The organism is Gardnerella rara, from assembly GCF_055452355.1.
The window spans coordinates 1-57,671 of the sequence record NZ_JBVBJP010000004.1 but is presented as its reverse complement, the minus strand read 5'-3'; the positions used below and the strand labels follow the sequence as shown (position 1 = coordinate 57,671).

The 57,671-nt window shown below is 45.5% G+C and carries 40 protein-coding genes and 4 tRNA genes; 36 read left to right on the top strand and 8 right to left on the bottom strand.

Annotated features, from left to right (window positions below; genetic code table 11):
• Positions 1 to 93 precede the first annotated feature (93 nt).
• Positions 94 to 1,185, top strand: coding sequence for a tryptophan--tRNA ligase (gene trpS, locus ACZ0NX_RS04610; protein WP_060786982.1), 1,092 nt, complete (start codon positions 94 to 96; stop codon positions 1,183 to 1,185).
• Positions 1,186 to 1,273: 88 nt separating this feature from the next.
• Here trpS and ACZ0NX_RS04605 read toward each other — a convergent pair whose 3' ends face one another.
• A complete protein-coding gene (locus ACZ0NX_RS04605) occupies positions 1,274 to 3,040 on the bottom strand; it encodes a threonine/serine exporter family protein (protein ID WP_060786981.1) in 1,767 nt (588 codons plus the stop codon).
• 194 nt (positions 3,041 to 3,234) lie between these two features.
• On the opposite strand from ACZ0NX_RS04605, the gene ACZ0NX_RS04600 reads away from it, so the two are divergent.
• From ACZ0NX_RS04600 to nagA, 26 genes are all read left to right on the top strand, one after another.
• Complete coding sequence (locus ACZ0NX_RS04600) at positions 3,235 to 5,991, top strand: phosphoenolpyruvate carboxylase (RefSeq protein WP_415688644.1); 2,757 nt, start codon at positions 3,235 to 3,237, stop codon at positions 5,989 to 5,991.
• 188 nt (positions 5,992 to 6,179) lie between these two features.
• On the top strand, positions 6,180 to 6,839 hold the full coding sequence (locus ACZ0NX_RS04595; protein ID WP_464405809.1) for a carbonic anhydrase: 660 nt from the start codon (positions 6,180 to 6,182) through the stop codon (positions 6,837 to 6,839).
• On the top strand, positions 6,833 to 7,975 hold the full coding sequence (locus tag ACZ0NX_RS04590; protein ID WP_464405806.1) for a permease: 1,143 nt from the start codon (positions 6,833 to 6,835) through the stop codon (positions 7,973 to 7,975). Before ACZ0NX_RS04595 ends, ACZ0NX_RS04590 begins: the two co-directional genes overlap by 7 nt.
• A gap of 20 nt (positions 7,976 to 7,995) precedes the next feature.
• Entirely contained in the window at positions 7,996 to 8,811 is an 816-nt protein-coding gene (locus ACZ0NX_RS04585) for a TIGR03943 family putative permease subunit (RefSeq protein ID WP_464405977.1), read from the top strand.
• A 99-nt stretch (positions 8,812 to 8,910) separates the two neighbouring features.
• Positions 8,911 to 10,230 carry a hemolysin family protein gene (locus ACZ0NX_RS04580; protein ID WP_060786977.1) on the top strand — a complete coding sequence of 440 codons (1,320 nt, stop codon included), beginning with the start codon at positions 8,911 to 8,913 and terminating at the stop codon, positions 10,228 to 10,230.
• Positions 10,231 to 10,246: 16 nt separating this feature from the next.
• Positions 10,247 to 10,726: a Dps family protein gene (locus tag ACZ0NX_RS04575; protein WP_464405803.1), complete on the top strand. Its 480-nt coding sequence runs from the start codon at positions 10,247 to 10,249 to the stop codon at positions 10,724 to 10,726.
• A 110-nt stretch (positions 10,727 to 10,836) separates the two neighbouring features.
• Positions 10,837 to 10,910 (top strand) — tRNA-Ile (locus ACZ0NX_RS04570).
• A 32-nt stretch (positions 10,911 to 10,942) separates the two neighbouring features.
• Positions 10,943 to 11,015: transfer RNA gene (locus tag ACZ0NX_RS04565), tRNA-Ala, on the top strand.
• 312 nt (positions 11,016 to 11,327) lie between these two features.
• Positions 11,328 to 13,640 carry a heavy metal translocating P-type ATPase gene (locus tag ACZ0NX_RS04560; protein WP_464405801.1) on the top strand — a complete coding sequence of 771 codons (2,313 nt, stop codon included), beginning with the start codon at positions 11,328 to 11,330 and terminating at the stop codon, positions 13,638 to 13,640.
• Positions 13,641 to 13,826: 186 nt separating this feature from the next.
• On the top strand, positions 13,827 to 15,317 hold the full coding sequence (locus ACZ0NX_RS04555) for an FAD-dependent oxidoreductase (RefSeq protein WP_464405798.1): 1,491 nt from the start codon (positions 13,827 to 13,829) through the stop codon (positions 15,315 to 15,317).
• A 211-nt stretch (positions 15,318 to 15,528) separates the two neighbouring features.
• Positions 15,529 to 16,632, top strand: a complete 1,104-nt coding sequence (locus tag ACZ0NX_RS04550) for a M48 family metalloprotease (protein WP_464405796.1) — start codon at positions 15,529 to 15,531, stop codon at positions 16,630 to 16,632.
• 100 nt (positions 16,633 to 16,732) lie between these two features.
• Positions 16,733 to 16,806, top strand: a tRNA-Gly gene (locus ACZ0NX_RS04545).
• A gap of 197 nt (positions 16,807 to 17,003) precedes the next feature.
• Positions 17,004 to 17,312: a peptidase A8 gene (locus tag ACZ0NX_RS04540; protein ID WP_464405794.1), complete on the top strand. Its 309-nt coding sequence runs from the start codon at positions 17,004 to 17,006 to the stop codon at positions 17,310 to 17,312.
• A gap of 81 nt (positions 17,313 to 17,393) precedes the next feature.
• Positions 17,394 to 18,647: an ATP-binding protein gene (locus ACZ0NX_RS04535; RefSeq protein ID WP_464405792.1), complete on the top strand. Its 1,254-nt coding sequence runs from the start codon at positions 17,394 to 17,396 to the stop codon at positions 18,645 to 18,647.
• 578 nt (positions 18,648 to 19,225) lie between these two features.
• A complete protein-coding gene (locus ACZ0NX_RS04530; protein ID WP_464405790.1) occupies positions 19,226 to 21,994 on the top strand; it encodes a sialidase family protein in 2,769 nt (922 codons plus the stop codon).
• Positions 21,995 to 22,850: 856 nt separating this feature from the next.
• The gene (locus tag ACZ0NX_RS04525; protein WP_464405788.1) at positions 22,851 to 24,020 is read left to right on the top strand and encodes a hypothetical protein; all 1,170 of its coding nucleotides are present in this window, start codon (positions 22,851 to 22,853) and stop codon (positions 24,018 to 24,020) included.
• Positions 24,021 to 24,985: 965 nt separating this feature from the next.
• Positions 24,986 to 25,915 carry a DUF4862 family protein gene (locus tag ACZ0NX_RS04520; protein ID WP_060786616.1) on the top strand — a complete coding sequence of 310 codons (930 nt, stop codon included), beginning with the start codon at positions 24,986 to 24,988 and terminating at the stop codon, positions 25,913 to 25,915.
• 72 nt (positions 25,916 to 25,987) lie between these two features.
• Positions 25,988 to 27,022 (top strand): ROK family protein, encoded by a 1,035-nt coding sequence (locus tag ACZ0NX_RS04515; protein ID WP_464405785.1) that lies wholly within the window; start codon positions 25,988 to 25,990, stop codon positions 27,020 to 27,022.
• Between the two features lie 81 nt (positions 27,023 to 27,103).
• Positions 27,104 to 27,772 carry an N-acetylmannosamine-6-phosphate 2-epimerase gene (locus ACZ0NX_RS04510; RefSeq protein WP_004131256.1) on the top strand — a complete coding sequence of 223 codons (669 nt, stop codon included), beginning with the start codon at positions 27,104 to 27,106 and terminating at the stop codon, positions 27,770 to 27,772.
• A 322-nt stretch (positions 27,773 to 28,094) separates the two neighbouring features.
• Positions 28,095 to 29,660 carry an ABC transporter substrate-binding protein gene (locus ACZ0NX_RS04505; RefSeq protein ID WP_464405784.1) on the top strand — a complete coding sequence of 522 codons (1,566 nt, stop codon included), beginning with the start codon at positions 28,095 to 28,097 and terminating at the stop codon, positions 29,658 to 29,660.
• 196 nt (positions 29,661 to 29,856) lie between these two features.
• Positions 29,857 to 30,762 carry an ABC transporter permease gene (locus ACZ0NX_RS04500; protein WP_060786613.1) on the top strand — a complete coding sequence of 302 codons (906 nt, stop codon included), beginning with the start codon at positions 29,857 to 29,859 and terminating at the stop codon, positions 30,760 to 30,762.
• A 1-nt stretch (position 30,763) separates the two neighbouring features.
• Positions 30,764 to 32,788 carry a dipeptide/oligopeptide/nickel ABC transporter permease/ATP-binding protein gene (locus tag ACZ0NX_RS04495; RefSeq protein WP_060786612.1) on the top strand — a complete coding sequence of 675 codons (2,025 nt, stop codon included), beginning with the start codon at positions 30,764 to 30,766 and terminating at the stop codon, positions 32,786 to 32,788.
• Complete coding sequence (locus ACZ0NX_RS04490) at positions 32,785 to 33,645, top strand: ABC transporter ATP-binding protein (RefSeq protein ID WP_060786611.1); 861 nt, start codon at positions 32,785 to 32,787, stop codon at positions 33,643 to 33,645. Before ACZ0NX_RS04495 ends, ACZ0NX_RS04490 begins: the two co-directional genes overlap by 4 nt.
• Before the next feature lie 168 nt (positions 33,646 to 33,813).
• On the top strand, positions 33,814 to 34,773 hold the full coding sequence (locus ACZ0NX_RS04485; protein ID WP_016635892.1) for a dihydrodipicolinate synthase family protein: 960 nt from the start codon (positions 33,814 to 33,816) through the stop codon (positions 34,771 to 34,773).
• Positions 34,774 to 34,972: 199 nt separating this feature from the next.
• Complete coding sequence (gene nagB / locus ACZ0NX_RS04480) at positions 34,973 to 35,785, top strand: glucosamine-6-phosphate deaminase (protein ID WP_004132426.1); 813 nt, start codon at positions 34,973 to 34,975, stop codon at positions 35,783 to 35,785.
• An 88-nt stretch (positions 35,786 to 35,873) separates the two neighbouring features.
• A complete protein-coding gene (gene nagA, locus ACZ0NX_RS04475; RefSeq protein WP_464405781.1) occupies positions 35,874 to 37,133 on the top strand; it encodes an N-acetylglucosamine-6-phosphate deacetylase in 1,260 nt (419 codons plus the stop codon).
• Positions 37,134 to 37,251: 118 nt separating this feature from the next.
• On the opposite strand, the gene ACZ0NX_RS04470 is transcribed toward nagA, so the two are convergent.
• From ACZ0NX_RS04470 to tgt, 4 genes are all read right to left on the bottom strand, one after another.
• Positions 37,252 to 38,043 carry a FadR/GntR family transcriptional regulator gene (locus ACZ0NX_RS04470; RefSeq protein ID WP_060786609.1) on the bottom strand — a complete coding sequence of 264 codons (792 nt, stop codon included), beginning with the start codon at positions 38,041 to 38,043 and terminating at the stop codon, positions 37,252 to 37,254.
• Positions 38,027 to 40,753 carry a sialidase family protein gene (locus tag ACZ0NX_RS04465; RefSeq protein WP_464405778.1) on the bottom strand — a complete coding sequence of 909 codons (2,727 nt, stop codon included), beginning with the start codon at positions 40,751 to 40,753 and terminating at the stop codon, positions 38,027 to 38,029. The genes ACZ0NX_RS04470 and ACZ0NX_RS04465 overlap by 17 nt, the downstream gene beginning before the upstream one ends.
• 180 nt (positions 40,754 to 40,933) lie before the next feature.
• Positions 40,934 to 41,016: transfer RNA gene (locus ACZ0NX_RS04460), tRNA-Leu, on the bottom strand.
• A gap of 267 nt (positions 41,017 to 41,283) precedes the next feature.
• Positions 41,284 to 42,609 (bottom strand): tRNA guanosine(34) transglycosylase Tgt, encoded by a 1,326-nt coding sequence (gene tgt, locus ACZ0NX_RS04455; RefSeq protein WP_464405776.1) that lies wholly within the window; start codon positions 42,607 to 42,609, stop codon positions 41,284 to 41,286.
• A 293-nt stretch (positions 42,610 to 42,902) separates the two neighbouring features.
• Here tgt and ACZ0NX_RS04450 point away from each other — a divergent pair, with 293 nt between their 5' ends.
• Both ACZ0NX_RS04450 and ACZ0NX_RS04445 read left to right on the top strand, forming a co-directional pair.
• Entirely contained in the window at positions 42,903 to 44,798 is a 1,896-nt protein-coding gene (locus ACZ0NX_RS04450) for a S1C family serine protease (protein ID WP_464405774.1), read from the top strand.
• 9 nt (positions 44,799 to 44,807) lie between these two features.
• Positions 44,808 to 45,518 (top strand): nitroreductase family protein, encoded by a 711-nt coding sequence (locus ACZ0NX_RS04445; RefSeq protein ID WP_060786605.1) that lies wholly within the window; start codon positions 44,808 to 44,810, stop codon positions 45,516 to 45,518.
• 2 nt (positions 45,519 to 45,520) lie between these two features.
• On the opposite strand, the gene ACZ0NX_RS04440 is transcribed toward ACZ0NX_RS04445, so the two are convergent.
• Together ACZ0NX_RS04440 and rlmB are read right to left on the bottom strand one after the other, a co-directional pair.
• Positions 45,521 to 47,266 carry an ABC transporter ATP-binding protein gene (locus tag ACZ0NX_RS04440; RefSeq protein WP_464405771.1) on the bottom strand — a complete coding sequence of 582 codons (1,746 nt, stop codon included), beginning with the start codon at positions 47,264 to 47,266 and terminating at the stop codon, positions 45,521 to 45,523.
• A gap of 45 nt (positions 47,267 to 47,311) precedes the next feature.
• Positions 47,312 to 48,307, bottom strand: coding sequence for a 23S rRNA (guanosine(2251)-2'-O)-methyltransferase RlmB (rlmB, locus tag ACZ0NX_RS04435; protein ID WP_415688678.1), 996 nt, complete (start codon positions 48,305 to 48,307; stop codon positions 47,312 to 47,314).
• 210 nt (positions 48,308 to 48,517) lie between these two features.
• Between rlmB and ACZ0NX_RS04430 the strand changes: the two genes are divergently transcribed.
• The 7 genes from ACZ0NX_RS04430 to ACZ0NX_RS04400 all read left to right on the top strand — a co-directional run bounded on the left by ACZ0NX_RS04430 (position 48,518) and on the right by ACZ0NX_RS04400 (position 56,631).
• A complete protein-coding gene (locus ACZ0NX_RS04430) occupies positions 48,518 to 51,475 on the top strand; it encodes a cation-translocating P-type ATPase (RefSeq protein WP_464405769.1) in 2,958 nt (985 codons plus the stop codon).
• A 109-nt stretch (positions 51,476 to 51,584) separates the two neighbouring features.
• Entirely contained in the window at positions 51,585 to 52,166 is a 582-nt protein-coding gene (gene dcd, locus ACZ0NX_RS04425) for a dCTP deaminase (RefSeq protein ID WP_060786601.1), read from the top strand.
• Positions 52,167 to 52,449: 283 nt separating this feature from the next.
• Complete coding sequence (locus ACZ0NX_RS04420; protein WP_415688682.1) at positions 52,450 to 53,259, top strand: alpha/beta hydrolase; 810 nt, start codon at positions 52,450 to 52,452, stop codon at positions 53,257 to 53,259.
• Between the two features lie 29 nt (positions 53,260 to 53,288).
• Positions 53,289 to 53,744 (top strand): nucleoside deaminase, encoded by a 456-nt coding sequence (locus tag ACZ0NX_RS04415; RefSeq protein WP_464405767.1) that lies wholly within the window; start codon positions 53,289 to 53,291, stop codon positions 53,742 to 53,744.
• 190 nt (positions 53,745 to 53,934) lie between these two features.
• Positions 53,935 to 54,246 (top strand): type II toxin-antitoxin system Phd/YefM family antitoxin, encoded by a 312-nt coding sequence (locus tag ACZ0NX_RS04410; protein ID WP_415688685.1) that lies wholly within the window; start codon positions 53,935 to 53,937, stop codon positions 54,244 to 54,246.
• Complete coding sequence (locus tag ACZ0NX_RS04405) at positions 54,236 to 54,616, top strand: type II toxin-antitoxin system YafQ family toxin (RefSeq protein ID WP_415688686.1); 381 nt, start codon at positions 54,236 to 54,238, stop codon at positions 54,614 to 54,616. Before ACZ0NX_RS04410 ends, ACZ0NX_RS04405 begins: the two co-directional genes overlap by 11 nt.
• A 62-nt stretch (positions 54,617 to 54,678) precedes the next feature.
• Complete coding sequence (locus tag ACZ0NX_RS04400; protein ID WP_464405764.1) at positions 54,679 to 56,631, top strand: alpha-glucosidase; 1,953 nt, start codon at positions 54,679 to 54,681, stop codon at positions 56,629 to 56,631.
• Here the strand turns inward: ACZ0NX_RS04400 and ACZ0NX_RS04395 are convergent, their stop codons facing one another.
• Positions 56,632 to 57,426, bottom strand: a complete 795-nt coding sequence (locus ACZ0NX_RS04395) for an SIR2 family NAD-dependent protein deacylase (protein ID WP_464405763.1) — start codon at positions 57,424 to 57,426, stop codon at positions 56,632 to 56,634.
• Positions 57,427 to 57,671 lie beyond the last annotated feature (245 nt).

Genomic DNA, 57,671 nt, shown 5'->3' with positions numbered 1-57,671 from the left:
AACAGAGTATATTGTCTGAGTGAACTTTTACCATAAAAGCCATATTTTAGGCGTAAAAATCGCAAGGAAAATTGCGTGTGTAAGGAGTTTAAAATGGAGCAAGAAGCACAGGTTACAGCTGCTGGAAATGAGATAAGCGCAAGCTTTATGGCAGCTCAAAAGCGTTCAGACGCAACGCTTGAGAAGCTAAAGGCAAATCCTAGCTCCTTTACAATGCTTACGGGAGATAGGCCAACAGGAAGGCTCCACCTGGGTCATTACTTTGGTTCGATTCGTGAGCGTGTCGCAATGCAAAATCTTGGCGTAAACACAAATGTGATTATTGCAGACTACCAGGTGATTACAGATAGAGACACTGTTGAACACGTAAAAGATAACGTGCTAAATCTTGTTCTTGATTACATGGCTGCTGGAATTGATCCTAAAAAAACAATGATTTTTACGCACTCCGCTGTGCCTGCAGAAAATCAGCTTATGCTGCCATTTTTGTCTTTAGTTACAGAAGCGGAATTGCATAGAAATCCTACTGTTAAAGCCGAAATGGAAGCTTCGGGTCACGCTTTAACAGGACTTTTGCTTACGTACCCAGTGCATCAGGCTTGCGATATTTTGTTCTGCAAAGCAAATGTTGTGCCAATTGGCAAAGATAATTTGCCACATATTGAGATTACGCGCACGATTGCTCGCAGGTTTAACGAGCGATATGCAAAGAAGAATCCTGTTTTCCCAGAGCCAGCTGCGATTCTTTCGGATACGCCAGAGATTCCAGGATTAGACGGGCGCAAGATGAGCAAGTCTTACGGAAACTCGATTATGCTGGGCGCAACCGCAGAAGAAACAGCAAAGTTGATTAAAAAAAGCCCAACCGATTCCGAGCGAACAATTACTTTTGACCCAGTGGCACGTCCGCAGGTTTCTGCACTTTTGACTACTGCGGGCTTGGTTACAGGCAGGGATCCAAAGGATATTGCTCAAGAAATCGGCGATGCGGGTGCAGGCGCGCTAAAGGCGTACGTTATTGAATCTGTAAACAACTTCCTTGCTCCACACCGCCAGCGTAGAGAAGAATTGGCCAAAGATATGGATTCAATCCGCGATATTTTGCACGACGGAAATGCGCGAGCTGCCGAGATTGCGCAGGAGACGCTTGAGCAAGTGCGCGAAGCGATGAATATGAAGTACTGATTAATTCTTGATTGATTGCATACAAATAAAACGCCCAGTAGTTGCTGGGCGTTTTAATTATTCTCTATATGACTAAATATCGTATAGCCTAAATATCGTATCGCCAGCTTTTATCTGTTATAACGCGCGCAACCGCAAGGCCTAATGGCAAGCAAATAATCACCATAAATGCGCGGAATGTCCAGTCTAAAGCGGGAAGCGTATTAAACTGACCAAGATAAAACATTGCGCGATACATGTAAAGTCCAGGAACCATAATCACAATAGATGGAACCGTAAGGCCAATGCGCGGGTAGCCCAAGTATTGCGGCGCCCAGCCTCTATGCACAATTGAGCGCCAAGCAGAAGCCAAAAGACCAGCAAGCAAAGCGCCAGTAAATGCTGCGATTTCTGCAGCAACACCAAAATCGGCCATTGTTAAGCGCAGAGTATCGGTAATTGCTCCGATTATTCCAGCAACAAAACACATTCGTTGAGGCGAATTAAACAGAACGGAGAATCCCCACACGCCTGCAAATGCTGTGATCATTCTAAGAACAGTATTAAGCCAAGGATTTAAGCCCAAAGGAGTAAAGCCTTGAGGATCTAGCTGAACAAGGCTTGCAACCATCCAGCCAGCAAGAGTGCCCATTAGAATAATCGCCATTGTGTAGCAAAGCCGCTGAATTCCAGAAGGAAAATCAATCTTAGCAATATCTAAGCCGCCTGTAATAAGCGGGAAGCCTGGAATCACAAACAAAACAGAACCAATATAAGCTGTATTGTGATACAAAGCAGAAGGGTCAAAGCAGCCAACAATGCGCAAAGAAGCGATGCAGCTTAAAGCGCCAACAGCAACGGCAATAAACGTTACAACAAATTGATTTAGATGATGCATAAACATGCGTCTTCTAACGTAGTGGCCGATTCCCGCGCCAATAAAAGCGCCAAGCATGTCGTAAGCGCCGCCGCCGAGCAAAAATGCGAAGGATGCGCATGCTACAGCAGAGGCAAGGCCGGCGAACCACGGCTTATAAAGAGGTTTGCGGTTTTTGATTAGGTCTAGACGGTCGTGAACTTGGCGAACGGTAAGCGGCGCGGAAGAATCGCCAGCGGGATTTTCGTTAAATGAAGCGGCGGAATTGTTTTTAAGCCCAGAATCTAAATTATTTTGGCTATTTTTGACATTTTGAACGTGAGAAAAATGTTCAACATATGTTTTTTCTGGCTGAAGTGCAAAAATTCCACGAGGTTTTTCTTTGCGAATCGCCTCTTGAATGGCCATTTTTTCTTCGATTTTTGCAGCGTGCTCCTCCGACTGCTTAGCGGCTTGAACAATAGCATTCTCGTTGCTGCCAGCTTGAAGAGTATCTACTAGCTCCTTAGAAACAGTGGCTTTTGAATGGTATAAGGAATCGTTTCCAAGCTTAACGTTAAACCAATCTGCAAAATGCTCAAGAAGCCAGATTCGCTCTGTGTTTACGCCAGTAGTAGGCAAATCAACAACTTCTGTAATGCGCTCGTGCCTATCTGTGCAAGTTGCTTCAATGTCGGTTAAATTAACGTCTGCACGAACGTTTACGCCCATAGGCTCGCCAACGCGGTGCATTAGCTCGCGAACGCGATAGCTTCCAGTGCCAGCGCCTAAGCCCAAAGCTCCAACGCGAATAATAATGCTGGATTTTGCGGCAATGCCAGCCTGTGTAACTGGTTTATCCCAATCGCGCTCAACGTCTTCCATGTCTAGCGGAATCGCGTGCGTTTGAAAGCGGCCAGAAGGCTTTCCAACAATATGGCCAGTCCGAAGTATTTTCGGCTCGTTACTATTGCTGCTATTACTACTGCCACTATCCGCGTTATTATCTTCTATGCTCACAATTTTTTAGTATACGCAGCACATTGTCTATAGAAAATTTATATAAAAAATCAGTCCTAAGGTCGGTTCACAATTATGTTGGAATCTCGCTGGAAACAAAGGCTGTGGGCTTGCAACTTTTGACCTAAATAACCGCGGAGGAGCCGCGGAAGTCAAACGACCAAGCAACCTTATGACTAGCACAAGGAGGTCTGATGACAACTCAAAATCAACAGGTAACTCCAGCAGACGCAACGATTGTAACGTCTGGTTTAGGGCGAAAAGGCCCAGAGGAGCGCGAACTGCCAGCATCGCTTAAGCAAGACATGGATTTGTGCTTGCACATTCTGCGCGATGTTTTGGGCGAATTTGATGAAAAATTATTAACCGTATTTGACGAAGTGCGCTTAAATGCTGTAAATGCAAGCGCTGCCCACTTTGCGCAAATGCTGGATGCTCAAGAAGAGGAAGACAACGGCCTAAGCAAGGCTGTAGAAAAAATCAATGGCATGGATTTGCCAGATATGCAGCTTTTAGCTCGTGCCTTTGCTACATACTTCCATCTTGCAAACCTTTGCGAAGAAAACTACAGGGTTTCTGTGCTGCATCAGCGTGAATGCGATGTTGAGGACTCCAACCCAGTGGACCCTGTAAACGAGTTAACTTGCGCATATCATAAGTTGCTTACAGAAATGAGCCCTGCGCAGGCTAAGGAATTGCTTGCAAAGCTTGAGTTCCACCCAGTTTTTACTGCGCATCCAACCGAAGCTAGGCGCAAGGCTGTAGCTGGTAAAATCCGCAGAATATCGCAGCTTTTAAGCAAACACAACACTTTAGGCGGATCGGATAAGCGCGAAAATTATCGTATGCTATACAACGAGATTGACGCATTGCTGCGTACGTCTCCAATCGCACTTAAAAAGCCAACTCCTGTTGAAGAAGCAGACACGATTCTAGACATTTTTGACGCCACTTTATTCAACACAATTCCGCTGGTTTACCGCCGATTTGACGATTGGCTGCTAGGCAAGAAGGCAGGCTTGGTGCCACCGCGTTGCCCAGCATTCTTCCACCCAGGAAGCTGGATTGGTTCCGATAGAGACGGAAATCCAAACGTTACAGCAAAGGTGAGTAGGCAGGTTGCTCGAAAGTTTAGCGACCACGTTCTTGCTGCTCTAGAAGCGCGTACGCGTGAAGTTGGAAAATGCTTAACAATGGAAACGCGTACAACTCCTCCAAGCGTTGAGCTTTTGGAGCTTTGGAATCGCCAGCGAGAAATGAGCGAGCAGCTAACCGAAAACGCTTCCGACGTTTCAAACAGCGAACCGCATAGAGCCGTTATGCTTGTTATGGCAGATCGTTTGCACAGAACGATTAGCCGAGATACAGACATAATGTATCATTCTTGCGAAGATTTTATTGAAGACTTGCACATTGTGCAGAGGTCGCTTGCGGCTGCTGGCGATTCGCGCGCAGCTTATGGTCCGCTTCAAGATCTTATTTGGCAGGCACAAACATTTGGCTTCCACATGGTGGAAATGGAGTTCCGCCAGCATTCGCTCGTGCATTCGCGCGCTTTGGAAGATATTCGCGAACACGGTTTGCACGGGGAGCGTGGCCCGCTTCAGCCAATGACCCGCGAGGTTCTAGACACATTCCGCGCGCTTGGAGCTATTCAAAAGCGCAACGGTATGCGTGCAGCTCGCCGATACATTATCTCGTTTGCAAAGTCTGCTCAGCATGTTCGCGATGTGTTTGAGCTTAATCGCCTTGCGTTTGCTCACCCACAGGATGCGCCAACAATCGACGTAATCCCGCTTTTTGAGCAGTTGGAAGATTTGCAAAACTCGGTTAATGTTCTGGAAGAAATCATTAAGATTCCAGAAGTTCAGGCGCGACTAAAGGCCACTGGCCGCAAAATGGAAGTTATGCTTGGCTACTCCGATTCTTCCAAAGACGCTGGCCCTACATCTGCAACACTTGCTTTGCACTCCGCTCAAGAGCGTATTGCTCAGTGGGCTAAAAAGCACGATATTGACCTAACGCTGTTCCATGGCCGCGGAGGCGCTGTTGGACGAGGCGGAGGCCCTGCAAACCGTGCTGTTTTGGCTCAGCCAGTTGGGTCGGTAAATTGCCGATTTAAGCTTACTGAGCAGGGCGAGGTGATTTTTGCTCGCTACGGAAACCCAATTTTGGCGATTCGTCACTTGGAATCCGTGGCTGCGGCAACTTTGCTTCAGTCGGCTCCAAGCGTTGAAAAAACAAACACAGAGATGACGCATAAGTATGCGGATATGGCTCAAAAGCTTGATGTTGCAGCGCATAATCGATTCATTGATTTGCTGCAAACCAACGACTTTACACCGTGGTTCTCAACCGTTACACCGCTTAGTGAGATTGGTTTGCTCCCAATTGGTTCACGCCCTGCAAAGCGAGGCCTTGGCGCAAAGTCTTTGGATGATTTGCGTACAATCCCATGGGTGTTCTCTTGGGCGCAAGCTCGAATCAATTTGGCAGCGTGGTACGGCTTGGGTACGGCCTGCGAAGAGTTTGGCGACTTGCAAACTTTGCGCAAAGCGTACGAAGAATGGCCACTTTTCAGCACTTTTATTGACAACATTGAGATGTCTTTGGCAAAAACAGATGAGCGCATTGCTCGCATGTATCTAAGCCTTGGAGATCGCGAAGATTTGAGCAATAAAGTGCTTTCCGAGATGCAGCTTACTCGCAAGTGGGTTTTGCAAATTGTTGGCGACAAGTGGCCTCTGCAGCACCGACATGTGCTTGGCCAGGCGATTCGCGTGCGTTCGCCGTACGTGGATGCGCTTTCTGTGATTCAGTCGCTTGCGCTCCACAAGCTGCGCAATAAGGTAGATAAAGAAGAGCTTAGCGAAAGTCAGCAAGCAGAGTTTATTTACTTGATTCTTTGCACAGTTTCTGGTGTTGCTGCAGGCTTGCAAAACACTGGATGATTTTAATAAATTACTGAATCAAGAAGGCTCTCGTATTTGCTAATTGCAATACGGGAGCTTTTTTGATAATAGGCTTATATTCTTAAACAAAATTCTTATTTACTACGAAAGATACAATATATTCTGAGTCAAAAATTTTACACTTTAAGCAACTGAAAATATTGCCAATGCCAGTGTAGGAGGTAATAATGCAAGAAGAAGTCAGCGAAGATTTTGCTAATGAAGATTCAGTTTTAGCTACATCGGTATTAAACGCAATGCTTGCAGGGAATCGCAAATTTGCAGACGGCAATTCAGAGCATGCAGGCGTAAATTCAGAATCGCGCATGAAACTTATTGACGGTCAGTATCCTGGAGCTGTTGTGCTTTCGTGTGCAGATTCGCGAGTTGCTCCAGAATTTATATTTGACGCTGGTTTGGGCGATATTTTTTCTGTTCGCACAGCTGGAGAAGTGTTGGATGATGCCGTAATAGCTTCGCTAGAATACGCTGTAAGTGATTTGGGAGTAAAAGTGTTGGTTGTGCTTGGGCATGAGCATTGCGGCGCCGTACAGGCTGTTTTGCCGAACGTGCAAAAGCTGGTTGCTGAATACGGCGAAGATAAAACAAGCGAAATAATTGAGTCGAGCGAGTCAATATTGCTGCGTTCTTTAGGGCCTGCTGCGCTCGCAGGTGTTGAGGAAAATTTAGATACAGATGATATTGAACGTATTCACGTGTCTAATATTTTGGCTGAAATTTGCGAAAAATCACAAATAATTCGCGAAGCTGTTTTCAAAGACGCTTTGATGCTTGTTGGAGCAAGGTATCGAATGAGTGACGGCTTGGTGGAAGTGTTGTCATGCTAAAAACAGAAACCGAAGCAAAAACAACGAGCCAAGTAGAAAAAGCGAGTAAAGCAAGTAAAGCAAAACAAGCAAATTCTGCAAACTATCTTTTTTTGATTGCAGGAGTGCCTTTTGCAGCTCTTATTATTGCCATGGCCCCTGCGTTGCAAGCGCGCAACCCGTGGCTGCCTGTAAATACCATTATTAGGGGCGTTTGCGGCTTACTTTTGCAAGCTGTTCCTTTTACGCTAATTGGCGTTCTTGTTTCTGCTGCTGTAGAAACGTGGGTTACGGAAGATTTTATTGAAAAACATGCGCCAAAATCCACTGCTAACGGCTTTTTGGCTGCGATTCTTGCAGGTGTGTGCGTTCCTGTTTGCGATTGCGTTGTTGTTCCAACTTTTTCTCGTCTTGTTGCTAGAAAGCTGCCTTTGCCTTGTGCTGTAACGTTTTTATGCGCTGTGCCTGTAGTAAATCCTGTTTCTATTTGGGCAACTTGGTATGCTTTTGCAGATGTTCCAGCAGTTGCTGTAACTCGAGTGGCTTTGGGTGTTGGAGTGGCTCTTTTAGTTGGCGTTAGCTTTGTGATTTTTCCTGTAAAGTCGCAAGTTTTAAGGCAGAATGTATTGGAAAAAGTTCGCGCGGATTGTGTGGATTGTGCAGCTTATGGCGGTTGTAATAAGTTACAAAGTGGCAATTCTTCGTATAAAAATTCTTCCAGCTTTAAGTCTGATATTAAAAATAGTTTGAAAACTTACGCACATCACATTTACTCAGATTTTATGCGACTAATGCCAATAATTTTGTTTGGAACAATAGTAGCTTCGATTATTCGAGTTTGGCTTGGTGCAGATCCTGCGTCAAAAGTTAACACAACAACTGTTTTTGTTGCGATTCCAGCAATGATGCTAATAGCGTACGCAAGTTCACTTTGCTCCAGTTCCGACGCTGTAATCGCTCGCTCTTTGGCTTCTTCTCTTCCAATGAGTTCGGTAATTGTTTTTCTACTTTTTGGGCCAATGCTAGACATAAAAAACACGCTTATGCTTGTTGAAGATTGCAAAACTAAGTTTGTTTTGCGCTTAATTGCAACGATTGTTGTGTTCTGTTTGCTTGCGGCGCTTGTTGTTCATTTTGCGTGGGGAGTAATGCTGTGAGTAATGCCGTGAGTAATGCCGTGATTGATACAAATTCTACAAATTCCGCAAATTCCGCAAAATTGTTTAAAAAAATAACAGTTGCAAGCGTTTTGCAGGCATTTTTTATTTTTTGCCTTGCTGCCGCTTTAATGCACAGCGCTTTAAGCGGATCTTACGCAATTTTGACTACGCCTCGCGCGTTTGCGTACCTTATTTTTGCTGCGATTTTGCTTTTTGCTCTGGGAATTTGCTCGCTTTTTGGCGTTTTTTCTGTATGTGCAAAAGATTCCAAAAAAATATTGGTTTCAATCGCAGTGCCAATGCTTATTATTTTAATTCCGTTGCAAATGGCACAGTCATCACTAGGCGGCGGTTCTTTAAAATCCGCAGGTTTTGATGAATATGCATCTGGTCGCGCAATACCAATCGCGTCTAATCATAAAAATAATAAAAAAATTTTAAGAGGATTAGATGAGGCGAATAAAAAAATAGTTGTTTTGGACGACGATTTTGGCAATTGGTACAACGAAATTGACCATAATTTTGATAAATACAAAGATTATACGATTGTTGTAAAAGGGTTTATAAGCCGCGAAGCCACGCTTTCTAAAAATCAGGTTCGCATATCTAGGCAGTTTATGTCTTGCTGCATTTTAGACATGAGTCCGTTTGGCTTTGTTGCACAAATGCCCAATAATCTGCAGTTTTCGCAGCATCAGTGGGTTGTTGTTAAGGCAAAAATAACGCTTGGTAAAGTTGGGCTAAAGGGCTATTTAAGCGATGGAATTGTTCTTAAGGTTCAGTCAGCCAAGATTTTGCATAAAGCGCCATCTGGGTATTTTTATCGAAGTTGATTGCTTGTATTGCTTTATTTGCGCATATTATCTGCATATTAGCAACATTGCTTTTACATGCACTTTTTATATGCGCTAAATTCAACTAAGATAGCAAGTATGTCGTTGGGTTTTAACATTGCACTCATTGTTGTGTTCCTTCTGTTTGGCTCCGTGTTTGCCGCCACCGAACTTGCGCTGGTTAATTTGCGAACATCGCAGCTAGATAGAATGGAAGCGCAGGATGCGCGAGGAGCGCGCGTAGCAAAAATCGCCCGCGATCCAAACACTTTTCTTTCCACTCTTCAAATCGGAGTTACGCTTTCGGGTTTTCTTTCGGCATCTTTTGGTGAATCCGCAATAGCGCCTCATGTTGTGCCATTAGTAAAATCTTGGGGAGTTCCAAATCACGTAGCAGGCCCGCTTACCACTATTGTTTTAACGCTTATAATATCGTATTTTTCAATCGTAATTTCTGAGCTTGTTCCAAAAAGAATCGCAATGCAGCGCTCGGAGCAAATCGCAAGAGCGGTTGTTCCTGCAGTAGATGTATTCTCTAAAATATGCAAGCCTCTAATATGGCTAATTGCTAAGAATACCAACGGTTTTGTACGTCTTCTTGGGTTTGATCCAAACGAAAAAGAAAGCGAAGTTTCCGACGAAGAGTTGCGCGTTTTGGTTAACTCAAATAAAAAACTTAGCCAAGATGAGCGAACGATTTTAGACGATGTTTTCGACGCTTCCGAAACGATTGTTGCCGAAGTTATGCGCCCTCGTGCAGACGTTGAGTTTTTAGATGGCTCATTAAGCTTAGAAGATGCTGCTGCAAAGATTCGCGATCTTCCGTATTCTAGATACCCAGTAACGGGCAAGGATTTTGACGACGTTATTGGATTTGTGCATGTTCGCGATTTGCTAGACGTTAAAGATCCAGATGCAAAAATTGTTGCGGATGTTACTCGAGAAGGAATAAGTCTTCCTGGAACTTCTAAACTGCTTCCAAGCCTAGAGCTGCTTAGAAAACGCGGAATACATCTTGCTGTTGTTATTGACGAGTATGGCGGCACAGATGGCATTGTAACGCTTGAAGACATGACCGAGGAATTGGTTGGAGATATTCGAGACGAGTACGATTTGCCAGATGAGTCTGATTTAAGCCGAGATAGCAAGTCTACGGCGTTTGTAAACGGAGTGGCCACTGTTGACGGTGGAATGACGATTGAAGACTTTGCAGACGTTACTGGAATTGAGTTGGAAGATGGACCTTACGAAACCGTTGCAGGGTATTTTCTTGCCCGCACGGGTTCAATGGGCAAAGTTGGCGCTGTTTTGCACGATGCGGATGGCTACGATATGACCGTTACAGAGGTAGATGGCCGCAGAATTGCTACGATTGAAGTTAGAAAAACAGAGCAGAGCGAAGATTTGAATAAAAATTGAACAAATGGAGGATATTATGGCTTTGATGCATATTGTGCCAGGTCTAGATGAAGCTGCAAGCGAGAAAGCTATTGCGATTTTACAGAATCGTTTAAGCCATGAGCAAGAAGCTGCTTTAGTCTTAAAGCATGCGCACTGGAATGTTACTGGCCCAGATTTTATTGCAGTTCACGAAATGCTTGACCCGCAGGTTGCAGAAGTTTTAGCTCAAGCCGATGAAACAGCTGAGCGAATTGCAACGCTTGGAGGATCTCCTCTTGGTCGCGCGGACGATGTTGTTGCATCTCGCACATGGAAGCGTTTTGCTCTTAGTGGTAGAAAGTCTACTAAAGAGTATTTGCAGGCCTTGATTGAGTATTACAACGATATGATTGCGGACGATAGAAATGCCATTGCACAGCTTGATAATCTTGATGTTGTTAGCTCAAACATTATTCAAGACCATGTTCAGCAGCTTGAAAAGTTCCAGTGGTTTATGCGTAGCCATTTAGAATAATTTTGTAGAGTAATTTTGTAGAGTAATTTTGCGACACGCTTAGATTTGCTATTTGACATTTTCTGCGTCTGTGCTAATCTAACTACTTGTATGTTTTCAACATACAAGTTGGGCCCGTAGCTCAGGTGGTTAGAGCGCATCCCTGATAAGGATGAGGTCGGAGGTTCAAGTCCTCCCGGGCCCACGAAATTGAACATCTTGTTCATTTTCTCCAATGGGGCTATGGCGCAGCTGGTAGCGCATCTGCTTTGCAAGCAGAGGGTCAGGAGTTCGAGTCTCCTTAGCTCCACAAACAGGGTTTCTAGCCAATCGCTAGAAGCCTTTTTTGTACAATCGCTCTGTATAACGTTTGCCATGCGTGCTTGCCTCGCTGCTCGTTTCCAGATTTGCGCTGTTTGTTGGCTTTGCGTTCGCCTTGTTATATGAGAACGCTTCTCATCAATGGTTGTTGTTAATATATTCATTAACAAATAAACATAAGTATCTTTACGCCGTGTATTGAGTTTGCTGTTATAAATAGCTGCTCAGTGGGTTAACAAGGCGTGAAATCGTGTGTTAGCAGCGTTTATCGCAGTTAGCCTGATCAGCGTAAGGAAAGTGTATGCGTAAACTTTTAGCGTATTGCCGTCGTGCTCCTCAATTAGTAATAGTTTTAGTTTTGTTTCCGTTTATTGCGGAGTTTTATTCTAGAAATCTGACTTTTATACTCGATTTTTGCAAAGCTATAAGCAAGACGTTTACTTTCTTATTTTCGTTAATAAACGTTGATTTTAATGTGCAAATAAGCCTTACAATCGGGCAAAGTATAATAACATGTTTAGTTTTATACACATGTGTTAAGTCGCTTTTAAGTATGATTGATGATTTAATGCATGGCACGCTTGGAATTGACTTGCTTGCGTTTGTTGCATTGCTTGCAACGCTTTGTATAGGCGAATTTTGGGCAAGTTATTTGATTGTTGTAATGGTGTTTACAGGCGGAGCAATCGAAGACTTTGCGCAAGATGCAGCGCAGAAAAATCTCTCTCTTTTAGTAAACGCATCTCCTCAAACCGCACATTTAATGACACTTCCTGGAATAGTGTGCGGTGAATCTTGTGAGCAATGTGCGCTTCTTGATCATAGTCATTTTAGAAAAGTCAGCGATGAATCTTCGCTAGACGTATCGCAGGAATATTCTCAAGATTTTGCAAATTGTGAATCGTGTAAAAAATGCCACAATAATTCTAAAGAATGCCCAATATTGCAAGTTGCAAAGTCTTCTAGCCAATTGCAAAGATACAAAACCGTTCCAGTGGAAGATTTAAAAATCGGCAACGTTATAGTTGTTCTTCCAGGAGAAACGGTTCCTGTAGACGGTGAGCTTTTAAGCGGTTCTGCTGTTTTAGACACAAGCGCAATAAATGGCGAGTCGCTTCCGCGCGAGGTGTTTGCTGGCGCGCAAGTGTTGTCTGGATGCGTAAATGGCGGTGTTGTGTTGATTATGCGCGTAACTAAGTTATCGCAAAATTCGCAATATCAAAAAATTATGAAGTTGGTGGAATCTGCAAGAAGTTCCAAGGCGGCTGTAGTTAGATTTGCAGATATGCTTTCCGTTCCTTTTACGGTGATTTCTTTTGTGATTGCTGGAGTCGCTTGGGCCGCATCTGGTCAGGCTTTAAGATTTGCGCAAGTTTTGGTACTTGCTACGCCTTGCCCGCTTTTGATTGCGGTGCCAGTGGCGTTTATGGCAGGAACAGGAAGACTTGCAAAGCTTGGGATTGTTGTAAAAAGTCAGGATGTTTTAGAGCAGCTAAGCCGAGTAACCCACGTATTTTTCGATAAAACAGGAACGCTTACAGTTAAGCGGCCTCAGGTTATTAGAGTGGATTTGGCGGACTGTAAAGATGACGTAGAGCAGGGGAGCCAGGGGAATCAAGTAAATCAGGGGAATCAAGTAAATCAGGAAAATCAAGAAAAGCGCGATTTGCAAAATAGAATCCTAATGTTTGCAGGCGTTTTGGAAACCTACTCGCAGCACATTCTTGCAGGAGGAATTGCAAAAGCGGGCGCGGATCTTTGGCAAAACACGCATCCATCCGCTGTTCCGCAACTTCCAAGCGTGCGCGAATATCCAGTTATAAGCGGTGTTAAAGAAACTGCTGGCCAAGGAATATGCGGTGTTGTGGATGGCGTAAACGTTAGAGTTGGGCGAAAAAGCTACGTTTTGAATGCGCCAGCTGGCAATCCCGAAGGAAAGTCGCAGGCTTTTGAAGAACTTGCTGCCGACGAAATGGCCACATATGTTTCTTTTGATGGCAAACTTGTTGGGCGCATTGTTCTAAAAGATGTTCCGCGCGAAAACGCAAAATTGACGATCCAAAAGTTAAAGGAGCTTGGTGTTCGTTCAATAAGCATGCTCACGGGAGACTGCTTGCAGGCTGCTCAAACAATAGCAAAAAGCGTTGGAATTGAGCGTGTGTATGCCAATTTGCTGCCGCAAGGCAAGTTGGAACATGTAAAAAAGCATTACAAGAGTGAGTTTGCTAATAAGAGTGATTTTGCTAATAAAAATAAGCAAAATCAGTGCGTAACAATGATGGTTGGGGACGGCGTAAACGATGCTCCTGTTTTGGCTGCAGCAAGCATTGGCGTGGCTTTGACGGATGGCACCGATACGGCAGCTTCGGAGTGCGCGCAAGTTGTGGTTATGAACAACAACATTTATGCAGTAGCAAACGCTGTTAGTGTTGCAAAGCATACTAAACGCGTTATGGTTCAGGCGGTTATGCTAGGAATTGGTTTGGCTGTTATAAGCATGATTGCAGCGGCTTTTGGGCTGATTCCTGCGGTTCTTGGAGCCATGATGCAAGAGATGATTGACGTTGTTTCAATTCTTTGGGCGCTAACAGCGTTGAAAGGCAAGCGTGCGTAAGTGACAATATTCACTTTGGTCTTTTCTTGAATGAGTCAAGGCGCTAGTCTAAATAGTGGAGCATTCAAAGAGGCGATTATTTAAATCTTCAAAAAGATTGGGCTTAGGGATGCTTGAAACACTAAAAATGTAATGTTTTAAATAACAACATTTGAATACACATTTGAATAACGCATGGGAAAATTTATGGAAACAAATTACAATGCGGATTCGCCCGAATTGCGAATCGCAGTTATTGGTGCGGGGCCTGCAGGAATTTACTCGTCCGACATTTTTTTGCGTCAGCTTAAAAAACTAGGCGACGATATGGGCTTGGGTACGGCCGCTAGAATCGATTTATTTGAAAAGCTGCCAGTGCCATTTGGCCTGGTTCGATACGGAGTTGCTCCAGACCATCCGAGTATAAAATTCATTGCAGATGCTTTGGCTAAAACGCTTGATAATCCAGATATTCACCTGTATGCAAACGTTGAATTTGGCAAGGATATTACGCTGGAAGATTTGCTTCCACGCTACGACGCAATTTTGTTTGCCACGGGTGCCATAGAAGATAAGCCGCTTAACATTCCAGGCGCCTCGCTGCGTGGCGTGTATGGAGCTGCAAAGTTTGTGGAATGGTACGACGGATACCCTACCGCTGAGCGCGAGTGGCCGCTTGATGCAAGCGAAGTGGCTGTTATTGGCGGCGGAAACGTGGCAATGGATGTTGCGCGTGAGCTTTTGCGAGACGCGGATTATCTTAGAGAGCACACAGATATCTCTGACAATGTTTACAACGGTTTGCGTAAAAATCGCGCACAAACATTGCACTTGTTTATTCGCCGAGGAGTTGCCCAAGCTAAGTTTTCGGTACAAGAATTGCGCGAGATGGAAAAGCTTTCTGGCGTGCAAATAGTTGTAAACGAGAACGATTTTGACTTGGACGACGAAACTATTGATGTTGCTGGAAAAGACAAGCTGACTCGCCAAATGGTAGAAGAGCTTTTTGCTATACGCGATTTAAGCGAAGATATGCAAGACGGCGGAAACGTTGACTTTGAAGGCAATCCTGCAAATAAGCGTTACGTTATTCACTTTAACGCAAATCCAGTTGAGATTTTAGGCAAAGACGGTCAGGTTGTTGCAATTCGCGTAGAGCGCACTGTTACAAGCGCAGATGGCAAAATGGCCTGCACGGGCGAGTTTGAAGAATACCCAGTTCAGGCGGTTTATCACGCGATTGGATATAAGCCTGCGCAAGTTAGCGGCGTTGCTTACGATTCTTCTAACGCACTTCTTGCAAACAGCGATGGTAGGATTTTAACTTCGGCGCAAAATGGGGTTGTTTGCCCACGATTGTACGCAACTGGTTGGGCTAAGCGAGGGCCAGTCGGGTTGATTGGCTCTACAAAGTCGGACGCTTTGCAAATCGTTGAAAATATGCTGGAAGACTTAGCAAAAAGCTCGGCCAAAGAATATGAAACCGCACTTCCTGCACTTCCCGGCAGATTGGCAACAGATAGAGATCCTAAGTCTATTGAAAATCTTCTTGCATCTAGAGGAGTCAAAGTGGTTGATTTTGAAGGATGGAAGAGAATCGACGCATTTGAGATTGAATTAGGACTAGCGGAAAATCGCGCTCGCAAAAAAGTTGTATCTAAACAAATGCTTATGGATATAGCGGAAGTTAAACAATAGCTTATATTGAGTGAGCGCATCGATTAGTAAACATTGATTAGTAAACGTTGGTTAGTGGCCATTAAACTGTAGCAAAATTGCTCCAAATTGCGCAGAAAATGGCCACTTTTCAACATTTATTCACCTGCTTTAAGCGTGTTAAATCATAAACATACTAAATATACAGTTTTCATTCAGCAAAATTACAGTTGCGATTATTAAAATCAAAAATATGTTTGGCAATATAAAGATGCGCTATTGCAACAACTTGAAAACATTAGCTTTGTTTTCGTTAATATGGCTGTTTGTTGCTTTAATGTGGATTGTTGCTGGGTCGCGCCTATCAATGTTGATTTGGTTTGCAATCGTTGCAACAGTCTTAAGCGTGTGTGCCTATTGGCTTTCTGGAAAATTAGCGATTCGTATTATTGGCGCTAGCGAAGTCAGCGAGAATGATGAGCCTGTTTTATACGGTATTGTTCGCGAGATTTCCGCGCAAATCGAAAAGCCTATGCCTCATCTTTATGTTGCTCCAACAGATAGTCCAAATATTTTTGCGATTGGTAGAAGCGAGCGTCACGCAACTATTTGCTGCACTCGTGGGCTTTTAAACATTTTAAACGAACGTGAATTACGCGGCGTGGTAAGCCACGAGCTGATTCACGTTTATAACCACGATATTTTGAATTCCACGGTTGCTAGCGCGATTGCAACGATTTTTACATACACCGGGTATACGCTTATGTATTCAGGCGCTAAGTGTGCAAAATCAGCTAAAACGCGCTGCCCAGCTCTAAGGATTGTGGGCAAGGCTTTAAGTGCCATTTTTGCGCCCGTTGGTTCTCTTTTTGTTGATATTGCAATTTCTAGCGCGCGTGAGCTGGACGCAGATCGAAGTGCAGGAATGCTTACTGGCGATCCTGCGGCTTTAGCTTCCGCATTAAACAAGATTGCCTACGGTGCCAAGCTGCATGAAATGGATTTGCATTCGGGAGTGCAAGCTATTGCTTCCCTTATGATTGTAAATCCGTTTGCAAACTACGATTCTAAGCTTTTAAAGCTGTTTTCTAGGCAGCCTGCTGTTAAGGAGAGAGTCGATTGCCTAACGCTTATGGCTAAGGGGCAAGACGTTATACAAGAGGATGTTGTACAAGAAGTGATGCGTAAATCTACGCAAGGCAAGGCTGAGCGTGCAGATGAGAGCATTGAGTTAGATGGAAACAATGTGTTTCGCTTTCAGTACGGCAGAGAGTATGGCAAGGAATACAACAGAGAATACAGCAGAGAATACAGCAAAGGCGTTTCGGGCAGAGTTGTAGCAGTTAGCGGAGCGTGATATTCTTAGATGGTTTGCTTTTTAGATTGATTCTTTGGCATTTATTTGCTTGTTTGTAGGCGGATTGTTGGGCAGGATTAATCGCGGAGCAACCGAGCATGCGGACATAGTTCATCGGTAGAATGGAAGCTTCCCAAGCTTCAGAGGCGGGTTCGATTCCCGTTGTCCGCTCCATGTAGAAAACGTTGATATATCAACGTTTATGGCTTGTTTTTATGTCTTAAAAGTACGCTAAATGTGAAAATAATGTGTAAAATTCTGTGATTTTTTTTTTAATATTGACACGAAAATCTTAGTTAAATTAAAATCGTATTAAATCCGCTATGGCAGAGGATTTGATTGGTTGTTATTTGATTGGTTAGGAGGTTTTTATGTTAGATATGTTGTTTGCACTTGTTGCTGTTGTATCAATGTTAATAGGCTTGGTTCTATCTGTAATGCTTTGGGTTAAAAGCAGCAAATCAGCTAAAGAGTTGTATAAAGACGCGTACTCATATGCAATTGTTGATGTTGTATTAGGCGTATTGTCTTGGGCAACTTATGCTGCGACTATCAATTCCGTAGATGTTGATGTGCGTGAGTTTTACACAAATTATTTCGCTGCGCCATTGATTGTTCTTGCTGTTCTTGTTGTAAGTATTGCCGCTATAACTTTTGCTAAGTCTAGAAAAATCGCATAAATCGTATTTTTTGTACATTGCGTGTACAAAAAATTGTACATCGGATGTACAAAAAATACGTTTTTGTGTATACTTGTCTTCATGAGCGCATATTTTCCTAGACCAATTGCTGATTCCCTCCTTCAATCAAAACGAAAAGTCGTGATTCTTGAAGGCGCAAGGGCTGTGGGAAAAACTATGATGTCAAAGCGTCAGCTTGTGTCTAAAGGATTCTCATACGTGAGCCTTGCGGATGAAAATACATTTGCGCTCGCATCAACAGATTTATATGGTTGGCTAAAAAATCTTAGTACTCCAGTTGTTATTGACGAAGCGCAAAGACTGCCAAATTTGCCTCTTGCAATAAAAGAAATAGTTGATAATTCAACGGAAAACAATCTTCAATATGTTTTAACAGGGAGTGCACTTATAAATCGCAATGGACTAGATGGTCAAGATCCTCTTGCTAGACGCGCTCAGCACTTTACAATGAGTCCTTTTACTCAGTGTGAAATTACTCAAAATGTTGGGAATATTGTAGATAGTCTTATAGAAAGTAATCCGAATCTTAAATATGAAAAAGAAATAAGCAGAGAAGAAGTATATAAAATGATGGCTGCTGGCGGGTTTCCAGAATATCAGCAATCATATGATTCTTACGAGGCTTGGGAGCAAGAAAAGCTTGTTTCAAACGATATTCTTGCAGTGTTGGGAGATACCATTCTTCCAGGAGAACGATTAGACAGAAGCATGGCTGTTGGCATACTTAATAAGTTGCTATGTGCTCCTGGCGGGATTCTTAATACGAGTTCAATAGGTCAAGATCTTGCTTTAGATAGGCGAACCATTGAGCGTTACGTTAGCGTATTCTTGCGTAGATTCTTAATAAATGCGCTCCCGAATATAAAAACTGCGCCCAATCGCCAGACTTTCACTAGAGCCAAAATACATCCGGTTGATACGTCTTTAAGCATTCAAACAATGATTAGTAAGGGTCATAATCCTTTGGAAGATCCCGTTATGTATGGGAATCTGTTAGAAAGTTTTGTTGTAAATCAGATTATGCCTGCTGTGCAATGGTCTAAAACGCATCCAGATTGCTTCTACTGGCGTGAAACTGGTAGCAGTCCTAAAGAAGTTGATCTTGTGCTAAGCTTCCGTGGAAATCTGGTTGGCGTGGAAGTAAAAAGCTCTAGCATGGTGAATCGTGACGATTTTAAGGGGCTTGTAGCTCTTTCGCAAAAATCTGAATTTAAGCGCGGATATGTTGTTTATATGGGTCAAAAAATTATGCAGTGGGCGGATAATTTGTGGGCAATACCGTTAAGCGCGCTGTGGGAATGCAATGCATTCTAGCGCTCCGAATTGCCTTCTCACTTTGCTCAAATTCGTTACAAATGTCTCAGCGGCGAGACATTTGTAACGTTTTTTGGCTGATTTTCGTTATATTTGTCTCAGACGTGAGACATTTGTAACGTTTTTGGCCAAAATTCGTTATATTTGCATCATACCCGAGACAAATATAACGCAAGCGAAGACGTGAGCGCGGCTAATCTGCGCGAGCGACATTCCTGCTTTTGTTTCCCAAATCGACCCAAAAGGGAACAAATGCGGGATAATCGACGATTTCGAGCTGCACAACGCTTGTATTGCAATGTGTGATGTGTGATGTGTGATGTGTGATGCGCGATTTTTTACACAGTTTTTGCCTATAATCTTCTTATCTGTTGGTATATTTTGCAAAAATATGCTATATTTCTAAAAAAATGTGAATATTTTTGTGAAAATTTATCAAAAAAGCGTTAATATTACGAATTAGTCCATCAGACATCATATCATCTGATGTAATGATTCCTACATTGGTGTAGGTATTGTTCATGATTTTCACAATGCTGTGGAATTTATGTAAAACAATTACAAAAATAGGAGTGCGTATGCGTAGAAGTGTCATAGAAGATGCAAAGCGCGTTGTTGGTACTGTTGTTGGAATTACTCTTGCAATAGGCTTATGCTCTGGCGTAGCTAATGCTACTTCAGAAAAATCTAGTAAACCCAATAGTTCAGTTTTGCAAATATCGCTTAAAAGAACTGATAGCCTTAAAGATAATGTTCAAATAAATAGCAGGCTAACATATACGGTTACATATACAAATAAGGGTTCACAACCAATAACTGCGTATCCGTATGAAAGTAATATTTCCGATATTAGAGTTGGGGATTCAAAAAATTGCCGCTGGGCAAATCTTAATCCAGGTGAAACTCAGCAGTGCGGCTTTGGGTATCATGTTGTAACCGAAGAGGATGCCAAAGCGGGTAAATTCACGCCTAAAACAGTTTGGAAAGCTTCAAAAGATAGGGACGGTAACCAAGTAATCGAAAATAACATTGTTGTTGAAGACAAGCCTGTTACTGGTATAAAGAATACAGAATTTGACTCATCTTTGGGCCTTAAAACGGTAAAGCTTACAAACAGAACCAATAGCGTTTGCTACAGGATTCCAGCAATAACACAGACTGCAAATGGTTGGATTTTAGCAGCATACGATAAGAGGCCTGGTAATTGCTCTGATGCACCTATGCCAAACTCCATTGTTCAGCGAATTTCAAAAGATGGTGGTAAAACGTTTGAAGCTGAAACTGTTGTTAAGCAAGGGCATGATGGCAATGAAAAGACTAGATGGGGATATTCGGATCCGTCTTATGTGTTAGACCATGAAACTAATGAAATCTTCCTGTTCTCTGTAAAGTCTTACAGAAACGGCTGGGCTTGGTCCAGCGCTGGAGTAGATCCGGAAAACAGGAACGTTTTACACGCTTCAGTTACTAGCTCCAAGGACAATGGCGTCACTTGGAGCACTCCAAAAATCATTACTAAAGATGTGACTGCAGACGTGGGGCATTGGAGCTCTAGGTTTGCGGCATCTGGTCACGGAATTCAGCTTCGCTACGGCAAGTATAAGGGTCGTTTGTTGCAGCAGTATACAATAAACAACTCGGGAAAGATTCAAGCAGTAACGGTTTACTCCGACGATCACGGTAAGACTTGGAAAGTTGGCAAGCCTGTTGGGTTTAGAAGTGAAAAATCACATATGGACGAAAACAAGGTTGTAGAACTTTCTGACGGACGAGTTATGTTGAATTCTAGGCCTCAGAATTTTAGGCATCGTCTTGTTGCAATATCAAATGATGGCGGCGAAACTTATGGCGAAGTAAAAGAAGAGATGCAGCTTCCAGACCCTGCAAACAATGCTCAGATAACTAGGGCATATCCAGATGCGCCTATGGGATCTCCAGAAGCCAAGGTTCTTGTGTATTCTTCTTCTTCGGCGCATGGGCGTAGTGACGGCTTAATTCGCGTATCGTTTGATGATGGTGCAACTTGGGATACAGGCAAATTGTTTAAGTCTGGCTCTATGGCTTATTCTTGCATTGAAGTTTTGAACAAGCAGCATGGTGGCGGATTTGGTCTTTTATATGAGGGCGATAATAGCAATATTATTTACACTCATATATCTGAAGATTGGCTTGGATATACTCCTGTAACGGCAGATAATAGCGTTATTGACGTTCCGCAAAATGCCAAAAATATTGAAGTTAAGATTAAGAATCTTGGAGGCCATGATTATTCCGACTTAAAGCTTTCTATGAAGGATTTAGGTAAACAATCTGAATCAAATAAAGATTGGAAGATTCAAGATAAGACTGGTATTTCTGTAAAGCCTTTTGCTAACGCAAATGTAAAACTAGGTATTGCAATGCCTAAGGATGTTAAAGAAGGAACAACCGTTTCGATTCCAGTGCGATTTGCGTCTGCAAAATATGCAGTGGGAGACTCTTTGCCGGGAATTCAGTCTGTGATTAACATTCGCGTTGTAAAGGCAGTGGAAAGCCATAGTGTTGTGCCTTCTGCTCCTTCTGTGCCTTCTGAACCTTCTGCTCCTTCCGTTGATGTAAAACCTTCTGTGGATACTCCTTCTGCAGAAAAGCCTTCGCAAAATCCGCCATCGGAAGCAATTACACCTACCGAACCTGCGGAAAATCCAGCGCCTGCAAGGCAGCAAGCACCACAGGTTAGTAATCAATCAAGGAATGAAGCTAAGACTCAGAAAGCTGAGCAAAAGTCTGAGCAAAAGTCTGAGCAAAAGAAAGAGGATTCTAAGGCAAAAGACGATGTTGCCCCAGCTCCTCCAGCCAGCGTTGATCAGTTGGATAAATCTCTAAAGGGAGCTATTACCGTTGGAAACAATAATCAGATTGTTGCTGGTGAGCCTGTAAAGATTTCTGGAAAGATTTCCAACAAGGAATTTGCGCAACAGCTGCAAAAGAACGGTTCGGCAAAAGCCTATGCGTTTATATATTCCACGCCTAAAGCCTTAAAGGATGCCGATGGCAATTCGTTTATAACGGTTCGTGGATCTGCAGACAATGCACAATTCTCTGTTGATATTCCAGACGGATATTCTGGAAAGCACACAATCGTGCTTGTAAATGAGAAAGGCGAACAGCTTGCCTGGAATGAGGTAACAGTTAGCGCCAATCCAGTTGCAGATAAAAAGGATAGTCGCAGTGAAAAATCGGATTCAAACCGTAATGCATTTAGTAAAGTTTCAACGGGAAGTTCAATGTTGATTGTTCTTGCGGTTGTAATGCTTCTTGGCACTGCTGGATTCTTTGCAAAGGCAATGCGCAATAAGATTGCATAACCAATATTGCTAACTCTAAATTTTTGTAGTTAGTTATATACGTAAAGCGCTGATTCATTTAGATTGTGATTAACAAGTTTTGTTAAATTAGATTCTATTGAATTAGCGCTTTACTGTTTTGTTTTTTTTTATGTGCAGAAAATAGATTCGATTGCTGCAAAATGCTTGTATTGCAATGCGTGATGCGTGAACGCTATTTCCGCTTTTTGTTGTTGATTTTGCCATTTTGAGCTACATTTTCGGTAAGTTTTTCCCGAGAATGTAGTCCAAAACGTTGATTCGAGCTACATTTTCGGGCGCGACGACCTGCCTGAGCGCTTAAAGCGTAGCGCGCGAAGGCAATTCGGAGCGCTGAGCTTGCTCAAGTTGAAAGCACAGTGCGCTTTGACTGAGCTTGAAATTGCATAACGCATTTCAAGCTCCTTCAAAGCGTGATTTGGCTCAAGCATAAAGTCCAGTGGACTTTATGTGCCAAATCAGCCGAGCGGCTACTAATAGCCGCGAGGAATGGAACGCAAGCGAAGATATGAGCGCGACACACCCGAAAATCCTTTCCTTAAAAAAACCTGGGAAAATTCTTCAAAAACCTTGAAACACGTATTTTTACGGTTTAAGTATTGCTTATCCGCAAATTTTACGGTGAATGTGGCATTTAGTGTGGATTATTCTGTGTATAACATTATTTTTTTCGGTTTAGCATGTGTGGCTGGGGCTTGACTTTTTTAAACGGGGGGGGGTATGTTAATAGCAAACATGGCCGCACCTAGTTTGGCCGTGTGCCGCAGTCCACTTTGGATTGTGGAGCAAATTTTTCTCTGCGCCCCTAACGCAGAGGAGAAGAAGAAAGGAAATTAAAATGATGAATAAGAAGGCTATCGCCGCTTTCGCTGCTGGCGCAACTTTGCTTGCCGGCTTCGCAATGGCAACCCCAGCATTTGCTAAGGATGAGACCAAGCAGCCAACTCCTGCTGAGGTTCTTAAGACTGCTCAGAAGGCTGTTGAGGATAACAACAAGGCTATCACGGACGCTGAGGCTGCTATCGCTGCTGCTACGAAGAACATTGAGACTGATAAGGCTTCTGTAAAGACTGCTGAGGAAGCTCTTACTGCTGCTAAGGTTTCTGAATACTTCGAAAATGGTAAGCTCAAGAATGCTAAGAAGAGCTTTGATGTTACCTCTGAGGAAGGTAAGAAAGTTCTTGCTTTGCAGACTGCTTACAATACTTTGGCCACTGACGAAGCAGCTAAGACCAAGGCTGAAGGCGAATTGACAACTGCTAAGGCTAAGGTTTACGACTTGGATCAGGCTTTGAAGAAGGCTCAGGAGGCTGCTGGTGCTGCTGAGGCTCTTGAGAAGAGCTTCCACACCAAGGAATATCACATTGCTAACGTTTCTCGTGCTAAGGTCAAGCTTGATTCCACTAAGGCTGATCACGCTGATAAGATGAAGACTTACAGCGAGAAGTTTGAGGCTTGGCAGAAGGCTGATGCTGATTTGAAGATGGCTACGGCTAACTTCAAGGCTGCTCAGAAGGCTGTTTCTGATGCTTTGGCTTCTGGTTTGAATAATTCTAACCCAACTGCTTACAACGATTTGTTGGATGCTCAGAATCGTGCTTCTGCTGAGCTGGATGCTGCTACTAAGGCTGAAAAGAAGGCTGCTGATGAGCTTGCGAAGGCTCAGGGTGAGGCTGAGAAGGCTGCTCGTAATTACAACGATGCTTTGAAGGCCTATAAGGCTGCTTACAATGCTGCTATTCGCGATGGTGTGAAGCTTCCAGCTGATCTTCCAGAGATTACTGATCCATTGGTTCCAACTACTCTTCCTGGTGTTCCAGGCCAGCCAGGTAAGCCAGGCCAGCCAGGCCAGCCAGGTCAGCCAGGTAAGCCAGGCAAGCCTGAAGTTGAGAAGAAGAAGAATGATGGCAAGAAGTTGCCAGGCACTGGTGTTGGTGTGACTTTGACTGCTTTGGCTGCAACCATGCTTGCTGGTATGGGTGCTGCTGTTCGCAAGGCTCGTCACTAAGCACTGCGCGCGCACTCGTGTGTTTTAGAGTGCGAGTGCGCGTATAAATTAGGCTTGCGTTAGGCGGCGGCGCGTGTTTTGCGCGCTGCAGCTTGCATGCTGGGTTTAGGGTTTGCTTGGTTTGCCGAAATTTCCTTTTCTTACCTTGTAGATTCTTTATTCTGCTTGCGGGTGCTTAATGCTTGTTGCTAGAGATGGTTTTCCGCTAGGGACGGAATTCTGTTCTTTAGTTTTAAAGGCTTGTTAGAAATCTAACAAGCCTTTTTGCGTATAACATAGTTCGTATATGCCCACTTCCTGGGTTATAGGCCAAAGGTGGCTTAATGAAAAAACGATTACGGAACATCGTGCTATGGTTGCACAAAATGTATAAAAAATTGTCTCAAGCACCTTTTGCTCTATAGCTCCAACAATTTCTACGCATTGTGGATAAAAGGTGTTAGAAAAATCTATAATTCAGCTGTGCATTGTTTTGGAAAAGTAAATATGCTAGAGGGTCACGCAAATTGGTGACCCCCTGCTAACAGCAATCAACACTTCCTATAGTGAAGTGAGCTTGTCGTACATATAAGCATATACAAATTTGGTTATTTTTACAAATTTAATGATTACGTGTTGCATTAATAATTTTTTCAATATAAAAACATGTTAAACGTAATTATTAAATTTAGAAGAATATACTTATAGAGTTCTAGCACAAATTGATGATGTTATTTGTAACAGTGGTGTATATTTTCCAATGAAGCGTCGTATACAAAATGACATTTTTTAATGTAAATAATGTAAATATGGGGGGGGTAGGTGCAAAAAGAAACCCCAGATTTGAGCACTGTTAGTATGAATAGGAGCTTTGCTCGAGTGTAGTCGCAAGTACAAAGATTTATCAGACGTCTGACGAATTGTAGTGTGATTGGTGTAGTCTACAAATCAAAAGACAAATCAGCGACGATTTCAAGGAGGATATCATGCTGAAAGCTAAATTCGTTGTAGGCGCATACGCATCGTTGCCAAAAACTCGCGAAGATCAAGAAAAATACTACGATTTGCTGGGCAAGCAAAGCTGGATTGCTGGAACAGAGATTCCATACCCAGGTGATTTGGCAGATGCACAAAACCGCGCATGGCTAGCAAGCGCAATACCATCGCATTGGCATGCAAACACGATTACAGCAATTCCAGGAACAATGCGTCACATAAACTTTGACCCAGATCCAGAATTTGGACTTGCAAGCCCAAGCGAAGAAGGCAGACATCGTGCGCTGGCTTTCTTTAAGGATATTCGCGAAGCAATCGCAAACGTTGTAGACATTAGAGATAGCTGCGATATATCTCATGTAGAAATACACACGGCGCCAACTCGCTTAGCTCAGGCGGATGCAATGAAGAAGTCGTTAGAAGAACTCGCTCAGCTCGATTGGTGTGGAGCAAAGCTGGTGATTGAGCATTGCGATAGATACATTGAAGGCCAAAATCCAGAAAAGGGATTCCTGCCTCTAGAAGAAGAGATTCAGATTGCAAAAGAAGCGGGAATTGGAATTACAATCAACTGGGGTAGAAGCGTTGTGGAAGAGCGCAATGCTCAAGCGGCAGTAGAGCACGTGCGCGCGGCAAGGCAGGCTGGTGTTCTGCAAGGATTAATGTTCTCGGGAGCTGGCCCAGATGCAACGCAATACGGATATGAGTGGATTGATGGCCATTTGCCAATGAACCCAGATGAGCCGACTTCGTTAATGACGTCTAAAGAAATTCAAGAAACCACTCGCGAGGCGCTAAAAGACGATTACGCAATCGACTATTTGGGTGCAAAAGTGTGCGTTCCGCAAGACGCGAGCGTTGAGGAGCGCTTGGGATATTTGGCGCGCATTCACGATGCTGTGGCTGGAGCGCAGGCTTAGTAACAGGCTGAATAACAGGCTGGATAAACAGTAAAAGTAAAGCTCAAACGCGAGTAGAAAACGGAAATTGTTATGAACGAAGTAAAAGATTCTCGCTCTACATATCTTGCTTTTGACATAGGCGGAACAAAAATCGCATACGGATTGGTGACTTTGCCAGAGTCTTTGGAGTCTGCAGGGTCTTTAGAATCTGCAGGGTTTAGCTTTGGCAATGAAAGCGCAGACTGTGCTTCTCCAACAGTAGAAGACTATGGCTCTATGCCAACAGAAGCTGCAAAAGGCGGAGAAGACATAAAGAATCGCCTAGTGGCGTGCGCAAAGCAAATATTGGAAGATGCGGCGAAAAGTGGCAAAAAAATTAGCGGAATTGGAATAGCGGCTGCAGGAGTGCCAAATAGCAAAACTGGCGAAATCGTAGCAGCTACAGACATTCTTCCTGGTTGGCGAGGTCAGCGAATTTACGACGCGTTTAAGAGCGTAACCGACCTGCCAGTTTATATGATTGGCGACGTTGGCGGCCACGGCCTTGGAGAGGCGATTTACGGTGCTGGCCGCGGAAAGTCGATTGTGTTTTCCGTTGGCATAGGCACTGGAATTGGCGGCGCGATTATTATAAACGGCAAGCTGTTTTCGGGCGCGCACGGAGTTGCTGGGCACGCTGGCCACGTTGTTAGCGATTTGGGAGTTGGCTTCGAGTGCTCTTGCGGAGCGCATGCGGGGCATATTGAGCCAGTGGCCTCTGGAACGGGGCTGGCAACTCTTTACAACAGCAATCTTCCACAAGGCGGCGAGCTGGCACAAAACGGCTACGAGGTTTGTGTGCGCGCAAATTCTGGGCAGGATGCGCATGCTAAAGAAACGCTTGCTAGGAGCGGCAAGGCTTTGGGGCAGTGCGTTGCGGGAATGGCAAATCTTATAGATCCAGATGTGATTGTGCTTTCTGGCTCTGTTGTAGAAGCTGGCGATATTTGGTGGAATGCTATGCGAAGCGGGTTTGAAGACTCGGCATTAACGCTGATTAAAAGCACGCCGATTGTTAAGGGCAAGCTTGGAGGGTCTGCTCCGCTTATTGGCGCGGCTTTTGCTGTTCACTCAAATCGTGCTTAATCGCGTTTAATCGCGTTTGATTGCGTTTGATCGGGTTTAATTTTGTTTAGTTTAGTCACATTTTAAAAAGGAGGAATCGCTATGAATCCTGTGATTGAAAAAATCAAGGGTGGCCTAGTGGTTAGCTGCCAGGCATACCCAGGGGAGCCGCTTAGGCACCCAGAAACAATGGCACAAATGGCAATGGCTGCTGTAGAAGGCGGAGCTGTTGGCATTAGATGCCAGGGATTGTCGGATATTTCTGCGATTAAAGGGCAGGTAGATGTGCCTGTAATCGGCATTTGGAAAGATGGTCACGAAGGCGTCTACATAACTCCGACTTTGCGTCATGCGCGTTGCTGCGCTGCTGCTGGAGCGGATATTATTGCGATTGATGCAACCGATAGGCCACGCCCAGATGGGCTGACTTACGAGCAGACTGTTCGCGCTTTGCACGACGAAGGCATAGTTGTTATGGCCGATTGCGGTAACTTCGATGATGCCAAGCGCGCAGCGGATTGCGGAACGGATATTATATCTACCACTTTGGCTGGCACTTCGCCTGGAAGGCCAAAAACGGACGGCCCAGATTTTGAGCTTTTAGGCCAGATTTTGCAAGCTTTCCCAGATTATCCAATTATTTGCGAAGGGCGTATTCACACTCCAGATCAGTTGCACAAGGTTATGCAGATGGGCGCTTGGGCTGCTGTTGTTGGAACGGCGATTACGCACCCAACGTCGATTACGCGCTGGTTTGCAGCAAAGTTGTAGGCGGCGAGTGGGTAGGCGGATGCGGCTGGGAGCGCTAAGGAAAAGTCGCAAGCAACCGCAGATTTGCCAAGCGCGTGTAAGTAACAAATAAATAAAAATAGTGGTTATGTGTGTGTAGATTATGTGCGATTTTGTTCTAATTTTTCGCGATTTAAAAAATAATCAAAATTTTCACAAATTCGACACACGCATAACTTGACATCAGACATCAGACCTCTTATGTTTGAAGTAACGTGAAAATAATGCACGCGCTATAATTTAAAATGTTTTCGCATTCGAAGACGAAATGCAAAAAACCCAAACTCAATGGTGAGGAGAAAATATGGCACGAATTAACTCGAAGCTAACCGCGGCGCTCGCCGCTGGTGTGGCAGCATTAATGATGCTTTCTGGCTGCGGTGGAGCAAAAACCCACAAGGCCGCAAAAGCAAAGACCGCTGTTAAAGACACGATTACAGCACAGGTTGCATACGCAAGCCGTGACTTTGCGCCATCTACAACCTCTGGCGCGTTGCCAATGGCAGCAAACTGGCACGTTACAGAGCCACTTTACGCTCTTGATTACAGCAACTTTAAGGTTTTCAACGCTCTTGCAAAGGGTGAGCCAAAGAAGATTTCCGATACGGAATACGAAGTAACCATTCGCGATGCCGCTAAGTTCTCGGATGGAACAGAGGTAACCGCAGGAGATGTGGTATCTTCCTTTAAGCGCACAACCGCAAAGGGCAGCCTTTACATCTCTATGCTCGACTTTATTGACTCTGTAGAAGCAAAAGACAATCGTCACGTAATCTTTAAGCTAAAGAAGGCGTTCCCACTGTTCAAGCAGCGCCTTGCTTTGATTCAGATTGTTCCAACCGCAAAGTCTGATGCAGATCTTAAGAACATGCCAATCGGCTCTGGCCCATGGAAGTATGTTTCTATTACCGATAACCAGGTAAAGTTTGAGCGCAACGATCTTTACAACGGCAAGTACAAGGCACAAGCCAAGAAGATGGTTTGGAATGTAACCGTTGATGATACCGCTCGCGTAACCGCAATGCAGGGTGGCAAGACCGACGTAATGGAAATGGTTCCAGCACAGGCATTCAACACTTTGAAGGCATCTGGATCTGAGCTTAAGACCGCACAGGGCTTTACTCTTCCATTTGTTATGTTCAACACAAAGCAGAAGCCATTTGACGACAAGCGAGTTCGCCAGGCAGCTCTCTACGCAATTGACGTAAACAAGCTGATTACCAACCAGATGAGCGGCCAGGGCGAGGCAGCAACAAGCTTCTTGCCAAAGAACTACGCAAACTACCACAAGGCAAAGAACGTTTACACCAAGAACATTGCTAAGGCAAAGAGCTTGCTTAAGGAAGCTGGCGTAAATGGTCCACTAAAGTTCACTCTTTACACCACGGATCACACTTGGATTACCCAGCTTGCTCCACAAATCAAGAACGATCTTGCTGAGATTGGCATGGATGTGGAAATCAAGTCTATGAAGTCTTCCGCACTCTACCCACAGATTACCGACCGCGACGATGCAAACTACTCCATGGTTCTTGCTCCAGGCGATCCATCCGTGTTCGGCAACGACCCAGACTTGTTGATGAGCTGGTGGTACGGCGACAACGCTTGGACCCGTCAGCGCTCCTTCTGGAAGAACTCCGAAGGATACGCAAAGCTCCACGAGCTTATGGACAAGGCTTTGGCTTCCAGCAAGCCAGCTGAGCGCCAGAAGTATTGGAACCAGTGCTTCGATTTGATTAGCGACGAAGTGCCTCTGTACCCACTCTTCCATCGTAAGACTACGACCGCTGTAAAGAAGGGTGCATTGGCTGAGTGGAATGCAATCGGCTCCACTGGCATCAACCTTGTAAAAGCAAAGCTAACAAAGTAGGTGCAAGTCAAAGTAACAAACTTCATTTTCCCTAACCTCTAACCGCAAAACCGGCCCAACTGTTTACCTTTCTCGCCTTTGTGCAGATGGGCCGGTTTTGTTATGCAAAAATAACAATTTTCTTCAATGGATGTGTGGATGTCTTATGAGTAATTTTCTTAGACTTTTAGGTAGGCGACTAATCGCCCTGCCGTTCATGGCATTCGGTGTTACGTTCCTCGTATTCTTCCTTATGTCATTTTCTAAATACGATCCAGCAGTTGCAGCATTAGGCGAAAATTCGTCTCCAGCAGCTCTGGCAGCCTTCCGCCACGAAATGGGCTACGATAGGCCATGGTGGCAGCAGTTTGGGTCTTACATAGTTGGACTCTTCCAAGGAAACATGGGTGTTTACGGCGTAAACAAGGATTCCGTAGCTCAGCGAGTGGCGGATGCCTTCCCAATCACCTTGCAGTTAACCTTCATTGGCTTGTTAATCGCAATAGTCTTTGCAGTAATCTTCGGCGTTTTTGCAGCGCTTTATCGCGATACTTGGGTTGACCAAACGGTTCGCGTGCTTTCGATTATTGCAATCGCAACTCCATCCTTCTGGCTCGGCGTTCTTTTGATTTACGTTTTGCAAATCAAGCTCGCATGGCTCCCAGGTTCTGGCGATTTTGTGCCGTTCTTTGAAGATCCAGAAGCATACATGGCCAGAATGGCAATGCCTTGCTTCGCACTAGGCCTTCCAGTAGCAGGTCAGCTTACGCGAATCATACGAACCTCGATGGTAGAAGAATTGGATAAGGATTATGTGCGAACCGCAATCGGCGCAGGTATTCCAAAGAGCGTAGTGGTTGCTAGAAACGTGTTCCGCAATGCTTTGATTACACCAATCACCACTCTTGGTATGAAGATTGGTTACCTTATGGGTGGCGCAATCGTTATTGAGGTGATTTTTGCACTACCAGGAATGGGTACTGCAATGTTCGACGGCATTAATGGCAACCAGCCGATGCTTGTGCAAGGCGTTGTTTTGGTTGTTGCAATCGCATTCATCTTTATAAACATTATTGTTGATTTGCTCTACGTGTTAATCAACCCAAGAATTAGGACGGTGTGACATGCTATTTGGAAAGAATCAGGTAGTAGATGCCGCATCAAAACCAGGCATCAAATTTAATAGATTTAGCAAGATGAGCTTAGGCTCTAAAATCTCGCTTGTTGTTATTGCAATACTAGCGTTCTGCGCTGTTTTCGCACGCTTCTTAGCGCCATGCGACCCAGTAAAGATTACGCAAAACTATCAGCCGCCAACAGGAGCGCACTGGTTTGGCACCGATAACCTTGGTAGAGACGTGTTCTCGCGCGTTATGTACGGCGCTCGCTACTCGCTTGTAATCGGCTTGTCGTCTGTTATCTTTGCATTGGTGATGGGTTCGATAATCGGCGCAATCGCAGCTGTGAGCCGCACTTGGATATCTGAGCTTATAATGCGATTGATTGACGTAGTAATGTCAATCCCAGGAATCGCATTAGCGGCTGTGTGCCTTGCAATTCTTGGACAATCCATGATTGGCATCATCATTTCCATTGGCGTGCTTTACGTTCCACAAATCGCAAGAATTGTGCGCGCAAACATAATAAGCGAATATGGAAAAGACTACGTGCGTGCAGTAATCGTTTCTGGCGCTCGCGCACCTTGGATTTTGCTCAAGCACGTAACGCGTAACATTGCAGCTCCAGTTATGGTGTTCACAACGCTTTCTGTGGCAGACGCAATCGTGTTCGAAGCTTCCCTTAGCTTCATCAACGCTGGTATTCCAGAGCCAACGCCAACATGGGGCAACATTTTGTCTTCTGCTAAAGCAGGCGTTATCTTTGGTTACTGGTGGCAGGCATTGTTCCCAGGCTTAGCAATCATGATTACCGTTTTGTGCCTTAACATTCTTTCTGAGGGCATTACGGATGCAATGGTTGCAGCTCCAACCGCTCCAGTAGCTAAGACTGCTGCAGATGCGGAAGCAGCTCGCAAGGAAGATAGGATTCTTACCGACCCAGTGGCAGCTTACGAGGAGCAGCACGACGCTTTGGTTGAGTCTTTGGCAAAGCTTCGCGCGGCCGAATTAAAGCGCACGGATCGTTTGCAGCCAACGTCTACAGAGCCTCCAGTTATTGAGGTTAAAGACTTGTGCATTCAGTTCCCACGCTACGGCAGCGTAAACGTTGTAGACCACTTGAGCTTCTCTGTTCGCCCAGGCGAAACAATGGGCTTGGTTGGTGAATCTGGCTGCGGTAAGTCAATCACTTCGCTTGCGATTATGGGCTTGCTTGATCCAAAAGCTAAGATTAGCGGACAAATCCTGTTTAATGGCAAGGATCTTGTAAAGCTTAGCCCAAAGGAGCACAATGCTTTGCGCGGCCACGAGATTGCAATGGTTTACCAAGATGCTTTGTCTTCCTTAAACCCATCAATGCTGATTAAAACGCAGATGAAGCAGCTAACTTCTAGAGGTGGCACTCGTAGCGCCGAAGAGTTGTTGGAGCTTGTAGGCTTGGATCCAAAGCGCACGCTTGAATCCTACCCACACGAGCTTTCTGGCGGCCAGCGTCAGCGCGTGTTGATTGCAATGGCACTTACGCGAGATCCAAAGTTGATAATCGCAGATGAGCCAACAACCGCTTTGGACGTTACTGTTCAAAAGCAGGTGATTGATCTTCTTAACGAATTGCGCGAAAAGCTTGGATTTGCAATGGTGTTTGTAAGCCACGATTTGGCTCTTGTTGCCAAGGTTGCGCACTCGATTACCGTAATGTACGCAGGCCAGGTTGTTGAGCAAGGCTCCACCAAGGAAATCCTCACCGACCCGCATCACGAGTACACGCGTGGTTTGCTTGGCTCCGTAACCTCCATTGAGGCTGGTGCTCCAAGATTGCACCAGGTTCCAGGAACGGTTCCAAGCCCATCCGACTTCCCTAAGGGAGATCGATTCGCTCCTCGCTCTTCTCATCCAGATCAAGGACTAGACGTGCGCCCAGTAATGAAGCGCATTCCAGGAACGTGGCACTTCTACGCCGCGCCTCCAGAGCCTGAATCGGATGCACCTTCCGCAATTTTGACCGCCTCCGATCAAGGAGATGTGCGATGAACATGAATGTTAACGAAACAAACAAAGTACAGAACGAAAATGGCGATGTTCCAATCATCGAGCTGCGCGACGCCGAAGTGGTGTTCACTACTCGAGCAGGATCTGGCTTATTCCATAAGAACAAGATTACAGCCGTAAACAAGGTAAATCTTAAGCTTATGCCAGGCAAGACGATTGGTATTGTTGGTGAATCTGGCTGCGGAAAGTCTACTACTGCAAACATTATGTGCGGACTCCAGCAGGTTACAAGCGGCAAGGTTTTGTTTAAAGGGCAAGACGTTACGCACCGAACCGCAAAAGAGCGCATGGATATTGGACGCGTGGTTTCCGTTGTGTTCCAGGATCCAGCAATGGCTTTGAATGCTCGTATGAGTGTGATTGATCAGCTGATTGACCCGCTTGTTGTGCACAAGATTGGAAGCAAGGCTGAGCGCGATGCTAGAGCCAAGGAGCTAATCCGAATGGTTGGTTTGCCTCATTCTGTTCTTGGCGCTTTGCCAGGTCAGCTTTCTGGCGGCCAGCGTCAGCGTGTGGCAATCGCTCGTGCGCTTTCGCTTAATCCAGATGCAATAATCGCAGATGAGCCAACTTCCGCTTTGGATGTTTCTGTGCGTGCTCAGATTTTGAATCTTCTTTCCGACTTAAAGAAGAGGCTGAATCTTTCCATGGTGTTTATTAGCCACGATATTCAAACAATCCGATACATATCTGACGAAGTTGTTGTTATGAATCACGGAACGATTGTTGAGCGCGGCGAAACTCACCAGGTGATTAATAATCCGCAGGATGCGTACACAAAGATTCTGATGGGCGCGGCGCCTTCGCTGCTGCATCCAACGGAAGAAGAGTGCAAGTAAGCGGCAGGTGCTAGTCGCTAGTCGCTAGCTTAAATGCGCGGGCGGTCTGCTAAGACCTGCAGTAAATCCATGCAGGCCGCCCATTAATTGCAAAACCTAAAATCATAAATCATAAATCATAAATCATAAATCATAAAAAGTCATAAAAAATACGAAAGAAGTTTAATCATGGCAGAAAAATTCCACGGCGTTATTCCTCCAGTAGTTACGCCATTAACGGCAGACGGCGAAGTAGACGTTGTTAGCTTTGAGCGCTCTCTTAACCGCATGATTGAGGCAGGCGTAGATGGCCTGTTTACACTTGGATCTTCTGGCGAAGTGGCATTTAGCACAGATAAGCGCCGCCGCGAAATCATTGAAACCGTAATGCGCATTGTTGACGGCCGCGTGCCAGTGTTGGTTGGCTGCATCGATACGGAAACAAACCGCGTTATTGAGCATGCAAAGGAAGCTAAGGAGCTTGGAGCATCTGCAATCGTTGCAACAGCGCCATTCTATGCACTCGGCGGCATGGCAGAAGTTGAGCGTCACTTCCGCCTTATTCACGAAGCTGTTCCAGATTTGCCTCTGTTTGCTTACGATATTCCAGTTTGCGTGCACACAAAGCTTCCAGGCGGTTTGCTTGTAAAGCTTGGCAAAGATGGCGTGCTTGCTGGCGTTAAGGATTCTTCCAACGACGACGTATCGTTTAGGTTCCTTGTAGACGACAACAACAAGGCTGGCCACCCATTGACTTTGCTTACGGGCCAAGAGGTTGTTGTTGATGGAGCATACATGGCTGGTGCAGACGGCTCTGTTCCAGGTCTTGCAAACGTTGAGGCCACTGGCTACGTGCGCATGTGGAAGGCTGCTCAGGCTGGCGATTGGGCAACGGTTAAGAAGGAGCAGGATTGGCTTGCTGCTTTGATGCGAATCGTTACTGTTCCTAGCGGAGTGGCAGGCTTTGGCGCTGGTGTTGGCGCCTTTAAGACTGCAATGGCATTGCTTGGCGTGTTTGACACAAATCAGATGCCAGATCCAGTTTGCCCACTTAAGGGAGAAAATGTTGAAGCCGTGGCTGGCGTTCTTAAGGAAGTTGGCTTGACTTTGGCAAAGACTCCGCAAGAAGTGAGCGATTCCACTAAGTAGCGACTTAAGTGCGTATCTTAAGTGCGTATCTTAAGTGCGTATCTTAGGTGCGTATCTTAAGTAAAAATCATAAATAATCATAAATAATCTAATAAAGCCTTTTATTTATGGTGCATAGTAAGTAAATAGTGTTGCGGTGTGCGTTAATTCGCATGCCGCAATGCTAATAATTGCTTAAAGCTTTAAAGGAGAAGCAAAGATGGCAGAAGTTATTATTGTAAAAGATCAGGATGAAGCTGGCGAGCTCTACGCAAAAGCAGTTGTAGATTTGATTAGTCGCAAGCCAGACGCAGTGCTTGGCTTGGCTACAGGATCTAGCCCATTAAAGGCCTACGAGCATCTTGCAAAGCTTGTTAAAGAAAATAATGTTGACGTTAGTCGCGTGCGCGGATTTGCGCTTGACGAGTACATTGGATTGCCATTAGAGCACGAGCAGTCCTACCACAGCACAATTCGCAGAACCGTAACCGATTTAATCGGCCTAAACCCAGATTTAGTGCACGTTCCAGGAGATGTTCTTAACGGAGCGCCATTAAGCGAGGGCAGCAAGATTGCACACGCTGGAGCCGACTACGATGCTGCTATTGCGGCCGCTGGCGGAATCGATGTGCAAATCTTGGGAATTGGCTCCGACGGCCACGTTGGATTTAACGAGCCAGGATCTTCGCTTGCATCTGGAACGCGCGTAAAAACCTTAACCGAGCAGACTCGCGTAGATAATCGCAGATTCTTCGACGGAGATATTAACCAGGTTCCAACTCACTGCATAACCCAAGGAATTGGAACGATTTTGCGCGCTAAGCATCTTGTTCTTCTTGCGTTTGGCTCTAATAAGGCAGATGCTGTGGCGGCCACGCTAGAAGGCGGAGTAAGCTCGCTATGCCCAGCTTCCGCGCTGCAAATGCATCCGCATGCAACTGTGATTGTAGACGAAGATGCAGCAAGCAAGCTTAAGTTGGCAGACTACTATCGCTGGGTGTATGCAAATAAGCCATCTTGGCAGGGAATCTGATAGATCCGATATCTCTGATAGATAAGTCTAAAATTAAGTAACGTATTCAAAAGCACAAACTTCAAAAGCACAAACGCAGGTGGGTTAAATGTCAAAAAATGCATACTTAGATGCCGTAAATAAGATTGATGATTCACTAAAATCAAACGAGGGGCGCAGTTTTGTAGTGCGCAACGTAAGCGTTGTAGACGCGCGCGGAATTGTTCCTAACGCTTGGATTTTGGTTAAAGATGGCGTGATTTTAGAAACGGGCATTTTAGACGAAGACCTTGCGCTGGCGATTAATGCTTGCGGCTTGCGCGCATCTGACTTAAATGTTGTAGACGGCGGCGGCTATTTTGCTGCGCCAGGCTACATTGATTTGCACGCTCATGGAGCCTGGGAGCATTCGTTTGACGACGGTGCCGAAGGGATTGCCATTGCGCGCGCGTATCACATGCTTCACGGAACAACTAGGCAAGTTCTTAGCTTGATTACAAATCCTCTTGATGTAATGCAAGAGAATTTACGCACCGTTAAGCGCGTTATGCAAACGCGACCAGATGTGCTTGGATCTCACTTAGAGGGGCCGTTCTTGGCGCTTTCTAGAAAAGGCGCGCACGACCCTAATTGCCTAGTGGACCCTACCCCCGAGCGTGTTGAGGCGCTGCTTGAGGCGGCGGATGGCACTTTGCGCCAGATTACTCTGGCTCCAGAGCGAGAACACGGCATGGAGGCTATTAAGCGCTTTGTACAGGCTGGCGTAATTCCAGCAGTGGGGCATTGCGACGCAGATTATAAAACCGCGCGCGCGGCTTTTAACGCTGGCTCTACGCTTATGACTCACATGTTTAACGCTATGAACGGCATTCATCACCGCAAGCCAGGCCCAATTCCTGCAGCTTTGGAAGACCCGCGAGTAACGATTGAGCTTATTAACGACGGCTTCCACGTTGAAAACCCTGTTTTGCGAATGGCGTTTAAGGCGGCAGCTGGAAAGATTGCGTTTGTAACAGATGCAATGGCTGCAACAGGATGCGCAGATGGCGCTTATAAGCTTGGCGCTTTAGACGTTACGGTTACGGGCGGCCACGCAAGGCTTGTTTCTAATGGCGCTATTGCGGGATCTACTTTGATTCTAGAAGTTGCTATTAAGCGCGCTGTTAAAGAGCTTGGAATCGGATTGCCAGAGGCCATTGCTGCGGCAACCGTTGTTCCTGCTCATGTGCTTGGAGTAGATAAGCCGAATGCTATAACTGGCGCTCCTTTGGGCTTGGTTGAAAAGGGGTACGCGGCCGATTTGCTTTTGCTTAATCCAGGAACTTTGGCAGTTGAGCACGTTTGGTGCGACGGCCATAAAATTTCGTAACGGAAATCGTATCGTTGCGATTAATCGTGATGCTGTAGTACTCAGGCATCACCATTGAAGATGAAAGAACCGCTCTCTAAACTAGAGCGGTTCTTCCATTTTATAGAATGTATGTGCTTCAGTGCTTTTGCAGTCTATTAAGCAAAATCGACTGAATTGGCTCGTAATGGCTGTTTACAGCCTGCCTATATCCGTCTGCGTCTCCCGCAATAGCCGTTTTAAGCATAAGTTCGTGCGCTCTAGCGGTTTTTTCAAGCTCGTCCGAAACTTCCAGCCCCAATTGTGGCAAAACAGCCATATGCACAAGCCACAAGCATCGCACAAATTGCTCTGCAATCGTATTGTTTACCGCGCGCAAAATGCCCGTGTGGAAAGCAATATCTTGTTCCAAGAACGTTTTTCCAGCATGCGCTTCTTTTGTCATTGTTTCCGAAAGCGCTTCCAGCTCTGGATGCTGCGTTCCCTTAAGCGACTCAACAACTTTATCCGCGCATCCAAGGTCTAGGAATTTGCGCATTTCCACAACGTCACTCAAGTCTTCAAAATTCTTATTAATGGAGATTAAAGATCGGAATGCAAGCGTTTCCACCATTGGATCCAAAGACAAGGAGCCAACAAACATGCCTTTTCCTTGCTTAACTTCCACAATGTTAAGCGCTTCAAGCTTGCGAATGGCCTCGCGCACCGACGATCTTGATGCGCCAATCAAATTGCATAGCATTGGCTCGGTTGGAAGCATATCTTTTGGCTGCAAACGCTCTCTTAATATAAGCGACCTGATTGCGTCCATTGTTTCGTCGCAGCGCTTTCTTGCTGCGATTGGAGCGGAGTTTGAGCTTGCCTGCAATAGCGATAAGCGGTCTAGTGTTGTCATCTCATCGTCTTCGTGCTTGCTAAATGTCTCTTCCATTTTGGCCCCTTTCAGTTCGCGTGAGTCTTCCCTCTTTTAAATCTTTTAAATCTTTTGAATCTTTTGTTTTTTCGTTTTTGTCTATTGTGTTTTTGTCTATTGTGTTTTTGAAACCTGTTTGCAAACTATCTTGCCGCCAAAGCGAGGAATCTATTGCTGTTATATAAATTCCAGTAGTCTCTTTTTCCCACAGTAGCTGCAAAGTGTGTTTATTGCTAGAGGTAAGGCATTGATAAACGTGGTGGAATGGGTTTATGCACACATTTTTTTGCCACGTTTTGCCGCCGTCGGAGCTAAATCGCACAACTCCGCGGCCGCGGTATGGCATCATTTGGCTTGCGTTTGCAAATGCTATGCAGTCTGCGTTTCCCTCGTTTTCGCCGCTAAAGCAGGTTGCGCTTGGCTGGCTGAATATCTCGGGCAAGCTTTGGTCAAAAATCAGCTCGCTCCATGTTTCGCCGCAATCGTGACTAATGGCCTTGCCTACGCATCCCGAGCGATTTTGATTGCGGAAGAACGCCAGAATATCGCCATTTTTGCGCTCTACAAACACGGTTTCGGAGCTTGTTGCATCGTCGTCTTGCATTGTTACAGGGTCTACGATTTTGCCGCCCATTAATCGCCCCTCGTTAATCATTTTGCCTCGGCGCCACGTTTTGCCGTCGTCGTCCGAAATAAGCGCTCCCGAAGAATAGTGCGATTTGCTTTGGCCGCTGCAATAAAATGGCACAAGTATTCTGCCGTAATGTTTTTCGCTGCGCCTAATAACAATTCCGTTCCCTGGGCATACTCCAGCGAAGCTCATCCACGGTTCTTTAACCATGTGGTCAATTAAGCGTGGTGCGCTCCACGTTTCGCCGTCGTCGTCCGAGTAGATTTGCGCTATGTAGCAAGTTTTTTCGGCGAATAATGGCTGACTTTCGCTTGCTGTTTCGGGTGATTGCCATATGTTCCACGTGGAACGGTCGCAAGTTTGGTTACTGTGCGAGTTATTGCTTGAGTCACCACTCAAATCTCCACTCAAATCGCCATTTTTTATGCTTCCATCTGGGTAAATTAGCCAATTTGTTGCGCATTCTTTTTCGCTAGAATCGCATGGCAATTTTACGGCCGCGCTTGCGTCCATTGCCGCCGCGTAGTGCCCGCCCAGGCGATCTATAAGCTTGATTCTTCCGCAAGCGTCCACGCCTACAGCGGTTTTGCAATTTGTTAGCCCAATTCCGCCAGGATTAATGTCAATTAATACGTTGATTCTTTCGCTTTTGCCCTCTGGGTCTAAAACAGGGCAGGAGTCGATTGCGCTGGCGCCCAGTTTTCCAAGGTTTTTGCCAGGCATGTTGATTACGGTTTGCAAAGGCCCCCACGTTTTGCCGCTGTCTGAGGATCTGCGAATCACAAAGTTTATGTGATTTGGAGCGTCGTTCGAAACGCTTGTTCGCTGGTCTGCTCCCGCGATTAGCGTTCCCATGCGCGTTTTTACAAGCGACGGTATTCTGTAGCTGCGAGAGCCTGCGTAGCCTGTGTCAAATAGTGCGGTTGTTACAAGCGGTTTTACTCTTGATATTCTTTGGATTTGGCCTTCGCTTAGCGCACTAAAGTAGATTCCGCCCGTTCTGGCTTCGCCCATTAATCGCACTCCGCGCAGGTTTTCGCCAGTGCTTACGGCGTCTAAGTCTGGTATGTTTGCAAACCAGACTTGACCTATGTTGTGCGACTGGCTGTATCCGTCTACGTAAATGTCGGTTGCTCCGCGATTTGCACGAATAATCAAGTCGTGCCATTCGCCATCGTCAATGCTTGCGGCTGCTTCGATTGCGCTTTTTACGCCCGTCTCGCTGTCAATTAGCGTGATTTTTATGCCTTCTGGACCCGCGTACACGCTTATTTTTTCGCTAGGTTCTTGCTTAGTTTTTGTTCCGGCAGTTCCGGCAGTTCCGGCAGTTCCAGTAGTTCCAGTAGTTCCAGTAGTTCCAGCTGCAAAAAGCACTCCGTGTTGGCCTGGCCCGCGCAATCTAAATTGAATGTGCAGCGTTCCGCTGGCCTTGCAAGATATGCGTTTTATGTCTCTTGCGCAAATCGTAGGCCCCGCAAACCATATGTCTGGCTGCGCCTGAGTGGCCGAATTTGCAATTTCTTCTGGCTGCGGCAAGTGGCTTGAGTGGTAAAAGTCGTAGATTTGCGAAGATTCTGCCTGCGCTGCACAAGCTTCCGCCGCTTTTGCGCACACTCTTTGCGGTCCAAGATTCGTTGCGCTCGCAAAGCACTGGTATCCGTCTAAATAGAATCGGCTTCCAAAACTTCCGTACGTTATTGCAAAATCGTGTTCGCGCCCGTTGCCCGCGCCTAGCGCATCTTCCATGTGCAGTGCAATTTCTTTTGCACCATTTGCGTCGGCACTATCTTCTAAAAGATTTTGCGCACTAAGCAGGGGAGCATCTTCTTTAATACTTATTTTTATTATTGGAGTTGCGTCCTCTTGATGCGCGGAAGCTTCCGATTCTTGTGCGGGCTTAATATTTAATAAATCACAATCTGCATTTGCTACAAATTTGAACCCTATTATTCCTTCGTTTTGATTCCCGTGATTCCCGCTATTTTCGCTAACTGGTGTAATTTTTATTGTGGCATGGTTGAATCGCGTGTGTGCCGAACCCCCGATATTGGCAATTTCTTCACCCAGGTTCGTCGTCTTCGTTGAACGACGTTCCATTTTAGTCCTCCATGACCGTAAAAATTAAAACACCAATGTTTTAACACGTCTGACGTCTTATGACGTTCACTATTCAGTCTATCACACATTTTTAAGCAAATGCACAATTGTTGCATATGATGTTGCAATATGATGCTACAAAATAAGAAAGAACGTTGAAAAATCAACGTTCCTAAAGAGTGCGAACGGCGGGACTTGAACCCGCACGAGTATACACTCACTGCCACCTGAAGACAGCGCGTCTACCATTCCGCCACGTTCGCATACAGACCATAAAACTACCATATTTGTAGCCGTTTAGCAAATATCGCCATTTGTGTGTTGGCCCGCATTTGTTTCTTTTTACCCGCGTTTGTTCCCATTTCGACCCATTTTGGAAACAAACGCGGGCACACTTCCCCACGTTTGTTTCTTTTTGCCCACGTTTGTTTACATTTCGGCCGATTTTGGAAACAAAAGCAAGAAAAAGTAAACAAACATGGGGAAGTGTGCAGATTGAAATCGTCGATTCACGTGCAACACCAAGCAAATTATCCGCGCGACCCATTCTCATAATAATGGGCTAACGACTCATCTCTGAACTCTTCAAAATACCCGCCGTCAATCGACGCGCGAATGTCGTCTAGAAGCTTAACAAAGAATCGCTCGTTGTGAATAGTGGCAAGTGTGTATCCGTTCATCTCTTTAGCGCGCAGCAAATGGCTAACATACATGCGCGAATAATGCGTGCAAGTGTAGCAATCGCAGCCAGCTTCAAGCGGCCCCTGGTCGTGCTTAAATTCAGCGCGCTTTACGTTGTAGCGCCCGTGGCGAGTAAAAATCGCGCCGTTTCTGCCGCATCGCGCAGGCGCCACGCAGTCAAAGGTATCTCCGCCGTTTTCTACGCAAGCAAAAATGTCGTCAACTGCTGCAATTCCAAGCACGTGGCGAGGGCGATTTTCTGGCATAGCGTCGCAAATCCAAGCGCAAGTGTCTCCAATAATTCGCTTTTCAATCGCACCGCCAATTCCAACGCCGTCAAAGTCGAGAGAAGCAATCTGCTGTGCCGCGTGCCTGCGCAAATCCTCGTAATTTGCTCCCTGAACAACGCCATACAACGCCTGATACGGCTTTCCTAATCGCGCCTCGGTCAATCGCTTGTGTTCTTCAACGCAACGCTTAGCCCAGCGGAAAGTGCGTTCAACAGACTCCTCCTGGTAGCGGCGAGTGTTCATAAGCGTTGTAAGCTCATCAAAAGCAAACATAATATCCGCGCCAAGCTTGTGCTGAATTCCCATTGAGATTTCTGCGCTAAAACGATGAATAGAGCCGTTTAGCGGAGACTTAAAAGTAACGCCATCTTCGTCAACAAATGCCATTCGCTCTTTACCAGCTGCGATTACATCGTCGGACTTCATGCCAGTAACGTCCATGGCAAGTGTCTTTTTAAATCCCGCGCCAAGCGAAAGCACTTGGAATCCGCCAGAATCCGTAAAAGTTGGGCCATTCCAGTTCATAAACTTTGCAAGGCCGCCAGCTTCGTCCAAAATATCTTCGCCAGGGCGCTCATATAAGTGGAATGCGTTAGAAAGCATGCATTGGCCGCCCAAGTCTTTGATTGATTCTGGTAGCACGGCCTTCATTGCGCCTTGCGTGGCAACTGGCACAAACGCAGGCGTGCAAATATCTCCATGAGGCGTGCGAATTACGCCAGTGCGGCCGTATCTGGCTCCGTCTTTTCCTTTGCCATCTGCCGCATTTTCCAAACGCGTTTTTGTTGTAAACGAGAATTCTCTGCGATCTCCAGGTTTACCAGGTTCTGCTCCGCGTGGGTGTTCAATAAGATTAGTCATAACATTTACTCTATTAGAAGGCATGACGATACGCGCGTAAGTTGCGGTATTGCGCGCGGAAAAGTCGCAAGCAACCGTTCGTTAAATTTTACGTGTTTTTATAATTTTTATAAAAATAATTAGCTAATTTATGGGTTATATGTGGTATTTATACGGCATTTATACTGCTAAATATTCAGGTAATTTTAAGAGCGGCACGTTTAACTCGTATTGTAAACGCAAAATTGTGTAAAAATTGCATATTAATTGCATATTAGCTTGTATGAATTTGTGTAATCAGATTAGAGTATGCTTTGTAAAAGATTTAAGGAGGATTAATGGCTGACGATATTTACGATTCCAAGGCCTACGATTCTAGTGAAGAGCAAAATGGCAATGCTTCACAAAGCCAATCGAAGCCGCTAAGCGCGCAGGAAAATCAGGCGAATTCAGAGCAGATTTATCGACCAGCTCCAGAATACGGAGCGTATGGCCCTGTAGATGCGGGTGATGTAAATAACTCTGGCGAATCGTTGCAAAATCAAGAGCAAAGCAGCGCGAGTAATTTGGGCAGTGCAAGCGGCACAAGTGATGCAAGTGATGCAAATGGAGCAAATAGCGCAAACAGCAGTGATTATGCGCATTCGAAAGATAGTGACGATTTAGATAATCCGTTCTTGCCATATGGTGATCCATATAATAATAACGCGCAAAAGCGAGCTAGATTCGGCAATCCTTACGATTTGAGCGCGGATAACAGTGGCGAAAATAGCGCGGATAATAGCGCGGATAATGCAGATAGCGCGGATAATATTGCAGAAAATCAGCCTGCCGAAGATTTAGCCCAGAATCCAGCACAAGATTCATCCCAGAATCCACTCCAAACTACAAATGTGGTTTATAAAAAGCGCGGATTTAGGGCGGAATCTAAAGAAAACTCAACAATTACGGTGGCAATCGTTTCGTCTATTGTTTCTGCCATTGTATGCGTTGTTGTAATGGCATTTGCTCTTACTCAAGGCCTGATTCCTATTCCAGGCGCAGGAACACTTGCAGACGTTGGAGCGCAAAGCCATTCAAAAGGAACGGCCGTAGTAAAGGGCGGCCAGGCTCCAGATTGGCGTTCGGTTGCTAAAAACGTTTCTGGCGGCGTTGTTTCTATTCAGGCACGCAACAGCAAAAACATGAGCAAAGGCTCGGGCGCAATAATCGATAATCAGGGTCATGTTGTTACAAATAACCACGTTATTGCTGGCATGCAGCAGCTTCAAGTAACGCTTTCTAACGGTCAGATTTACAAAGCAAAGCTTGTTGGAACCGATAAAACAACAGATTTGGCTGTGCTTAAAGTAGACGGTTTGCCAAATAGTGTAAAGCCAGTTGATTTTGCGGATTCGGATGCGCTCGCAGTTGGCCAGCCAGTAATGGCAATCGGAAATCCACTTGGATACGACGATACTGCTACAACAGGCATTGTTTCTGCGCTTAATCGCCCAGTTTCCGTTATGGACGATCAAAGTCGTTCCGAAATCGTTACAAACGCTGTGCAAATTGATGCAGCAATCAACCCAGGCAATTCGGGCGGCCCAACTTTCGATGCTGCTGGAAAAGTGATTGGCATTAACTCGTCTATTGCAGCAACTTCTGCAAGAGGTGGCACAGCAGGGTCCATTGGAATCGGCTTTGCTATTCCTTCCAACCTTGTTAAGCGCGTAGTAACCGAGATTATTAAGAACGGTTCTGTAAAGCACGTTGCTCTTGGAATTATGGTTAAAAGCGTAAACGTAACGCAAAATAGCATTACGCGTGGCGGCGCTCAAGTGGCGTCTGTAACGCCTGGTGCTCCTGCTGCAAAGGCGGGAATGCGCGCTGGAGATACAATCGTAGCGTTTAATGGCAAGTCGGTTACAAGCAACTACTCGCTGCTTGGATTTGTGCGCGCTACAGCTTTGGGAGATAAGGCAACAATAACGGTTGTTCGTGGAAACGGAACCGTCAACTTAACTGTTAAGTTTAATCAAGAAGAAGCTGCGGTTAATGGTGCAACTCGCCAAGACCCTCGCTCGCTAAGAAGGCGCAGCAACAAGAAGCCTGATTCTTCGCAAAATAAGAGTCAAAAGGGTGACGGCGGCGATTCTTCGGATGACGACGACGATCCTTTGAATCAGCTTCCTAGAGGCGGAGACGACGATTCCGACGACGGCGGCATTTTTGATCCATTCGGTTTCTGGTAAACTGATAGCATGACTTACAAAGATTTTGGCCAACTTGCATCGGAGCGGTTTTCTGCACGCGACTTTTTAAACAAGCCGATTGAGCAAAACGTTTTAGAGTCAATACTGCACACCGCTTCTCTTGCGCCAAGCTGGAGTAACACAAGGGCTTATGCGCTTGCGATTGCACAAGGCAGCAAAAAAGACAACATTGTAAAAGCTTATTTAGATAAGTGCAATGCAATGCTTAAGGCCAAAGATAAGAGTTTGAGTGAATCTGAGCGTGCTCAGTTTGCTCAAGAGTCAGCGCCTAATGGCGACGTTCCTGTTGCAAGGCCGTACCCTGATGATCTAAAGCAGCGAAGCGCTAAACTTGGTCTAGCGTTATATTCGCATTTAGGAATCGAAAGGCACGATTTTGCAGCCAGGAACGCCCATACGCGTAGGAATTTTGAGGCTTTTGGAGCGCCTGTTATTGGCTTTGTTTTAGCTAGGCGCGATTTTATGCCGTTTGCTGCAATGGACGCTGGCCTTATGCTGCAAACGCTATTTCTTGCTGCTAAAGATTTAGGCGTTGACTCTTGCCCACTTGGAGTTTTGGCAACTTGGCGAGATCCGTTAGACGCGGAGTTTGACGTTCCAGAAAACATGGAGCTTTTAACTGGATTTGCGCTTGGGTATGCTAGCGATTCGCACACAAACGAGTTTAGAGCTGAGCATCCAAAGATTGAGCTGCTGTAGTCCTATTTTATGTGTGCTTTGCGCTCGTAAATAGTGGCAGTGCTTTCCCAAACAAGAGCCTTCCAAGACGTTTTAACGTTAGAAACAGCATGCGCGTTGTAATGCGAAATGTTGTAGTTTAATGCCAAGAAGTAGTACCACGGCTGGCTGGATTCGCTAACAAAAAACTCTGGTTCGCCTTTTGCAGCGCACGCTGCCAACTCTTTTTCTTGCTGGTTTGCAGACGAGCTTTCGTTTGTTATAAAAGTCTTGTTTTTGTAAGCGCAGTCTATAAGATTCTTAGAAAAATAAGGGTTTGCGCCTATTAGAAGCCACGAATATTGGTGAGTGTCGCTTTCTTCGTGCGAAATAACGTTTCCACTTTCGTCAACCTGCTGGTAATTATGAAGCCAAGATGCTACAAAACGCTTATTTTGCAAGTGATTACTAGATATGTATTGCGCTACAGCCCTGGAAGGCGAGTAGTCAAACAGAATGTCGTTTACGCAAGCAAACGCATTCCAAATTAGGCTTGGGGCGAGTATTATTGAAATTAGCACGTTGATTTTCAAAGCTTTGTTTTTTATAAATCTGAATTTATTAGGGATGATTTTAACAAAAATCGTAGGAATATCCTTGCTGCTAAGCGGCTCTTTTATGTGACTAATCCAAAGCACACTAAGCAAAAACACAAAGATTAGGCCTGCGTGATGAAGCGTAAAATAGCGAACGGCTACGATTGTAAGAACAAAATAGGGCATTATAAGCACGGCAAGTAGTTTTCGCCGCATGGTGATTCTAATGACAAATGCCCAAATCGCAAGGCTAAACAGCGTGCATACTGCGATTGGCCAAAAGTCAAAAGGCATTCTTCGCATTGAAACATCGCCATAAAAGCTTGTAAACATGCTTTCGGAAGGCATTACAAATATAGAAGCAAAGAATTTTGCGATTGTTGAATTGCCATCAATCGTTGCGCGTGTGGCGAAGGCGTTTGGCGCGGGCCATGCAAGAGCAAGGTTTGCAACGCCAAAAATGGCGATTAATCCCCAAGATATAAGTCGTGCCAAATTTGATGAGATTGTTGTTTTAATCGCGTGAAAAATGGCACTAAAATTAAGAGTTTTGCTACAGTCTTTGCTACAGTCTTTGCTAATATTCTTGCCAATATTCTTGCTAAAAACTCGCCAAATCCACGCAATTGTAAATCCTGCAGCAAACGCGATTCCATACACGCTAAGCAGGCACATAAACATAAGGCTAATCGCAAGTTTGCAAGCGCTAGAAGTCTTAGAATCCGCACTATTCCAATAATGTGCAGCCACTAGCAAGCTTAAGCAAAGCAAAGCGTACGGTCTTGAAGTAACGCCGTATTGGAAGCAAGCAAAATAAGTAAAAGGAATAAGAAAAGTTGCAAGGCTGCCCGCACGCTTAAAAGGCGATTTAAAAATAAGCCACGCGCCAAGTAAGATTGCGCAAACCAGCTGAATTCCCTTAATTCCAAACTCGTATGGAACGCCACTTTTGGCTGCAATCGCAAGTAAAAGATTCCAAAAAGGAGGGTGGCCTTCGTAATGTGGTCTAACGCTAAAAATGCTTGCAAGCGGTGAATCGCGCGCAATCAGCCAGCTTTGAGCTTCATCAAACCAAGGTTCGTGGAAACACATTACGATTGCAATAATCGCAATGTATAAAACAAAAGCTAAAAGCAGTGCCAATGTGCGCGCGTTATGCGAGCTTTGTAAATTGCGTAGCTTTAAAATCCGCATTACCGTTAACTCTTAATTGCAATACTCTTAATCGCAATACAATTGCTAATTTTGACTTAAAGCAGCAAGCCTACGCGCATTAGCCACAGCATACAAGCTGATTCCAGCAGCAACGGATGCGTTCAGCGATTCAACGGCGTTAGAAATTGGGATTCCAGCAATGGCGTCGCAAGCTTCACGCGTTAAGCGACTCATGCCTTTGCCTTCGCTGCCAAGAACAACAACAAGTGGATCGGTTTCAAAGCCAGTTTCGCCAACGAGCTTGTCTCCGCCGCCGTCCAGGCCAATCGCGTACCATCCGCGTTCGCGCAAACCTTGAATCGCCTTGTTTAAGTTCACCACGCGAGCAACAGGCAAGTGCGCTGCAGCGCCTGCAGAAACCTTCCAAGCGGCAGCAGTAACAGATGCGCTTCTGCGCTCAGGCAAAATTACGCCATTTGCGCCAAAAGCGGCTGCGGAACGAATAACCGCACCAAGATTTTGCGGATCGGTAACGCCGTCTAGCGCTATAAACAACGGGCGTGCGTTAATGCGAGCGGACGCAGAATCCGCCGCCTCCATAGCGCGAGCCTTCTTTTCTGCGCGATCAACAAGCTCTTGCAGCGAATAGTATTGATAAGGCTGCACCTTTAAAATAATGCCCTGATGATTAGTGCTGTGGGCAATGCGATCCATCTCTAGGCGATCCGCCTCCAAAAGTCGCAAGCCTTGCATGCCAGCAAGCTTAACGATTTCGCGCGTGCGATCGTCGTGCTCAATGCGATTTGCCACATAAAGTTGCGTGCTAGGAACGCCTACGCGCAAAGCCTCAAGTGTTGCGTTTCGCCCAATAACCAACTCATCGCTATCTGTACCCAACTTATCTACTCTGCGTCTTGCCGCCAAACGCGGATCTGCAAAAGTGCGCTTAATCGCAGCTTTTTTGGCGAAATAAGCCTTATGGTAAACGCGATCTTCTGCCTTAGGTGTAGGCCCCTTGCCGCGCAATGCATTACGATGTTTTCCACCCGACCCCTTGGTCGGTCCTTTTTTCATAGCCATATTCCTATTCTCACATGCCCCCGAGGCATTAATAAGGTATTAGTAAGTCATTAGTATTTGGCGCTTTATGTGGCATAATAGAACGGTACTTAATTATTGCAAATTATTGTTATTGCAATAATCCACAACCGCGCAATAATCGAGATTTTGAGTTAATTCTGCATAAATCTTGATTGTTGACTACTCCGCGGCGCTCCCAAGGGGGAAAATATGGTTGATCAAAGCGATCAATCCAAAGATCCGTCATTGCAAGACGCACAAAGTGTTGCAGATGCGCTTAACGTAAACGTTTCTACTGGTTTAAGTAGCGATGAGGCTTCTAGAAGGCTCGCGCAATTTGGCCCGAACGCTCTAGCTGGTGCTCCTAAAACGCCAGCGTGGAAGAGGTTCCTCGAACAGTTTAAAGATCCGCTTGTTTACTTGCTTATAGCGGCCACAATTATTTCTGCGATTGCATGGTTTGTTGAGCGCGCACAACATGGCGGCGAAAGTGGCGGCGAAGTTTTGCCATTTGACTCAATAGTTATAATCGTGATTCTTATAGCAAACGCAGTTTTGGGCTATATTCAAGAGTCGCGCGCGCAAGAAGCGGTTGAGGCGCTGGCAAAAATGAGCGCTCCGCAAACGTCCGTTCTTAGAGATGGGCGAGTTATGCGCATAGATACGGCGGATGTTGTGCCTGGAGATATTTTGGTTCTTGGCGAAGGTGATGCTGTTTCTGCAGATGCAAGGCTTATTGCAGCCGCTTCTTTGCGAGTTGCAGAGGCGAGCCTTACGGGCGAATCGGTTGCCGTTAGCAAGCGCCCAGAAACTCTAGCTTCGCCAAAGTCTTTGGCAGACCGCACAAATATGGTGTTTAATGGCACTGCCGTAACGCAAGGAACTGGTCGCGCAATCGTCACGTCTACGGGCATGAAAACTCAGGTTGGAAAAATCGCAGATATGCTTTCTAGTGCGCAAGAAGAAGCCACTCCTCTGGAGAAGGAGATGGTTCGCGTATCTAAGGTTCTTGGAATCGCAGTGTGTATTATTGCAGCCGTTGTGCTTGCGTCTATGTGGGCGCTTGAAGGCTTCCATACCATTGAAGACGTTATAGATTCTTTGCTTCTTTCCGTTTCTCTTGCTGTTGCTGCTGTTCCAGAAGGCTTGGCTGCTATCTTAACGGTTGTTCTTGCTTTGGGCGTTCAGCGCATGGTAAAGCATCATGCTGTTGTTAAAAAGCTTTCGTCTGTAGAAACTCTTGGCTCTGCATCCGTTATTTGCTCCGACAAAACGGGTACTCTAACTCGAAACGAGATGACTGTTGAGCGTGTTATAACGCCTAGCGGCCAAGTGCAGCTTACGGGTAGTGGGTATAAGCCAGATGGGCGTATGGTTTTGCTTGGTTCTTTAGATGCGGATTTGGCGGTTCCTCCAGCGCTGGCTACAGAGGTGATTGGTGCGCTTGGGTCTGGGTATTTAGCAAACGATGGCGATTTGCATCTCGATGAATCGTCGGGAGCTTGGCAGCCAGTTGGCGACCCTACCGAGGTTTCGCTTATTGTTGCAGCTCGCAAAACTAAGGCAGATAAGCGTTACGCACATCTTAGTCGCGTTGCGGAAGTGCCATTTACGTCTGAGCGCAAACGCATGTCTGTGGTTGTTAAAGACGATTCGGATTCTGGGAATCTTATTGTTTGTGCAAAAGGCGCTCCAGATGTTTTGCTTTCTTATTGCACGCGAATCGCAGTGGCTGGCGCTGTTCGCCCGCTTACAGAAGGAGACCGCGAAGAGATTCTTGCAAACGTGGAAAAGCTTTCTGGCGAAGCTTATCGCACGCTTGCAATGGCGTATAGGCCGCTTGGCGTAGATAGTTTAGCCAAAGTTCCCGGCATGGTTTCTAATGCTGCTGGCCAAATCGCAGATGTTGCCGAGCAAAGCGACGTTTTGGAGTCCGATTTAATTTGGAACGGCATGGTTGCGATTATTGATCCTCCTAGAATCGAAGTTCGAGATAGTGTTGCTCAAGCGCATCGTGCTGGAATCCGAACTGTTATGATTACGGGCGATCACCCGCTTACGGCTGCTCGAATTGCTAGGGACCTTGGCATTATTGGAAAAGATGAGCATGCTCTTACTGGCGATGAGCTTGACGAGTTGCTTTCTAGAGACGACGACAATATTGCTTTCGACGATGCAATTAGCAAAGTGAGTGTGTATGCGCGAGTGGCTCCAGAACACAAGCTTGCGATTGTTTCCTCGCTTCAAAGGCAAGGCAATATTGTTGCTATGACTGGCGACGGCGTAAACGATGCTCCTGCTGTAAAGTCGGCAGATATTGGCGTTGCAATGGGCATTACGGGTACGGAAGTCACTAAAGAATCTGCAAAGATGATTTTGGCAGATGACAACTTCTCTACAATCGTCGCAGCAGTGCGCGAAGGCCGCGGAATTTTTGACAATATTCGTAAATTCTTAAGATATTTGCTTAGCTCCAACGTTGGCGAAGTGTTCACCGTGTTTGGTGGCGTAGTGTTTGCTGGCGCACTCGGCATAACGCAGCCAAACTCTGTAGGCGTAACTTTGCCTTTGCTCGCAACGCAGCTTTTGTGGATTAATTTGCTTACAGATGCTGCTCCTGCGCTTGCAATGGGCGTTGATCCGCAAACGGATGACGTTATGAATAGGCGTCCGCGAAGACTTACAGATAGCGTTATTGATAAGCCAATGTGGGGAGACATTGTGTTTATTGGCGTGATTATGGCAGCTATAACGCTGATTGGCATGGACATGCATTTGGCTGGCGGATTGTTTACCGACCGCTCCACAACTGTTTTGACTCATGCTGCCCAAATGACTCACGCGCGCACAATGGGCTTCACTATTCTTGTGTTTGCTCAAATGCTTAACGCTTTGGCTTCTCGCTCGCATTTGCAAAGCGTGTTTGTTGGCTTGTTTGCAAATCGTTGGCTTTGGGGTGCAATCGCAGTTTCCGTAGTGTTGCAGCTTGCTGTAATTTATATACCATTCCTTAATGGTCCATTTGGCACAGTTCCACTCGATTTTATGGAGTGGGTGGAGTGCCTTGGACTTTCAATGGTTGTGCTTATTGCTTCGGAGCTAAGAAAGTGTGTTTTGCGCTTTATGGCTAAACGCAAAGCTGCATCATCTGTTGCAATGGCTGCGTAAGGTTTGCATAAGGTTTGCGTAATGTTTGCGTCGACCTAGGCACGCGCTACACTTGGCGTATAAATGTGTTTATGTGTTTTTACGCAATATCGCAAGGAGATTTGACGTTATGCTGTTGTCTGATCGCGACATTCTCAAAGCTCATGAAGAGGGTCATATTGATTTGACCCCATGGACCCCAGAAATGGTGCAGCCTGCGTCGATTGATGTTCGGCTGGATCGATTCTTCCGCTTATTCAACAATCACGCCTACACGTACGTTGATCCAGCGGAAAATCAAGGCGAATTGACTGAGCAGTTTGAAGTTGCGCCAGATGAGCCTTGGATTTTGCATCCTGGCGAGTTTGCGCTTGGCTCCACTTGGGAGTATGTGAAGTTAGATTCTACGATTGCTGCGCGTTTAGAGGGTAAAAGCTCTCTTGGCCGTCTTGGAATTTTAACTCATTCCACAGCTGGCTTTATTGACCCAGGTTTTGAAGGCCATATTACCCTGGAGCTTTCAAACGTTAGCACCTTGCCAGTTAAGTTGTGGCCAGGCATGAAGATTGGCCAGATGTGCTTCTTTAAGCTCAGCTCGCCTTGCCAGAATCCTTATGGGTCTTCCGTTAACGGATCTCACTATCAGGGTCAGCGTGGTCCAACTCCTTCTAGGTCTTACGAGAATTTCTATCGCGCAAATTTGGATGACTAGCGTTAATCAGCGTTAATTAGCATTAATTAGCGATAATCAGCGTTAATCCTAAGAAAAATCAGAGGAAAAGTAGAAAACTTTCAGGAAGTTATCAGCTAGTTCACTAGCAGCGCTAAGAATTATGTGTTTTCATAATATTAGTGAAAAACTTAAAAGGTATTTCACGAAAGCTTATTCATATTTTTTCCTTTAAATTTAAACCCCGACTTAAACGGTCGGGGTTAAATTTTTATGTGGACTGAGTCCTAGCTCAAATGCCAAAGCTGTGCCGTATGCTGTAAGTATGACTAATCATAACGGTGTGATCTCCAGCGAGTTCGACGATAGCGATTTTGACGGCGGCGATTTTGGCGGCGAAGACAATGCTTCTGATGCTTCAAATGGCCTGCATGCTGGCCGTGAATCAAGTGTTGTTCCAGGCAGATTTGGCGAAGATTTGCATGTAAGCGTTGCTCAGTATTCTCGCGGCGAGGCTGCCGCTTATGCTACAAGACCTCTTCTTTTGCTGCTGCATGGTTGGGGGTCAAATGAGGATGATTTGCTTGATTTGCTGCGCGTTGTGGCACCCTATAACGATGCGATTTCTTTACGTGCTCCACTTCGCTTAGCTCAAGGCGCTTACAGCTGGTTCCACGATGCCGTTCCGCAAGGTCAAGATCTGGATCGAGACATGTATGCTGCTGCAGCTGCAATCGACGAGTGGGTTGCGGCAAATGTGCCCGAAGACCGCGCTGTTGTGCCTTTTGGATTTTCGCAAGGCGCTGCTCTAGCGGTTCATGTTCTTAGGCTTAACCCAGATCGCTACCGCGCAGCTGTTGCGCTTTCTGGCTTTGTGGCTCCAAATATTACCAAAGATATTTCGCTTAACGACGATGTTCTTGCCGAGCTTAATACACCTGTTTTCTTTGGCTACGGTTTGGATGATGCTGTTATTGCTCCTTACGAGTTTTCGGCGGCTGCAGCGTGGCTTGAGGAGCATACGTGGCTGGAAGAGAAGCGCTACCGCGGGCTTGATCACGCAGTTCATATGGAAGAACTTGGCGATATTCGCTCTTGGTTTGCTCTTCATAATATCTCGTCGGGGTTAATGTGACTTTTAGCGTGTGCAACTATACGTCATTCATGCAAGAAGCATTGCAGCTTGCGCAAGTTGCTGCCGATTGCAAAGAAGTTCCAGTTGGCGCTGTTGTTGTAGATAGCTCTGGGGCGATTATTGGCCGCGGCTCTAATCTTCGCGAGAAAAACGCGGATCCACTTGCCCACGCGGAAGTTCTTGCGATTAGGCAGGCGGCAGAGGCGCGTAAGTCTTGGAATCTTAGCGATTGCACGCTTGTTGTTACTTTGGAGCCATGCCCAATGTGCGCTGGGGCGATTTTACAAACGCATATTAGCCGCGTTGTTTTTGGTGCCTGGGATTCAAAACTTGGCGCATGTGGATCTGTTTGGGATATTTTGCGAGACCCTCATATTGGCTCGCATCCGCAGGTTTTTGGGTCCGTTTGCGAATCGCAGTGTGCACAGATTTTAAGCGATTTTTTTGCGCGCGCAAACTCCCGCACAAACTCTCGCACAAAATAGAATCATGAAATGAATAAGTAAGGAGCCGCGGCTCGCGATTCTACTTCGGGTCGCTTTTGTATTCTTTTAACTATAACATTTACAAGTATAACAACTTTAATATATACTTGTAAAAAGTATAGTAAATATACATGTATTAAGTATGTGCATGGATTGTCTATAAATCTATAGAAAAGTTAGGGTAAAGCGTATGACTACAGTCGCTCCAATAAGCACTATGGTTCCGATTAGTGCTTTTAGCAATGGTAAATCTGCACAGGCTTTTGCCAAGGTGAGTTCTGGTATGCCAGTTACAGTGCTAAAAAATAATCAACCAATGTACTTCATTATTAACCGTGAAGATTTTGAGCGTTATCAATCACTCGAAGAACAACTTCAAAAGTATATTGAAGAAGCTATCGAAAATAAAAACAATGAAGCTCGTAAGCAAGTTCAAAATCGCGAATTTACCCATGAATCACATACTGCTTCTGACATGATGGATTACCTAAATGGTCTGTGAAAAGAGACGTCTTCTTACAATCAAGTCATTTGATAATGACTATAAAAAGATTCGTAAAAAGCATATTAACACTGAAGATTTTCTTGCCGTATTTCAGGCTCTTATAGATAATAATCAACAGCTATTAAAGAGTAAATATCGTGATCATGCACTTACTGGTAGTTGGAAAGGATACCGTGAGTTGCATGTACAGCCAGATTTACTACTTATTTATTGGGTTGATGGATTGTCTGTTTCTTTAGTATTGGTAAGAGCGGGGAATCATGATGAATTATTCTCTAATGCTCATACTAATTCTAAAATTATTCGCAAGTATTCTGAGATGGTAAGTAATACTTTAGCGTTGCTTGCAAAATCCAAAGATAGCTAAAGTATAGAATTGTAAACGTTGTAAATAATCAGCAACAAATAATCAAAATTAATGGGGTTTAAATGACTACTTTTGACAGAGCTAACTTGCCGCAATCCGTGCGAACAAACGGCGCTACGCCAAACCCTTGGTGGGCAAATGCAGTTGTGTATCAGATTTATCCGCGAAGCTTTCAAGATACCAACGGCGACGGAATCGGCGATTTAAAGGGCATTACATCGCGCCTTGATTATTTAGCTGATTTAGGCGTTGACGTTCTTTGGCTTAGCCCTGTTTACAAGTCTCCTCAAGACGATAACGGCTACGATATTTCCGACTATCAAGATATTGATCCGCTTTTTGGCACTCTAGAAGATATGGACGAGCTTCTGGCTGGCGCACACAAGCGCGGACTTAAAGTTGTTATGGATCTGGTAGTAAATCACACTTCCGACGAGCATGCTTGGTTTAAGGCTTCCAGAGATGCTTCTAGCGATTACGCGGATTGGTATTGGTGGAGGCCTGCGCGTAAAGGCTGCGTGCCTGGAGAACCAGGTGCGGAGCCAAACAAGTGGGGATCGTATTTCGGCGGCTCTGCGTGGACTTACGATCCAAAGCGTGGTGAATATTACTTCCACCAGTACTCACCAAAGCAGCCAGACTTGAATTGGGAAAATCCTGCGGTTCGCGCTGCCGTGTACAAGATGATGAATTGGTGGATGGATCGCGGAATTGACGGCTTCCGCATGGATGTGATTACGCAAATTTCTAAGCGTGTAGATAGCGAAGGGCGTTTGCCTGGGGAGTATGGTTCGCAGATTGAAGATGCACCAGCTGGCGACGACGGCTACTCTTCGCCGTATTTCTTCTGCTCCGACGGCCCTCGCTTAGACGAGTTTTTGCGCGAGATGCGCGAGGCGGTTTTCAAGGGTCGCGAAGGCTTCTTAACTGTTGGCGAGGCTCCTGGAATTTCCGCACATCGAAACACCTATATTACAAATCCTGCTAATGGTGAGCTAGACATGCTCTTCTTGTTTGATCAAGTTAATGTTGATTGCGCAAATGGCACTAAGTGGAATCCTATTCCTCTTAAGTTGACGGCATTAAAGCGTGCAATGGCAGATCAGCAGCAGGCTGTGGCAAATGTTGGTTGGGCGAGCCTGTTCTTTAATAATCACGATCAGCCGCGTGCGCTTTCTCGCTGGGGTAGCGAGGCTAGCGATGAAATGCGCGTGCTTTCCGCTAAGGCGATTGCAATGCTTCTTCACATGCATCGCGGCACTCCGTACGTGTATCAGGGTGAAGAAATTGGCATGACAAACGCGCACTTTACTCGCCTCGAGCAGTATCGCGATTTGGAAGCGCTTAACATGTTTAAGCAGCGCGTAGAGCAGGCGCATATTCAGTCTGCGGAGTCTATGATGGATGCGCTCGCAAAGCGCGGTCGCGATAATTCTCGAACTCCAATGCAGTGGAATGCGTCTAAATATGCCGGCTTTATGCCTTTTAATGTTCCATCGCAAAATAATGCGCAGCCTTGGATTAGCGTGAATCCTAATTATGTAGACATTAACGCGGCGGAGCAGATGGAAGATTCGGATTCCGTTTACTCGTTCTACAAGCGTTTAATTGCGTTGCGTCATTTGCAGCCTGTTGTTTCGGCCGGTTCTTGGAATTTGGTTGATGCGGATGACGAGTGTGTTTACGCGTTTATTAGGCAGGTTGAGCGGGCTTGTGAGAATGCTAAAGCAGATGATGCAGTTGAGGCGGGTCTTGAGGAGTCCGCGAATTCCTCAAGCGCGGTTGCTTGCGATTCTTCCTCTGCCTACTGCACCAAGTTGCTCGTATTGATAAATATGACGGATTCATCTGTAGCAATACCTGCGCAAAGTGCTGAATTGTTGCGTAATATCGCCTCTAACGGCGTATCGTCTGATGATGTGATGATTTCTACCTACAGCGTGGATCATGCCCTTAAATCGCTTAAAAATGGCACGCTTTCGCCTTGGGAAGGAATCGCTGTTAGCTTGCAATAATTATTTTGCAATAGTTTCGTCCACCAACTTTGGCAGAGCCTTTGCAATATCTTCGCGTATTATGCGCTCTGCCAAATAATCGTATTGCGTAGCGCCCAGGTTCATTATTGTAATTGGCACACCTGCGCGAGCGGCTAGTGGCACAAGGCTTGCAGCTGGAAACACTTCTAGCGTCGATCCAATAACCCACAGCTCGCTTGCGTGCATAATCGCCTGTGCGCTGCGTTCCATTGCGCCTTCGGGCAGAGCTTCTCCAAAATATACAACGTCTGTTTTTATAAGACCGTTGCAAGGCATATTTCCGCGATATGGCAGCGCGCGCCTGCAATGTGGGTCTGGGTGCTCGTCTAAATCGCGCATAATGTCGGCCGTGTTGTAACTTGCGTGGCAGCTCATGCAATGCGATGTTCCAATGCTTCCGTGCAAGTTCACTACAATGTCTGGGCTGTTTCCAGCTTTTTCGTGAAGTGCATCAAAGTTTTGAGTTGCGATTAAGTCCAGCATTCCAGCTTTCTCAAGTTTTACTAGCGATTTATGCGCTGCTCCAGGCGCAGCGTTCCAGACTGGCGACTCTTTTTGCCAGCGCCATGAGTACACGCGTTCTTCTTTGCTGCTTAGAAACGCGTCTATGTCGTAAACGCTCATTTGCTCTGGGTGTTTGGTCCAAACTCCATCTGGACCGCGAAAATCTGGAATGCCCGCGCTGGTAGATATTCCCGCGCCTGTTAGCACAACAATGTGGTGGTGTGCGTTATTCTTGCTATTTTTCTTGCTGTTATTCTCGCTATTTCTCATATACCTATATATAACACGCATATATTTTCAACACGCCGATGTTTTGGCTTTGTTTCAATGGTTTTGGCTTGTTGGTGTGGGGGTGATTTGCTTTTGAGTCTGGTTTGGTGTAAGTTTATCTCTTGCTGCTCAGCGCGGCTGGTTCTCCTCGGTTGAGGTTGATGAGCTGGCTGGTGTGGTGGTGGTTTGAGAACTCAAGAGCGTGTCTGTACTACTTATTAGTTAATTATTGCCAGTTCATTGTC

Coding starts and splice junctions, on each gene's coding strand:
- trpS (WP_060786982.1), top strand. CDS start 94: ATGGAGCAAGAAGCACAGGTTACAGCTGCTGGAAATGAGATAAGCGCA.
- ACZ0NX_RS04600 (WP_415688644.1), top strand. CDS start 3,235: ATGACAACTCAAAATCAACAGGTAACTCCAGCAGACGCAACGATTGTA.
- ACZ0NX_RS04595 (WP_464405809.1), top strand. CDS start 6,180: ATGCAAGAAGAAGTCAGCGAAGATTTTGCTAATGAAGATTCAGTTTTA.
- ACZ0NX_RS04590 (WP_464405806.1), top strand. CDS start 6,833: ATGCTAAAAACAGAAACCGAAGCAAAAACAACGAGCCAAGTAGAAAAA.
- ACZ0NX_RS04580 (WP_060786977.1), top strand. CDS start 8,911: ATGTCGTTGGGTTTTAACATTGCACTCATTGTTGTGTTCCTTCTGTTT.
- ACZ0NX_RS04575 (WP_464405803.1), top strand. CDS start 10,247: ATGGCTTTGATGCATATTGTGCCAGGTCTAGATGAAGCTGCAAGCGAG.
- ACZ0NX_RS04560 (WP_464405801.1), top strand. CDS start 11,328: ATGCGTAAACTTTTAGCGTATTGCCGTCGTGCTCCTCAATTAGTAATA.
- ACZ0NX_RS04555 (WP_464405798.1), top strand. CDS start 13,827: ATGGAAACAAATTACAATGCGGATTCGCCCGAATTGCGAATCGCAGTT.
- ACZ0NX_RS04550 (WP_464405796.1), top strand. CDS start 15,529: ATGTTTGGCAATATAAAGATGCGCTATTGCAACAACTTGAAAACATTA.
- ACZ0NX_RS04540 (WP_464405794.1), top strand. CDS start 17,004: ATGTTAGATATGTTGTTTGCACTTGTTGCTGTTGTATCAATGTTAATA.
- ACZ0NX_RS04535 (WP_464405792.1), top strand. CDS start 17,394: ATGAGCGCATATTTTCCTAGACCAATTGCTGATTCCCTCCTTCAATCA.
- ACZ0NX_RS04530 (WP_464405790.1), top strand. CDS start 19,226: ATGCGTAGAAGTGTCATAGAAGATGCAAAGCGCGTTGTTGGTACTGTT.
- ACZ0NX_RS04525 (WP_464405788.1), top strand. CDS start 22,851: ATGATGAATAAGAAGGCTATCGCCGCTTTCGCTGCTGGCGCAACTTTG.
- ACZ0NX_RS04520 (WP_060786616.1), top strand. CDS start 24,986: ATGCTGAAAGCTAAATTCGTTGTAGGCGCATACGCATCGTTGCCAAAA.
- ACZ0NX_RS04515 (WP_464405785.1), top strand. CDS start 25,988: ATGAACGAAGTAAAAGATTCTCGCTCTACATATCTTGCTTTTGACATA.
- ACZ0NX_RS04510 (WP_004131256.1), top strand. CDS start 27,104: ATGAATCCTGTGATTGAAAAAATCAAGGGTGGCCTAGTGGTTAGCTGC.
- ACZ0NX_RS04505 (WP_464405784.1), top strand. CDS start 28,095: ATGGCACGAATTAACTCGAAGCTAACCGCGGCGCTCGCCGCTGGTGTG.
- ACZ0NX_RS04500 (WP_060786613.1), top strand. CDS start 29,857: ATGGCATTCGGTGTTACGTTCCTCGTATTCTTCCTTATGTCATTTTCT.
- ACZ0NX_RS04495 (WP_060786612.1), top strand. CDS start 30,764: ATGCTATTTGGAAAGAATCAGGTAGTAGATGCCGCATCAAAACCAGGC.
- ACZ0NX_RS04490 (WP_060786611.1), top strand. CDS start 32,785: ATGAACATGAATGTTAACGAAACAAACAAAGTACAGAACGAAAATGGC.
- ACZ0NX_RS04485 (WP_016635892.1), top strand. CDS start 33,814: ATGGCAGAAAAATTCCACGGCGTTATTCCTCCAGTAGTTACGCCATTA.
- nagB (WP_004132426.1), top strand. CDS start 34,973: ATGGCAGAAGTTATTATTGTAAAAGATCAGGATGAAGCTGGCGAGCTC.
- nagA (WP_464405781.1), top strand. CDS start 35,874: ATGTCAAAAAATGCATACTTAGATGCCGTAAATAAGATTGATGATTCA.
- ACZ0NX_RS04470 (WP_060786609.1), bottom strand. CDS start 38,043: ATGGAAGAGACATTTAGCAAGCACGAAGACGATGAGATGACAACACTA.
- ACZ0NX_RS04465 (WP_464405778.1), bottom strand. CDS start 40,753: ATGGAACGTCGTTCAACGAAGACGACGAACCTGGGTGAAGAAATTGCC.
- tgt (WP_464405776.1), bottom strand. CDS start 42,609: ATGCCTTCTAATAGAGTAAATGTTATGACTAATCTTATTGAACACCCA.
- ACZ0NX_RS04450 (WP_464405774.1), top strand. CDS start 42,903: ATGGCTGACGATATTTACGATTCCAAGGCCTACGATTCTAGTGAAGAG.
- ACZ0NX_RS04445 (WP_060786605.1), top strand. CDS start 44,808: ATGACTTACAAAGATTTTGGCCAACTTGCATCGGAGCGGTTTTCTGCA.
- ACZ0NX_RS04440 (WP_464405771.1), bottom strand. CDS start 47,266: ATGCGGATTTTAAAGCTACGCAATTTACAAAGCTCGCATAACGCGCGC.
- rlmB (WP_415688678.1), bottom strand. CDS start 48,307: ATGGCTATGAAAAAAGGACCGACCAAGGGGTCGGGTGGAAAACATCGT.
- ACZ0NX_RS04430 (WP_464405769.1), top strand. CDS start 48,518: ATGGTTGATCAAAGCGATCAATCCAAAGATCCGTCATTGCAAGACGCA.
- dcd (WP_060786601.1), top strand. CDS start 51,585: ATGCTGTTGTCTGATCGCGACATTCTCAAAGCTCATGAAGAGGGTCAT.
- ACZ0NX_RS04420 (WP_415688682.1), top strand. CDS start 52,450: ATGACTAATCATAACGGTGTGATCTCCAGCGAGTTCGACGATAGCGAT.
- ACZ0NX_RS04415 (WP_464405767.1), top strand. CDS start 53,289: ATGCAAGAAGCATTGCAGCTTGCGCAAGTTGCTGCCGATTGCAAAGAA.
- ACZ0NX_RS04410 (WP_415688685.1), top strand. CDS start 53,935: ATGACTACAGTCGCTCCAATAAGCACTATGGTTCCGATTAGTGCTTTT.
- ACZ0NX_RS04405 (WP_415688686.1), top strand. CDS start 54,236: ATGGTCTGTGAAAAGAGACGTCTTCTTACAATCAAGTCATTTGATAAT.
- ACZ0NX_RS04400 (WP_464405764.1), top strand. CDS start 54,679: ATGACTACTTTTGACAGAGCTAACTTGCCGCAATCCGTGCGAACAAAC.
- ACZ0NX_RS04395 (WP_464405763.1), bottom strand. CDS start 57,426: ATGAGAAATAGCGAGAATAACAGCAAGAAAAATAGCAAGAATAACGCA.